Here is a 56,262-nt window from a genome sequence, read left to right on the forward strand (position 1 = left end):
AATTTGCGGCCAGATGATTTTGTTGTAGATAATATAGACTGCAATACGGATTACTCCAAAGTTATGCAGAATGTTGGTGTAATTGTCCATATTGCCGCCAGAGTACATGTTATGGCAGATACTGTTGCCGATCCTCTGGATGAATACCGTGCCGTGAATGTCGCTGGTACTTTGAATTTAGCCAGACAGGCTGCAGCCAGTGGAGTTAAGCGCTTTGTATTTGTTAGTTCGATAAAAGTTAATGGCGAGGCGACATCTGAAAACAAAGCTTTTCGATACGACGATACGCCCACGCCCGAAGATCCTTATAGCATCTCCAAAGCAGAAGCTGAATCCGGACTGAAGCAGATATCAGCACAAACCGGCATGGAGGTGGTAATTATTCGTCCGCCGTTGGTTTATGGCCCAGGTGTTAAAGCAAACTTTGCCGCTATGATGAAGCTAGCGCGGATAAACCTGCCGTTGCCGTTAGGAGCCATCCATAATAAGCGCAGCCTGGTGGCACTGGATAATCTGGTTGATTTAATTGTTACTTGTATAGAACACCCTAATGCGGCGAACCAGACCTTTTTGGTTAGTGATGACCAGGATGTATCTACCACAGAACTGCTGCAAATGATGACGCGGGCAGCCGGTAAAATGCCAAGGCTGCTGCCAGTACCTGTAAGCTGGTTAAAACTGGCAGGTAAAGTTACCGGTAAGCAGGCAGTGATAGACAGGCTATGCGGTAATTTGCAGTTAGATATTAGCCATACCAAGGATACTTTGGATTGGACGCCACCGGTGACGGTGGAAGAGGGGATTGCTCGCTGCTTTACAGCGAAGGGTTGAGTGATAAATGTTGAGTGTTGAGTTTTTAGTTGTCAGTGCTGAGTGTTGGTGGCTAAAAGCTTGTTAGCTGGTTAAACTTGGTGCGGTTGGCTAAGGAATTATGCTATGCGTCTGTCTGAGTTTGAAAAAACAGTAATATTTAAAGCTATAACTGCAGAAGATGCGTCTGCCAGGGTATTTTTATTTGGCTCCAGAGTTGATGATTCCGCTTGTGGTGGCGATATTGATTTGTTGGTGCTGTCCGGAGGGTTTGATAAAAAACGGCAACGAGCGGCCCGGTGGCGGATACTTGAAAAATTAGGTGAGCAGAAAATTGATATTGTTAGCAGTGCTGATGGTTCAGAGCCCTTTGTGAAGATGATACGGGGAAGTGCTGAGGAGATAACAGGATGACCCGTTTAAGTTCAGCTGAGTACCTCGCAATACTTAATGATTACGTTAGTGCTGAGTTTTGAGTGTTTAGTTGTCGCTGGCAAATTTTAGAGGAATTATGTTAATACGTTTATTGGATATTGTTTTTGCTTTTTGTGGCTTAGTGTTTGGTTTTCCGGTGCTGGTTGTGCTTACTATTATTGGTTTATTTGATACCGGTTCGCCGATATTCCGCCAGGTAAGGGTGGGGCGGCATAAAAAGCCTTTTACTTTAGTAAAGTTTCGTACCATGAAGCCGGATACCGCCCATGTCGCCAGCCATTTAGCCAGTGCCAGTGCTATAACGCCATTTGGCGGCTTTTTGCGTAAAAGCAAACTGGATGAACTGCCGCAGCTTTGGAATGTGTTAAAAGGCGAAATGAGCCTGGTAGGCCCACGGCCTTGTTTGTTTAACCAGGAAGAGTTAATAACCGAACGTGAGCAGCGTGGTGTGCTAAATGCGAGACCTGGCATTACCGGGCTGGCACAGGTTAACGATATTGATATGTCTACGCCGGTATTGCTGGCAGAAACAGACGCCAAAATGCTGGCACAGCTTACGGTAGCGGACTACTTTAAGTATATTTTTATGACTGTTGCCGGGAAGGGCAGTGGGGATAGGGTTAGGTAGTTTTGAGTTTTGAGTTTTGAGTGGTTAGTGTCGAGTTGTGGTTTGTAAAATTTTTGTTTTTGGCTATAGATATTACATAGTTTGGATTTGTGAGGGCCGGGAATGCCTGCTGAATCGAACAATGTATTGGCCAAGGCTTTTGAGTTTGCGGTTCGGGTTGTTAGGCTTTATCAGTATTTGGTAAAAGAGCATAAAGAATTTGTGCTGTCTAAGCAGTTAGTGCGCTGTGGTACTTCTATCGGGGCAAATATTAACGAGGCGCAGGCGGGGCAATCTAAAGCTGATTTTATCGCTAAAATGAGTATTGCCAGTAAAGAGTCAAGGGAAGCGAAATATTGGTTAGAGCTGCTATGTATAACTGGCTACCTCGATAATACTCAACCGCACGTAACCAGCTTACTTAACCAAAGTGAAGAGCTAATAAAAATACTAACCAGCATAGTAAAAACTTCTCAAGCTAACTCAAAAATCACAACTAAAAACTAAGCACTCAACAAGGAGACAGGATGTCGACATTGTATACCTCCCCCCAATTTACCCACCATGGCGCCGTGGACGGCGTTACTGGTTCTTGTCATGAATATCGCATCAGCGATGATTACGGCCTGCTAATTGACTGTGGGTTGTTTCAGGGTGCTGAAGTGTCAAACAGCGGCTCTGCCAATAAACCTCATATTACATTTGCGCTTGCGCATATCCGTGCCCTGATCGTCACCCATGTGCATATTGACCATGTCGGTCGTATTCCTTATTTGCTGGCAGCCGGTTTTACCGGGCCAATATTTTGTACCACAGCGTCAGCCACCTTATTACCACTGGTACTGGAAGACGCACTCAAAGTAGGTGTTACCCGCGATGAGGCGTTAATTAATGCTTTTTTAGCCAGAGTGCGCCGCCAGTTAGTGCCTTGTGAATTTAAACGGTGGGTGGCTTTGCCCGCGTTAGATGGCGCTGCAGTTAAAGTGCGGTTTCAACCAGCTGGCCATATACTGGGCTCTGCTTATGTTGAGTTAAGCCATAATACGGCCGTAAAAATGGCTTACAAAACGGTGTTTTCTGGCGATTTAGGTGCGCCCTATGCACCATTATTACCTGCACCCAAGCCCCCTTATGCAGCAGATGAAGTAGTAATAGAAAGCACTTATGGTGACAGATTACATGACAACCGGCGTCAGCGGATAAAACGTTTAGAGCAGGTGCTGCTGCACTCATTACAGGATAATGGCACTGTGTTGTTTCCGGCTTTTAGTATCGGCCGCACGCAGGAGTTATTGTATGAGCTTGAAGCTATTATTTATCGCTTACGCGGACAGAAAATTCATCAGAACCTGCACTGGGATGAGCTGCAGATTATCGTCGACTCACCACTGGCGGCAAAGTTTACCCAGGCGTACACTGAGTTAAAAAGCTGCTGGGACAACGAGGCCAAACAGCGTTTGCGCCAGGGGCGCCATCCGCTGAGTTTTACCCAGTTACATACTATAGACAGCCATAGCCAGCATTTAGATGTGGTGCAGTTTTTAGCCCGCACTAAACAACCGGCTATTGTTATTGCTGCCAGTGGTATGTGCGAAGGTGGCCGGGTGGTTAATTATTTAACTGCCTTACTGGCTGATAAGGCCCATCAGGTGGTATTTGTCGGTTATCAGGCACGGGGCACTTTGGGGGCGGCAATACAGCGTTTTGGCCCGCAGGGCGGTTATGTTGAAATTGACGGCCAGCGCATTAATATCGATGCGGAAATTATTACGTTAAGCGGCTATTCAGCCCATGCCGACCAAGCTGGTTTAATTAATTTTGTCAATCGTATGGTACGTAAGCCACAACGGGTGCGCATAGTTCATGGCGATAACAATGCCAAGCAGGCTTTGCAGCGGGCGCTGGCGACTTATGTCAAAGAAGTGGTTATTAGTGTTTAGTGTTAAGAGATTAGTGTTTAGTTGTGAGTGTTAAGTGTTTAGTTTTAGGGTAAACTCCGCAATCATAACTAAACACTCAAAACTTACAACTCAAAGCCCAAAGCTCACAGCTCATAATTCAAAAAGGTTGTTATGTCAGGTTTAAAAATTGCTATTGCCGGTACCGGCTATGTCGGGCTATCTAATGCTATGTTGCTGGCGCAGCACAATAACGTCGTGGCGCTGGATATACTGCCGGAAAAAGTAGCATTGTTAAACGCTAAACAATCACCGATTGAAGATAAAGAAATTAGCGATTTTCTGCTGCACAAAGCACTGAACTTTACTGCCACGTTGGATAAACAACAGGCCTATACAGATGCAGATTTTGTTATTATCTCCACCCCGACAGATTACGACCCGCAAACTAATTACTTTAATACCAAAAGTGTTGAAGCTGTTATCGCTGATGTAATGGCAATAAACCCCAAGGCGGTGATGGTAATTAAGTCTACCGTGCCTGTGGGTTACACCAAAACTGCACGGGAAAAGTTTGCTACTGCCAACCTGATTTTTTCACCGGAGTTTTTACGCGAAGGCCGGGCGCTATACGACAACCTTTACCCGTCACGTATTATTGTTGGTGAGCAAAGCGAGCGGGCCGCGCAGTTTGCTGCTTTGTTACAACAAGGTGCTATTAAGCAGGATGTACCGGTATTATTTACCGACAGCACTGAAGCCGAAGCGATAAAGCTGTTTTCTAATACTTACCTGGCCATGCGGGTGGCCTATTTTAACGAGCTGGATAGTTATGCCGAAAGCCATGGCTTAAATTCGCGGCAGATTATTGAAGGCGTAGGCTTAGACCCACGTATTGGCAAGCATTACAACAACCCCAGCTTTGGTTATGGTGGTTATTGCTTACCTAAAGATACTAAGCAGTTACTGGCTAATTACCAGCATGTACCTAATAACATTATGCAGGCAGTGGTAGATGCCAACCGTACCCGTAAAGATTTTATTGCTGAATCTATTGTGAAGCGTAACCCGAAAATAGTCGGTGTATACCGGTTGGCAATGAAAGCTGGGTCGGACAATTTCCGCGCCTCTGCGATTCAGGGCATTATGAAGCGCATTAAAGCTAAAGGCATTGAGGTTGTGGTATACGAGCCGGAATTAAAACAGGATGAGTTTTTCCGCTCCCGCGTTATTAAAGACCTGGCTGAATTTAAGCAAATTTCAGATGTAATAGTGGCAAACCGGCGCAGTGAAGTTTTGGTGGATGTAGAAGACAAAGTGTATACCCGTGATTTGTTTGGTAGCGATTAAGTTAGTGTTGAGTTATGAATGGTGAGTTATGAGTTGTTAACTCAACACTTACCATTCAACACTAAACACTGAGTATTGGAGTTTACATGAAAGTATTAAAAGCGGTAATACCGGTTGCCGGGTTGGGTACCAGGATGTTGCCGGCAACTAAAGCAATACCGAAAGAAATGCTGCCGGTAGTCGATAAGCCGTTGATTCAGTATGTAGTAAGCGAATGTATTGCGGCAGGTATTAAGCAGATAGTGCTGGTAACGCATTCATCGAAAAACAGTATAGAAAACCATTTTGATAAAAGCTTTGAACTGGAATCTATGCTGGAAAAGCGGGTTAAGCGCCAGTTGTTGGATGAAGTGCAGGCTATTTGTCCGAAAGATGTGACTATTATGCATGTGCGTCAGGGCGAGGCTAAGGGTCTGGGCCATGCAGTGCTGTGCGCATTGCCGCTGGTGGGCGATGCTCCTTTCGCAGTAGTGCTGCCAGATGTTTTGATTGATGGTTACGACTGTGATTTACGTCGCGACAACCTGGCAAAAATGGTGCAGTTGTTTGAACAAAGTGGTGTTAGCCAGGTAATGGTTGAGCCAGTGCCGCATGATATGGTAAGCAACTATGGTGTTGCCGATGTGGGTGGCCACCAGGTGCAAGGCGGTGAGTCTGTCAGAATGGCCGCTATAGTGGAAAAACCCGCTGTTGAGCAGGCGCCGTCTAATCTGGCGGTGGTAGGACGCTATGTATTTAGCCAGCAAATCTGGCAGCAGTTAAAGCGTACTCCTGTCGGGGCGGGTGATGAAATTCAGCTCACGGACGCCATTGCATTATTAATGGAAGCGGAAGCCGTAAATGCCTACCATATTACCGGCCGTAGCCATGATTGTGGCAATAAGCTGGGCTATATGCAGGCCTTTGTTGAACATGGTTTGCGTGATAAATATCTGGGGCCGGATTTTAAGCAGTGGTTAACCCAGTTGCTGAATACAGCAGGTTAGGCATAATGCGATTACAATGGTTGCGGGTGTTATACTCGCGCCAGTTAAAATTGATTATTGTTGGCCAGACAGGCTAACGTTATTCTGGAGTAGTTGATGCTTGCTTGGTTGCTGGGGTTGCCCCGTGCGATAAAACGCTTAATTTCAGTGATAGCTGATATGTTTTTTTTAATCAGCTCGTTGTTTGCTGCGTATTTTTTGACACAGCACGAAGACCGTACTGATATTCCTGAAATTGCTCTGGCTTTTGCCGTAACCCTGCCTGTTACATTATTTATTTTTACCAAGCTTGGTTTGTACCGTGCAGTTATCCGCTATATTGGCCAGCATGCGCTGGGCGCAGTGTTGGCTGGTATAGTAAGCAGCGCCTTTGTGTTGGCGCTATTGTTTGGCCTGCTAAAGGTGCATGACAAAGGCAACCTGATTTTCGTTTACGCTATTCTGGCCTTAATTAGCTCAGGTGGTTTACGTTTACTGGCACGGATGTTTTTGGTGCAGCGTAATAATGGCCATAAAGAACGCGTGCTTATTTATGGCGCCGGCTCGTCCGGCCGCCAGTTAGCACAAGCGCTTATTAATGGTGAGCAGTACCACCCAGTAGTGTTTGTTGATGACGACACCACCCTGCACCGTTCTACTATTTTGGGTGTGCCTGTTGGTGCGCCAGCCCAGATTACCAGCCTGATCAAGTCACATAATATCAGCCGTATTTTACTGGCGTTGCCGTCTGTTAGCCGCTCACGTCGGCGCGAAGTGCTGGATGCGTTGGAAGAGCTTCCAATACCGGTGCAGTCTATCCCCGGCATGAGTGATTTAGTTGATGGCTCTATGCGTATTGATGAGTTGCAGGACGTAAAAATTGAAGATTTGCTGGGCCGTGATCCGGTAGCGCCGAAAACCAAACTGATGCAGGCTAATATTCACGGCAAGGTAGTTATGGTAACCGGTGCGGGCGGCTCTATTGGCTCTGAGTTGTGCCGGCAAATTATTACCTGCGAGCCTAAAACGCTGGTGTTATTTGAGTTGTCAGAATTTAGCCTGTACAGCATAGAGCAAGAATTAAGTGCCCTGATTAAACACCAACAGCTGGATATTCAGTTGGTGCCAATAATGGGTACTGCGCAGCGGCGTAACCGGCTGGAAACGGTAATGAAAGCCTTTAAAGTGCAGACGGTTTACCATGCAGCGGCTTATAAGCATGTGCCGCTGGTAGAATATAATGTAGTTGAAGGGGTGCGCAATAATGTATTTGGCACCTGGTATGCCGCCGAGGCGGCTATTGCCTCCGGCGTAGAAACTTTTGTACTTATCTCTACTGACAAAGCGGTGCGGCCAACTAACGTAATGGGGGCGTCAAAGCGCTTAGCCGAGTTAGTATTGCAGGCTCTATCGGAGCGGCAAAGCACTACAAGGTTTTGTATGGTGCGTTTTGGCAATGTGCTTGGCTCCAGCGGCTCTGTGGTGCCACTGTTTCGTGAGCAAATACGCCGTGGTGGGCCGGTTACGGTAACGCATAAAGATATTATTCGGTATTTTATGACCATACCCGAGGCGGCGCAGCTGGTGATACAGGCCGGTGCTATGGGGCAGGGCGGTGATGTATTTGTGCTGGATATGGGCGAACCGGTGAAAATTGCCGATTTAGCCAAACGTATGATCCACCTGATGGGGCTGGAAGTTAAAGATGAAGTACACCCTAATGGTGATATTGAAGTTCAGTATTCCGGCTTGCGGCCGGGCGAAAAACTGTATGAAGAGTTATTAATCGGCGAAAATGTACGCGAAACTGCCCATCCGCGTATTATGGCCGCTGATGAAGTGTGCCTTGGCTGGAGCCAGATGGAAAGTATGCTATTACAACTGGATACCCTGTGCGACAGTTTTGCAGTTGAGCAAATTATTGAGCTAATGCGGGTTGCTCCTGCAGGCTTTAATTATAGCTGCGCCAGCAGTGATCTGGTGGTAAAAGCCTGTTGCGATATTGAGTTGGCTGCACCGGTTGCGGTGCCGCTGAATATGGTAGTAAATACCGCCACGGGCATAGGTGCTGTAACTGCAGCGCCGGCAAAGAAGTATTGTTAGCCAATACTGTTAACAGTAAGCTGCAAAAAAAGCAGTTAATATGCAGTTAGGGGTTGAGTAATACTTGTGTTTACGTTACTCTTCGCCTAACTGGAAATCCAAATTTGTTTATTGAGGGAATTGCTATGAAAAAATTAATTATTGCTGCTGCGGTAATGGCGTTAAGTGCTGGTGTTAATGCTCAAGATGTTGCTGGTGGTGCTGATGCCAAAGAAGGTACTATTGGTGGTGTCGCTACTACTACTATCGCTGCTGGCGTAGTGGGTGTTGCAGTTGCAGCTGCCGTTATTTCTAATAACCGTGGCACTTCTGTAACTCAGCCTCCAGTGCTGTGTGATGACGGCAGCACACCAGTAAATGGTGTTTGTAATGGTAATACTGTAACTAATACAAGTACTGGCACGGCAACTGTGACAGTAACTTCAACTATGTAAGTTTATTGCTTAAAAAAAGCCGCCTGTAGGCGGCTTTTTTATTGCTGTGGTTTATTTGGTATTTTTATTCAGCGAGCATACACCTTGATAGCATTAATTAAAACGGTCTTTAGTGGTCTTGTGCTGCTAGCCCTTACCGCATGTGCTGGTACTTATCATTCTTATATTGATACCCTTAAACTTGCGTTTGCGGATACCCCAGATGCAGAACTTAGCCTGGCTGAGGTACAGCAGTCACAATACGATTTACTTTATGTAAGGCACGGTGAGCGGGCACAAGCGGTAATGGTGCTAATGCACCTGGAAGCCGGCCAGCATAAATGGGTATCGGCAGATAATGCCATGCTGATAATGGAGCAGGGCCGCCTGGTGCGTACTTTAGGTTTGGAAAATGACTTATTGCACCTGACCAACACTATTAATGACCCGGTTCGCCGTATAGCCTCTATTCGCCCTGATAATACCTGGCTACGCCTGGCAGACTGGCATAACGGTGAATATGGTTATGCACTGCGCTCACGCTTTGAAGTTATACCCGCGCAACAGTTGACGGTTTTTCAGCAACAGCTGAATACCACGCTGGTAGTGGAGCATGTAAAGTATGAAGATAGCGCTAATTACCTGCGCTTTGATGGCAACTGGCAAAACTATTTTTGGTTTGACAGTGAATCTGGCACTTTGATCAAAAGTGAGCAGACATTGTCGCCTTTTCTACAGCCTATAACCATGACGTATGCCAGCCGGATAGCACGGCTGCTGCCAGCGGCAGGTAGCAATAATGCCGGTGGTGCACAATGAAGAACATAAATATGCTTAAACAGTTTATTTTTAGTGCTTTGCTTATTGCGCCGCCAGTGTATGGCGCAGTAACGGTAGAAACTAATGGCAGCCGCTATCAGTTTGATGCCAACCCACGGCTACATGAGGTGCTGGCACCGGTTGCTTTGCAAAGCAACTGGTACTGGCCGGCGGCTGCGTTGTATCAGCTTGACTCTGATGAGCCGGAGCAATTACGCCAGCAGTTGCTAAAGCAAATAGCACAGCTAAAACAGCATAATGCCGCTGACAGTGATTTAGTTATCACATTACAGTCACTGGAGCGCCAGTTGGCATCCTGGCGTTTAGCAAAGCGTATATTGGTGCCAATTGACTATGATTTTGCCAGAATACGGCCAGAGCTTAATCCGCGTTTTGATAATGGTGCTTATTTATTGCAGCTGAAACCGCGCCCAGCCAATGTATATCTGTTTGGCGCTATCGGCTCTGCTATGGCAGTAGCACACCGTGGTGCAACACCGGCGGCTGACTATGTTATTTCAGCGCGGCCAACTGATGCAGCCGATGTTACTGAGCTGATGCTGGTGCAACCAGATGGTAAAGTACAGGTTGCCGGGGCGGCTTACTGGAATCATGCTCATATTGAAGCGATGCCAGGGGCGCAGATTTTTGTTCCGCTGCAAAGCCAGTTGTTTAGTTCACAGTTAGATATATTAAATAAGCGTTTGCTTGAGCTTGCCAGCCACAGGGTGTTGCCATGACTGCCGTACGTATTCCATTTTTACTCTCTTTAATCAGTCTGGCGTTGCAACCCCAGGTCGCCAAAGCCGATAGCAAAGACAGCTGGCAGCAGACGGCGGCAGGAGTGTCGCAAATGGCCCATGGTGGCGTTGGGTTAATTCAAACGCCAACAGCCCGTATGGCGCCAGCTGGTGATCTGTCAATAAACTATACCGATAATGACGAGTATCGTTTATGGTCGGTAAGTATTCAGTTATTTGACTGGATGGAATCCACGGTGCGCTACACTGATGTGCGTACCCAGTTATATAGCCCTTTTCCTGGCTTTAGTGGTGATCAGACGTTAAAAGATAAAGGTATCGACGTTAAGTTTCGCTTGCTGCAAGAGAGTACCTATTTGCCTCAGGTATCAGTTGGTTTTCGGGATTTTGGCGGTACCGGTTTCTTTGAAAGTGAATTTATCAGTTTAAGCAAAAAATGGGGTGACCTTGATTTTCACCTGGGGATGGGCTGGGGCTATTTAGGGAATAGTGGCAATACTAAAAACCCGTTTTGTGAGATAAAAGACAGTTTCTGTAGCAGACCAGGTGGCTATAGCGGGCAGGGCGGTAAAATAGATTATGACCAGTTTTTTAAAGGCCCGGCGGCATTATTTGGCGGTATTGAGTATCAAACGCCGTGGCAGCCGCTGCGCCTAAAACTTGAGTATGAGGGTAATGACTACCAAAACGACAGAGCTGGCGAGCTTGAACAAGATAGCCGCTGGAATATAGGTGCTGTGTATCGCTGGAAAGATTTTAATTTTGATCTGAATTATCAGCGCGGTAATACCCTGGGTTTTGGTGTGCATTACGCGATGAATTTACACAGTATTAGCCAAATTAAAGTTAAGCCAGCACCGCGTATTATTCCTGAGCAGTTAGATGCCAGTAAGCAAATTACCGACCGCGATGCTTTGCCTAAGGCATTGTTTACGGAGGCTGGCTTTATGCTGCGCTCGTCGCAGATGACCGATGATGAGTTTATATTGTATGGCCAGCAGGTATCTTACCGTGACCATGATGAGGCTATTGAGCGGATTAGCCGGATTTTAGCCACAGAGGTACCGGCTAATATTAAAACCTATCGCATAGTAACTTATAATGGCAACCTGCCAATGGTAGAAACGGTGGTAGATGCACAGCAGTTTATTAGTGCTGCCCGCTATGATTCGTTACACAGTGAGGTTAAATCAACTTATGTGCGCCAGCAGCCCGAGCCCCGAACGCTTGGTTTAACCGAGTTGCCGGAGCAAAATGGTTTTTATACCGGTGTTGAAACATTTTGGATCCAAACCTTTGGTAACCCTGAAGCCTTTTATATGTATCAGGGTGGAGTGTTAGCGAATGCCGGTTATAATTTGACCAGTAATTTTAGTATTAACGGCGCCGCCAAAGTAACCTTGCTGGAGAACTTTGATAAATTTAACTATAAAGTCGACGCGCAAAATACACCATTACCCAGGGTACGTACTTATATCCGTGAATATGTAACCCGTAGTACGGTGTCGATGGAAAACCTGTATTTGCAATGGCAGGACCAGATAGCACCGGATATTTATGCCCAGGCTTATGGTGGTTATCTGGAGATGATGTTTGGTGGTGTTGGTGGTGAAGTGTTATACCGCCCGGTAGATTCTAACTTTGCTATTGGTTTTGATGTTAACTATGTACGTCAGCGCTCTTATGAGAATGACCTGGACTTCTTTGACTATAAAACCTTTACCGGCCATGTGAATGTGTACTGGAAGCCTGAGTTTTTACCGGATACCCAGCTGACCTTTAACATAGGCCAGTTTTTGGCAAAAGACCGTGGGGTAAACGTTGATTTTGCCAAGCGCTTTGATAGCGGTATTGTAGTTGGCGCTTATGCGGCCTTTACTAATGTGTCATCGGCTGAGTATGGCGAAGGTAGCTTTACCAAAGGCTTTTATTTATCAATACCCTTTGATTTGTTCTCGCTGCGCCCGGCTACAGGACGTGGGCGCTTGCCTTGGGTACCGATTGCCAGAGATGGTGGCCAGCCACTAAACCGGCCTAATACGTTGATTAACGCCACCGAGCAACGCTCACCATTCTACGACTAAGCCTTGAGGTTTAGCTTGGCAGAAAAAACCAAACGGGAAGCCTGGCTTCCCGTTTTACTGTGTGGCGATAATAAACTGGTTACGCCCGCCGGCTTTGGCTTTATACAACGCCTTGTCGGCGGCGCTGATAAAATCGGCGCTGGTGCTGTGTTTGTTGGGGGTATTGGCGGTAACGCCTATGCTGGCAGTGATAACACTGGCGATATCTGATGCCTGATGCGCAATTGCTAATTCGGCCAATTGTTGCTGTATTTGCTTAGCCATCTGGGTACAGGCTTCGGTATCGCTGCCGGGCAGTATAATAGCAAACTCTTCACCGCCGTAGCGTGCTGCCAGTTCGCCATTGCGGCGTGGTAACTTATCCAGAGCCTGAGCAATGCACTTTAATGCGTCGTCACCGGCCTGATGGCCGTAGTGGTCGTTGTAGAGTTTAAAACGGTCAATATCGAGCAACAGCAGGCCCAGCGGCAGGTTATTGCGGGCACAGCGTTGTAGTTCATTTTGCAGACTGGTATCAAACTGGCGCCGGTTGGCAATGCCGGTAAGGCCATCCTGACTGGCTTGCTTTTGCAGCTCGAGATTAACCTGGAGCAGTTGCTGCTGCATCTGTTGTAATGAGCGGCGGTAACTCACATTTTGTAAGGTGTTGGCGATCATTTCGCCTACTAGTTTCATCCGGCGTAAATCATTGCTGGTCCAGTTACGTTGTCGCGATACCATGTCGCAACCCACAAAACCACTGAGTTTATCGTCATTAAGCATGGCGCAACATAGCACTGACTGAATATCTTCTGCGTTGAACTCGTGCTGTTCGGCAGCAGCTTCTGCCGGCAGGCTGGTGACATCATTAACAGCAAATACCAGATCCTGCTGTATTTTTTGGTAAAAATAAGGCAGCGCCTGCTGTGGAATGTGTTGCAGTTTAGCTTTGTGTGAACTGATGCCACCGCGTACCCATTCATGCGTATTGCTCATTTCAGTTAAATCGGCATTGAATAAAAATACATAGCTGCGATCGGCATGGCAAAACTCGCCTATTGCGGCTAACGCATCTTCAATATGCTGATCGAGCTTGTCGTCTTGCACATTAATCAGCTGGGTTGAGATAAGTGACATCAGTTTGTCAAACGCCAGCGCCTCTTCTATTTCTGCTTGTTCCGGCGGCAATGCAGGTTGCAACGGTACCAAGGTGTTTAAAGCCATAGGTTGCAACGTGACCAGATTAATACTGTGCAGTGTAAACGACAGGGCAATACTGGTGCTTTGCAGTAATAACGGGTTGTCATAGCTGTTCAGCTGGACCACCTGTTGCAACGCCGTGCCGCTTAACGCCAGTAGTAAAGGATTGTGCAGTAAATCAAAGGCTTGTTTGTTATCTGGATTGAGCAACGGCAGTTGCTGCAGTTGCGATATCGATAACACATTTTGCTGCGCAGATAACTGGAACAAGGTTAAAGCGGCCTGGTTAGCAAATACTGCAGCTCTGGTGTTTTCTTTATAAAGTAATGCGGTAGGCAGGGCATCAAGTACTGCCCAAAAATGGGGGAATGTAACGTCTTGTTTTGACATGCCGCACTCACTTTATCGTTATACTTTACTATAACTGATTTGGCGGTATTGGCAAAAATAGCGCGTTAGTGCTTTAACTCCATAGTGTTTTACTCAGCGTATTTACATCGCCCGGTGTGTCTTGCAGCAACCAGTTACAAATAGCGCTGGCAACGTTGGGGTAGTTTACTGTGCCATGCCGCTGCTTTTCGTTTAGCCATTTTGCAATGATGCCGGTACTCAGGCTGTCGGTGCGGCTGGCCAATTTTAACTGTTGTAACGCCAGTGCATTGGATTGTTGCTCCATCTGGCCTCGTAGCGGCTTCACCATAATGTGTTTTTGCAGTTGCAGCGCTTCGCTTATTAGTTCAAAACCGGCGTTACTGAGTACATGGCTGCAACGGGCTAAATCGGCTTTAAAGGCGTGCAGTGCAGGCGGGTGAGTATGTATATGGCCGATAGCCGCTTTAGTCAGCCCGGGGCCATACAGGCAGAACTGGAACTCTGTTAACGGTTTTAGCAGACCAATAACCTGCTGTTGATCTTCAAACGGTAAATATACCAGCACTTTATTGGCTTCTGTATCTGCATTGTGCTCAGCCTCGTCGATAATAGGTGGCAGGATGGGCTGATTAAAATGGTGCCAGTGCAGGCCCAATTGTGTTTGTGCCGGAGCAAAGTGGCGGAACATCAGGTGAGTAACCAGATTGGCATGTTCCATTGGGATTTTATGCAGAAAGGCATACTGATGACCAAGCGCAACGCTACGCTTTTTTTGCTGTTTTGCGGCGTGCGCGGTAATGGGTTCAAAATCAGTCAGGACCAGATCATAACTGCTGCAATCGAGCGTTTTAACATCCTGCCACAGGGTTTGCACCGAAGCCTGGCGCAGTGTTTGCCAGTAATTGACTGTGCCGGCTTGGGTAACAAAGTTTAAGCCACGTTTGACCTGATAATCGCCAAACTGCTGCATATCAAACAGTTGGTCAGCAGGGCGGCCGGAAAACAGATAATCTACCTGTACACCGGCGTTAGCCAGATACTTCCCCATGGCGCGGGCCCGGCTGATATGACCATTTCCTGTTGCCTGCACACCATAGAGAATTTTCATCTGTTATTCCTTTGTTTGATCCTGCCATACCAGCGCTTTAAAGTGCGCGCGGCACATGGATACATAACTTTCATTGCCGCCAATTTGTACTTGCGAGCCTTCGGTTGCCGCCTTGCCATGCTCGTCTAACCGCACCACAAAATTCGCTTTGCGGCCACAATGGCAAATGGTTTTCAGCTCTATCAGTTTATCAGCCCAGGCCAGCAACGCTTCGCTACCGGCAAAGGTTTCGCCTAAAAAGTCGGTACGCAGGCCAAAGGCCAGCACCGGTATATTTAAATCGTCGACCACATCGGTTAGCTGCCTAACCTGAGCTTTGGATAAAAACTGCGCTTCATCTATTAATACGCAGTCTAAACGGCCCTGTGTTTTTAGCTGCTTTACATGACTAACAAAATTAAAGCTGCTATTAAAAATATGTGCATCCATCGCTAGGCCAATGCGCGAGCTTACCTTGCCCAGGCCATAGCGGTTATCCAGTGCGGCGGTGTAAATAGCCACTGTCATGCCTCTTTCCTGATAGTTATATGCACTTTGCAGTAAAGAGGTTGATTTGCCGGCATTCATTGCCGAGTAGTAAAAATATAATTGCGCCATTGCATCACCCAACTAAAAAAGACAACGCAGTATAGCAATATCACTGCCTGAAATATAAAGGCCTGATATGACAGAATTAAGACGCTGGCATCTTTAACCTGGCTGCATTAAGCTCTGAGCAGTTTAAATTTGGAGAATAAAATGGAAAAATTGATATTGCTGCCGGTATTTGTGCAGATATTACTTACCAGTGTAGTGATGGTGTTGATGGGGAAACGCCGTATCCGGGCGGCTAAAAATAAAGAAATTACGGTAGCCGCGTTTAAAACGATGAACCTGACTGGTGCCAATGAGCAGGTAATTGCTACCAGTCGTAACTTTGATAACCAGTTCCAGATGCCAATGCTGTATTTATTCAGCGTGTTATTTACACTGCAGCTTGGGTTTGCTGATCTGGGCTATGCAGTGTTGGGCGCGGCCTTTGTATTGCTGCGGGTAATGCATACGGTGGTGCATATTGGCAGTAATAATGTACGGTTACGCTTTAACATATTTTTACTGGGATGCCTGGCCTTATGGCTGCTTTGGCTGCGTTTAGCCTGGCAGGTGTTGGTAGCCTGATTAATGCTGGCGTATTTCTCGCTGTTTTGTAGCGGCCTGTTGGCCGCTACGTTGTTTCCGGCGTCCAGTGAAGTATTATTGCTGGCCCTGTTACAACAAGGCTATAACCCGCTGTGGTTGTTTATTGCGGCTACTGCCGGTAATACGCTGGGCTCTTGTATTAACTGGTACCTGGGGCTGAAACTGCTGCAGTTTCAACATAAGCGCTGGTTTCCCTTTTCAGCCGCAGCGCTTGATAAAGCGCAACGGCAATTTCAGCGTTTTGGCAGTTGGAGTTTGCTCTTTGCCTGGCTGCCGCTGGTGGGCGACCCTCTGACGTTGATCGCCGGTATGCTGAAGGTACGCTTTGGCCTGTTTTTGTTGTTGGTGTTGTTGGGTAAAGGCGCGCGTTATGCGTTGCTGATTTGGTTTGGTAATGCCTGGCTGGCGTAATTATTAATGGTAAAAGGCCGCATGATCCGTCATCATTAGCGGTATTATTGATTCGCTGAACAGGAACCACTTATGGATTATCAATTAACGGCTGAAGAGCTTAAACGCATCACCGCATTAGATGCAGAGCAGCGTTACACTTATTTTATTCAGGCTGTTGCTGATCTGGAAAAAATCTGGATTTTAACCGATGAAGACGGTTTTGTACTGGTAAGCGCAGAAGATGAGCGTTGTATTCCGGTATGGCCACATGCCGAACTTGCTGAGCAGTGGATTGAAGGTGAGTGGGCGCATTGTTCTGCCCAGGCTGTTGATGTAGACACCTGGCTGGATAAATGGACGTCTGGCTTAAACGGCGACGAGCTGGCTATCGCCGTGCTGCCTGATACTGATGGCCCGGGCGTGGTGGTAATGCCAGACGAGCTGGCAGAAACCCTGTTAAGTGAAATGCAGGAAGATTAAGGCATTTAGTGTCAAAGCCTTGTAAAAGAAGCAGCCGTTGTGCTGCTTTTTAGTTTATAAGCTCGTTGCCGGTAGCGGTATTACTGGCAAATGCCAGTAAATTGTCGCTGGTTACCTGGCAAATTTCCTGTAATGCTTCTTTGGTGAAAAACGCCTGATGGCCGGTTATTAGTACATTTGGGAACGTAAGCAAACGTTTAAATACGTCATCGTCTATCACTTGCTCTGACAGGTTTTCAAAGAATAAGTCGGCTTCCTGCTCGTAAACATCTAAACCCAGATAGCCAATTTTTCGGTTTTTCAATCCGGCTATCACTGCTTTGCTATCAATTAATGCACCACGGCTGGTGTTAATCAGCATTACACCATCTTTCATGCTACCAATACTGTAGTGGTTAATAATATGCTTTGTATCGGGTGTAAGCGGGCAGTGCAGGCTGATAATGTCGCTTTGGGCATACAGCTCGGCCAGTGGTACATAGCGCCCGCCCAGCTCTGCAATATGTGGGTTTTGTGCAATATCATGGCAGAGTAACTGGCAACCAAAGCCGCGTAGGATCCGCGCTGTGGCAAGGCCAATACGGCCGGTACCAATTAACCCGACGGTTTTGCCAAACAGATTAAAACCCAGCAGGCCGTCCAGCGCAAAGTTGTCATCACGTACCCGGTTATAGGCTTTATGCAGTTTGCGGTTTAAGCACAGCATCATACCGATAGTATGTTCAGCCACCGCCTCAGGAGAATACGCCGGTACCCGTGACACCCTAATGCCAAGCACTTTGGCTGCGTCCAGATCGACATTGTTAAAACCGGCGCAGCGTAGCGCTATCATCTCAATACCGAGCTCTGATAACTGCTGTAATACTTCAGCATTAAGTTCGTCATTTACAAAAGCGCACACTGCATGGCTGCCTGCAGCCAGCTTTACGCTGTCTTTATTTAGTCTGGTTTCGTGGTAGCTAAACTGCAAACTGCTGTCAGCCCACTGGCTGAAGCCGTCTCTGTCATATTTTTTCGCGCTGAATACGGCAACTTTCATGGTATCTCTCCCATTATTTGCCATAGAGCTTAGCGCAAATACCAGCGCTATATTTAGCGCTGGATCAAAGTTACAGCAAATCTTCTATCGAAGCGGCAATACTGGCAGGTTTGGTGCGCGGGGCATAACGTTTAACTACATCACCCTGTTTATTTATCAGAAATTTGGTGAAATTCCATTTAATCGCCCGTGTTTTCATCAGGCCACGGGCTGAATCTTTTAAGTGCTCAAATAACGGTGATGCATCCGGGCCGTTAACTGCCAGCTTCGCCATAACCGGAAAGCTGACGCCGTAATTCAGCTGACAAAACTGCTGAATTTCATTATCAGAGCCTGGCTCCTGGCCTCCAAATTGATTACAGGGAAATGCCAGTATAACCAGGCCTTTATCCTTGTATTTCTGATGCAGCTGTTCCAGTTCTTTATACTGGGAGGTAAAGCCGCATTGGCTGGCTGTGTTTACCACCAGCAATACCTTGCCACGATACTGGCTCAGGTCAATTTCGTTGCCGCTGGCATCTTTTACCTTGTACTGGTGCACATTTGCCATGCTGTTTCCTTATTTAAGTGCTTTCAATCGAGCGGAGATCTTTGTAAGCTTTGCGCCACAGTATGTCACAGTTTTAAGTCATTAATATGTCAATTAATAGTGAGAACAAAGTCGCTTTTATCGGTCTGGGTGTGATGGGTTACCCGATGGCTGGCTACCTGCAACAAAATGGTTATCAGGTCACCGTGTATAACCGCACTGCAGCTAAAGCACAAAAGTGGGTTGCACAGTATGGCGGTGCTTATGCTGATACGCCGGCTAAAGCCGCACAGGGCGCAGCGCTGGTGTTTATGTGCGTGGGTAATGATAACGATGTTCGCTCAGTGGTGTATGGCGAGCATGGCGTTTTAGCCGGTATGGCTGCAGGCGCGGTGCTGGTTGACCATACTACGGCGTCGGCGAATCTGGCCCGCGAACTGGCACTGGCTGCAAAGCAGCACGGCATTGGCTTTTTAGATGCGCCAGTATCAGGTGGCCAGGCCGGCGCCGAAAAAGGTGTGCTAACGGTAATGATTGGCGGTGAAAGCGACGATTTTGCTAAAGCCGAAGCGGCAATTAAATGTTATTCGCGCTGCGCTAAACTGCTGGGCCCGGCAGGCTCTGGCCAATTAGCGAAAATGGTAAACCAGATTTGTATCGCCGGTGTAGTGCAGGGTTTGGCCGAAGCGCTGAACTTTGCGCAGAATGCCGGTTTAGATGCCGCAGCTGTGGTAGAGGTGATCTCACAAGGTGCAGCATCTTCCTGGCAGATGCAGAACCGCTCGTTGACCATGCTCGAAGGTAAATACGATTTTGGTTTTGCGGTAGATTGGATGCGCAAAGACTTAGGCATAGCACTGACAGAAGCACGCGAAAATGGCAGCCATTTGCCGCTAACGGCATTAGTGGACCAGTTCTACAGCGAAGTACAACAAATGGGCGGCAACCGTTGGGATACCTCCAGCTTGCTGGCGCGGTTAAAGCGTTAAGCGTGGGTCTGGCATAAAATCCAGTTCGGTAATTGTTGCCAGACACTCGTTAAAGTGCGAATGCTGTGGATTAAGTAATATATTGTGTTCGCGCGGTGCAATAACACTGGGTACAGATAACGCCAGGCTGGCTTGTTGTGCCAGCCAGCTATCGCCAATACGTGCGGTGTCAATGCTGGCTGGTTGCTGTTGCCAGCTAAGTGGCAGATTCGCCGGATTGACCGATAATACTGCTTCGGCGGCAATAGTTAATTGAAATAGTTTGTACTGTTTAAGTGCTGTGCGGTTATTTAAATGTACCAGAATCTCCAGTATGGCCAGGGCTTCAGAGCCTGCAGTATAGACACACAGCTGACCTTTGCTGTTCCAGCGTCCGCCATAAAGTTTTGCTCCTTCGCCGTCAAATGCTTGTGCAGCCCATTTGTGGTGCACTAAGCGATACAACTGCATCAGGCAAACACACCGTGTTCTAAGCGGCCAATTAAATCCAGTATCGCCTGCGTTTCAGCAGAGGTTGCCAGCATATCCAGCGGCGCTTTGTCGCCAAGGCCGTATACCGGCTCAGTAAGCCAACGTTTGGTTGCTACCATATCTTTATCGAACAGGGCATTGGCAGCTACCAGCACGGTAGCAAAACGATGTAGTCTGTCGCTTTCTTCCTGCGTAAATTTACCCAGCTTTGCCCGTCGGGCTAATGTAGCTGGCGCTAACTGACATACTTGTGCCAACTGTTTTTTATCTAACATGGATACCAGAGACAGCTTATCAAATACGCTGTAGCTAAATCCTTCATGCAGCGCCTGATATAATTTAGGTCCACGCTCAGCAATACCCAACTGTTGCCACAAATTGGGTGCGGCATAAAGTGTGGGGATAAACTCACGTACTAAGGCTGTCATGACGCACCTTTTATCAATTGATATTGATTGAGGTTATCATATGATTTTGGTGTGGTCAAAAAAAGAGCGCTAAGACCATCACAATCTTAGTGCCCTTAAGAGATTAAAGCGGCAACTTAGTTAAACGCCATCTCCGGTATATCGCCTTCAACAACCAGCTTGCCGGCGGTTTTTTGCTTAATTTCGTCTACCGAAATACCCGGAGCACGCTCCAGTAAATGGAATGCGCCATTGCGTACTTCCAGTACGGCTAAATCGGTAACGATTTTCTTCACACAGCCCACACCGGTCAGGGGCAGGGTGCAGTCGGTTAGCAGCTTGCTATTGCCGTATTTGTCGGCGTGAGTCATGGTCACAACAATGTTCTGTGCGCCGGCGACTAAATCCATCGCGCCGCCCATGCCTTTTACCAGTTTGCCCGGGATCATCCAACTGGCGATATTGCCGTTTTGATCCACTTCAAAGGCGCCCAGCACAGTTAAATCGACATGACCGCCGCGGATCATGGCAAAGCTTTCCGCCGAGCTGAAAATAGCTGCGCCTTTAATGGCGGTAACGGTTTCTTTACCGGCGTTAATCATATCGGCGTCAATTTCGTCTTCTGTCGGGTAGGGGCCCATACCCAGCAGGCCGTTTTCTGATTGCAGCATGACTTCAATGCCGGCCGGCACATAGTTAGCCACCAAGGTTGGAATACCGATACCTAAGTTAACGTAGTAACCGTCTTGCAGCTCTTGCGCCACGCGCATGGCAACCTGTTCACGAGATAAAGCCATTGTTGCCTCCTTAACCTTGACGGACCATACGACGTTCAATGCGTTTTTCAAAGTTGCCTTTAATTACGCGTTGCACATAAATACCCGGGGTGTGAATTTGTGATGGTTCCAGCTCACCCGGCTCGACAATTTCTTCTACTTCAGCCACGGTGATTTTACCGGCAGTTGCCGCCATCGGGTTGAAGTTCATTGAGGTGTGGCGAAACACCAGGTTGCCATAACGGTCAGCTTTCCAGGCGCGCACTATGGCGAAGTCACCGGTAATCGCTGGTTCCAGTACATAATTACGGCCATTAATTTCGCGGGTTTCTTTGCCTTCAGCCACCGGCGTACCGTAGCCGGTGGCAGTGAAAAACGCCGGGATACCAGCACCGCCAGCACGCATTTTCTCGGCCAAAGTGCCTTGTGGTGTCAGTTCCACTTCCAGCTCGCCGCTGAGCAGTTGTTTTTCAAACAGGGCGTTTTCACCCACGTAAGAGGCAACCATTTTTTTAATTTGCCGATCTTCCAGCAAAATGCCCAGGCCAAAGCCGTCAACACCGCAGTTGTTCGATACCACGGTGAGATCTTTGGTTTTCATTTTTTTGATCTGAGCAATTAAGCCCTCTGGTATGCCGCATAAGCCAAAGCCACCGGCAATAACGGTCATGCCGTCCTGCAGGTCTGCCATGGCGTCTTCGTAGCTATGTACGACTTTATTAAACCCTGCCATTTGTTGTCCTCTGTTCTTGACTGAACTATCTGTTGCGAACTGCTCTTCGACTGCGCGGCTGATGAAAAAATCACATCCGCATCCGCTGGCATCAGTGCCGAGGTAAGCGCGTAGTACACTTTGACCGGAACCGTGTTTTTCATGGATGAAAAACAGGAGCCTACAGGGACGTATTTACGGCGTGTTCCGGCAAAGTAGTACGAAGTGATTACCGTGTTCGAAGAACCTTATTTGTTGTTAACTAACTACCAGTTTGCGTGCACTTGGCCCTTAGCGCCAATCCTACTTTAGAACTAGGCTGCTTCCCCAGCTTGTCGGTAATAAACCAGCCAGCTTTGGCCAGCGCAGTTAAATCGATACCGTGTGAAATACCAAGACCGTTCAGCAAATACACCACATCTTCAGTGGCAACATTGCCTGACGCACCGGCAGCGTAAGGGCAGCCGCCTAAACCGGCCACAGCGCTGTCAATAACACTGATGCCGCGGTTTAGCGCCACGTAAATATTGGTTAACGCCTGGCCGTAAGTGTCGTGAAAATGCACTGCCAGTTTATCTACTGGCACCATGCTCAGCACCGCATCCAGCATCGCATTAACTTTATCCGGCGTGCCAACGCCGATGGTATCGCCCAGTGAAATTTCGTAGCAGCCCATCTCCAGCAGCGCTTTAGCCACCAGTGCCACCTCGGTGGGGGCAACATCGCCCTGATACGGGCAACCGACTACGCAAGACACATAGCCACGCACTTTAATGCCGTCGGCTTTGGCCGCTTCTACCACAGGCGCAAAACGTTCCAGGCTTTCCGCTATGCTGCAGTTAATGTTTTTCTGGCTAAAAGCTTCTGACGCCGCGCCAAAAATGGCTACTTCAGTGGCACCGGCGGCTTTGGCGGCTTCATAGCCTTTTAAATTTGGCGTCAGCGCAGCGTAGGTAACCCCGGTTTTACGCTGGATACCGGCAAATACCTCGCCTGAGTCCGCCATTTGCGGCACCCATTTAGGGGATACAAAGGCGCCGCTTTCAATGTAGCTATGGCCGGCTGCGGTTAGCATATCAATCAGGGCGATTTTATCTTCTGTGGCTACCGCAGCTTCGTTTTGCAGGCCATCGCGTGGGCCTACTTCAACAAGGCGTACACTTTTTGGTAAGCTCATGCTTCCTCCGGGCTAAAATCAACCAGCTCGGCGCCGTCTTTTACCAGATCGCCGGCGGCGTAAAATACTTCATTTATCACACCGTTTTTCGGCGCTTTAATGCTGTATTCCATTTTCATCGCTTCCATTATCACCAGAGTATCACCGGCATTAACAGTGCTGCCGGCTTTGGCCATGACCGCAACGATAGTGCCGTTCATCGGTGCCGTTAAGCTGCCGGCGTGATCTGTGCCTTCCACTTCAGTGGTCACTTCAGTCTGGTAGATAAAGTCATAACGCTGATGTTTAATAAATACACTGATGGTGTCTGCATAGCGACTTACCCGCACCTTGGTGCGATGATCGCCCAATACCGCGCTTAGCTCATCGCCATTTAGCTCTGCTGTGCAGCAAAGCTGCTGGCCTTCAACATCAACCACATAATGCTGCTGCAGTTGCTGCACTTTTAACAGCGTTTTATGCTCGCCGTGTTGCAAGGCAATTTCGACAGTCGGTGTCTCGTTCATCCGCCAGCCATGGCTGAACTGCCACGGACTGAAGCTGTTGCACGAAGTTTGTGGCGCTTTTTGTTGCTGCAATATATAAAGTGCTGCCAGCACCAGCGCTTGATTATTTTCTTTGTTGGCAGGTGCAAACAGCGTGTGCTGGTGCTGATTAATAAAGTTAGTATCAAGCTCAGCCGCTTTAAACGCCGGATGCTCGGTGAGGCTGGTTAAAAAGCCTAAGTTGGTGGTGACACCGGCAATACGGTAATCGTCCAGTGCACGTAACATACGGGCGATGGCGCGGTCGCGGCTTTCATCCCAGACGATTAGCTTGGCTATCATCGGATCGTAGAAGGGGGACACTTCATCGTTTTCCACCACGCCGGTATCCACCCGCACATGGCGGTTGGCTTCAGGTTGGCGCAGATAGGTTAGTTTACCGGTTTGTGGCAGGAAGTCGTTATCGGGGTCTTCGGCATATACCCGCACTTCTATCGCGTGACCATCCAGCTGAATATCATCCTGCGCCAGTGGCAGTTTTTCCCCAGCGGCAACCAGCAGCTGCCATTTAACTAAGTCCTGGCCGGTGATCATCTCGGTAACCGGGTGTTCTACCTGCAGCCGGGTGTTCATTTCCATAAAGTAGAACGAGCCGTCTTCGTCGAACAAAAACTCCACCGTACCGGCGCCACGATAATCAATGGCTTTAGCAGCTTTCACTGCCGCTTCGCCCATAGCTTTGCGCTGCTCGCTGCTGAAATTCGGTGCCGGCGCTTCTTCAATCACTTTTTGGTGGCGGCGCTGTATCGAGCAGTCGCGCTCTGCCAAATACACGGCATTGCCATGGTTGTCGGCAAATACCTGAATTTCAATATGGCGTGGCTTGGTCAGGTAGCGCTCAATCAGCATTTTATCATTGCCAAAACCGGCTTTGGCTTCACGCCGCGCGCTGGCTAAGGCATCAGCAAATTCTGCTTTTTTCCACACCACGCGCATGCCTTTACCTCCACCACCGTAGGCAGCTTTTAGCAGTTGCGGGTAGCCGATACGCTCTGATTCTTTACTTAGCAGCGCATCGCTTTGATCATCGCCATGATAACCGGGTACCAGCGGTACACCGGCTTTGGCCATAATGTCTTTGGCGGCGCTTTTCGAGCCCATAGCAGTAATAGCACCGACCGGCGGGCCGATAAACACCACGCCGGCTTCATCACAGGCTTTGGCAAAGCTCTCGTTTTCCGATAAAAAGCCGTAGCCCGGGTGGATTGCTTGGGCACCGCTTTGTTTGGCGATAGCGATAATTTTATCTGCGCGCAGGTAAGAGTCTTTACTCGGTGCAGGGCCCAACAAATAAGCTTCATCGGCCATGCGCACATGGCGTGCATTGGCATCGGCTTCAGAATACACCGCAACGCAGCGGATGCCGAGTTTATGCGCGGTGTCGATAACGCGACAGGCAATTTCGCCGCGGTTAGCTATTAATATTTTGCGAAACATTATGCGTCTTCCTTGCCCAGCCAGGCCGGTTTACGTTTTTCTAAGAATGCAGTTAAGCCTTCCTGACCTTCCGGTGATACCCGAATTTCGGCAATCGCTTGCTCGGTATGGGCTATTACGTTATTGCTGATCTTGCGGTTATAAATATTATGGATCAGCGATTTCGCAGCAGTTAACGCAGCCGGGCTGTTTTGCAGTAGGGTATTGATAAGGGTTTCAGCGCTGTCGGCTAATTCACCTTCACTAACCACTTCATGCAGCAGGCCCAGATGTTTTGCTTTCGGCGCCATAAAGCGCTCGGCGGTTAAGAAATAACGCCGGCTTTCACGCTCGCCAATGGCGCGCATTACATAGGGGCTGATTACCGCAGGAATAAGGCCAATACGTACTTCGCTTAAGCAAAAGCTGGCGTTCTCTTCGGCAATGGCGATATCGCAGCAGGCGACTAAGCCTAAAGCACCGCCAAAGGCTGCGCCTTTTATCAGGGCAATAGTGGGTTTGGGGAATTTATCCAGCCGGTGCAGTAAGGTAGCCAGTTCGCTGGCGTCTGCCAGATTCTGGTTGTAGTCTTTTTGCGCCATAGAGCGCATCCAGTTTAAATCGGCACCGGCAGAGAAGTTTTTGCCGTTGGCGGTAAGCACCAGCAAACGCACTTTGTCGTTATTGGCTAAATCGCGCAGTACGGCGATAAGCTCGGCTATCATCGCATCGTCAAAGGCGTTATGCACTTCGGGGCGGTTTAGCGTTAGGGTGGCTACGCCGCGCGGGTCGATACTGACTTCTGTGTAAACCTGGTTCATTTTCTCTCCGAAAGTTTTTACTCTCTGTTCAATGAAAGTGTTTAGTCAACCGGCAATCACTCCGCACAACTTTGCCAGAACACGCCGTAAATACCTCCCTGTAGGCTCCTGTTTTTCATCCATGAAAAACACGGTTCTGGTCAAAGTGTGCTGCGCGCTTGCCTCTACAGTTGAACCAGCAAGTGCGTGTTTATACTCAAAATCACATCCGAAACACGCCAAAACGGCTTTCTTCAATCGGTGCATTTAACGCGGCAGCTAATGCCAGCCCCACTGTCATCCGCGTTTGGGCCGGATCGATAATACCGTCATCCCACAACCGGCCACTGGCGTAGTACGGATGGCCTTGTTTTTCATACTGCTCAATAATCGGCTGTTTCAGTGCTTTTTCGGCATCTGCCGACAGAGTTTCACCTTTACGCGCCAAGCCATCTTTGGTCACCTGCGCCATAACACCGGCAGCTTGCTCGCCACCCATTACCGAAATACGGGCATTGGGCCACATCCACATCATGGTCGGGTCATAGGCGCGGCCACACATGCCGTAGTTGCCGGCGCCGTAGCTGCCGCCAATCAGCACGGTAAATTTCGGCACCTTGGCACAGCTTACCGCCATCACCATTTTGGCGCCGTGCTTGGCAATGCCTTCAGCTTCGTATTTTTTACCCACCATAAAACCGGTAATATTTTGCAAAAACAGCAGCGGAATTTTGCGCTGGGCACACAGCTCAATAAAGTGTGCGCCTTTTTGCGCAGATTCAGAAAACAGAATGCCGTTGTTGGCGACAATGCCCACCGGATAGCCGAAGATGCGCGCAAAGCCGCAGACTAAGGTCGCGCCGTAGTATTGTTTAAATTCATCAAAATCTGAGCCATCGACAATACGGGCGATCACTTCTTTTACATCAAACGGCTTGCGCAGGTCTGTGCCTACAACACCGTACAGCTCTTTGGCATCGTACAGCGGCTCTTGTGGGGCTTTTACGTCCATCGCTTGCGGGGCAGGGCGGTTTAAGCGGCTTACCGCATTGCGTGCCAGTTGCAGCGCATGCTCGTCGTTTAACGCATAATGGTCGGCCACGCCGGAGATTTTACAGTGCACATCGGCACCACCCAGCTCTTCAGCGGAAACTTCTTCACCGGTGGCGGCTTTAACCAGCGGCGGGCCGGCTAAAAAGATAGTGCCTTGCTCTTTAACGATAATGCTTTCATCGGCCATCGCCGGCACATAGGCGCCGCCGGCAGTACACAGACCCATTACCACGGCAATTTGCGGAATGCCTTTGGCTGACATATTGGCCTGGTTAAAGAAGATACGGCCAAAGTGCAGTTTGTCGGGGAATACATCATCCTGGCGGGGCAGGTTGGCACCACCGGAGTCGACCAGATAAATACACGGCAGGTGGCAACGCTCGGCTATTTCCTGTGCGCGCAGGTGTTTTTTCACCGTTAGCGGGTAGTAGGTGCCACCTTTTACCGTGGCATCGTTGGCGACAATCATGCACTCGACACCGCTAACGCGGCCGATACCGGCTACCACACCGGCGCTGGGTACGTAGTCTTCGTAGCATTCCCAACCGGCAAACTGACCGACTTCTAAAAACGGTGAGCCCGGGTCGAGTAATTTTTGGATACGGTCACGCACAAAGAGTTTACCACGGGCGGTATGGCGGGAAATTAAGGCTTCGCCACCACCGAGTTTAATTTGCTGTACTTTGCTGTTCAGATCATCGACCACGGCCTGCATGGCGGCGGCGTTTTTCTGAAAGTCCTCAGAGCGAGGGTTTATTTTGGAGGTAATTCTGGTCACTTAAGTCACCTTATACCAGAGCTGGTTAGACAAAGCGGAACCGGAACAACTAAGCAGACGATCAAGAGCGAGGATGGGAGATCCGAGCGGGTCTGCGTGTTGTTACGGTGGAAGCTTTGGCCTGCACCGGACTTAGATTCACGGCTTCGCTGCTTTCACACATTTAACACACTCGCCCGTTCGCCGCTCCCCGGCTCACTTTTGATCGCTCGTTTAGTCAAATCTGTTACGCGCTTCGCCTCGTTCAACTTTCTATTTAGTTACGGCTATTTTGGCGGTGCGGAACCGGAACAACTAAGCAGACGATCAAGAGCGAATTTGGGAGAAATTCGTGGGTCTGCGTGTTGTTACGGTGGAAGCAGCCGCTTCCACCCGAGTTTCGCCTTTAAACCTTAGTTAGATTCGGTAAACAATTCCCGGCCAATCAGCATTCGGCGGATTTCCGAGGTGCCGGCACCAATTTCGTACAACTTGGCATCGCGCAGTAAGCGCCCGGTAGGGTACTCGTTAATGTAGCCATTACCACCCAGCAACTGAATGGCATCCAGCGCCATCTTGGTCGCCAGCTCTGCTGAGTACAGAATAACCGCTGCCGCATCTTTACGTGTGGTTTCACCACGATCACAGGCTTTCGCTACTGTGTAAACGTAAGATTTTGCTGCATTCATTTGGGTGTACATATCAGCCAGTTTGCCCTGTACCAGCTGGAATTCACCAATCGCCTGGCCAAACTGTTTACGGTCGTGAATATACGGCACTACCACGTCCATACAGGCCTGCATAATGCCCAGCGGGCCGGCTGCCAGTACTACACGCTCATAGTCCAGGCCACTCATTAATACTTTAACGCCACCGCCAACCTGGCCCAGTACGTTCTCTTCCGGTACTTCGCAATCTGCAAACACGAGTTCACAAGTGTTAGAACCGCGCATGCCCAGTTTGTCCAGCTTCTGTGCTGTGCTAAAGCCTTTAGTGCCGCGTTCAACAATAAAGGCCGTAATACCCTTAGAGCCGGCGTTAATATCGGTTTTAGCGTAAATCACATAAGTGTGCGCATCAGGGCCGTTGGTGATCCACATTTTATTGCCGTTTAAAATGTATTTATCGCCTTGCTTCTCTGCGCGCAGCTTCATGCTGACTACATCTGAACCAGCGTTCGGCTCACTCATCGCCAGCGCACCGATATGCTCGCCAGAGCACAGTTTTGGCAGATATTTCAGCTTCTGTGCTTCAGTGCCGTTGCGGAAAATCTGGTTTACACACAGGTTTGAATGCGCACCGTACGACAAGCCAACAGAGGCTGACGCGCGGCTGATTTCTTCCAGTGCTACTACGTGCTCTAAATAGCCTAAGCCTGAGCCGCCGTATTTTTCATCTACGGTAATACCCAGCAGGCCCAAGTCACCGAATTTGCGCCATAACTCATTCGGGAACTCGTTTTTCTCGTCAATATGGGCAGCGCGCGGCGCGATTTCTTCGCGGGCGAAGGCGTTAACCTGCTCACGAATCATATCTACCGTTTCGCCTAAATCGAAATTAAGCCCTTTATAACTACTAATCATGTTGATCCCCGTTTGCTATGTCTTTTAACCGGCGCTGTATTAATTCAGGCCAGTTTTATGTTGTTTGGCGTCGGCTAAGGTGTCGCGGCAACGTTTCTCTACTGTTACCAGCTCCATCAGCACAACTTTGATATCGTCCAATTGCTGGTGCAGCTCGGCTTTTTTCAGCTCTATCAGCTTCAGCATGGTATTTAATTGGGTGACGCTGCTTTTATCTGCGTCGTACAGTTCAAACAGCTGGCCGGTTTCGGCCAGGCTAAAACCGAGGCGTTTGCCGCGTAATATCAGCTTTAACCGTACCCGGTCGCGCTTGCTGTAAATGCGGGTTTGGCCGTTACGTAAAGGCGTGATCAGCCCCTGATCTTCATAAAAGCGGATACTACGGGTGGTAATATCAAACTCTTTGGCCAGTTCGCTGATGCTATATGTTTTTTCTTCTTTTTCTGTCATAACCGCCTTCCCCGAAAACGCAGTCAATATAAGTGAAGTTTACGTAAAGGTAAAGCTGGTGACTTGGCGCCAAGTTGGCAAAACGGCCATTTTTGCCGTGTTTGTAAAGCTAAAATGCCAGTTTGTACTGGTCAGACTGTACACTTTGCTGAACCAAAAGCGGTGCACACTACCATAGTGTTAGGTGGTTGACGTTGGCGTAAACGTAAATTTGGTGTAGGCTCTGGAACAACTTTTTAGCCGACAGCTTTTTTGGAGATCTTTATGGCTACCGACAATATTGTAATCGTTGCTGCTACACGCACCGCTATGGGCGGCTTTATGGGCGGGTTAACCGACGTTGATGCGACAGTGCTGGGTGCCACGGCGATTAAAGCTGCATTGGAGCAGGCTGGTATCGGTGGTGATAAGGTCAGTGAAGTGATTATGGGCAACGTGCTACCGGCCGGTTTAGGCCAGGCCCCGGCACGCCAGGCCACATTAAAAGCCGGCTTACCGCTAAGTGCCGGCGCCACCACCATTAATAAAGTTTGCGGCTCAGGCTTAAAGGCGGTAATGCTGGCAAGCGATTTATTAAAGGCCGGTAGCGCCGATGTAGTGGTAGCCGGTGGTATGGAGTCGATGAGCAACGCACCTTACCTGCTGCCAAAAGCTCGTAGCGGTTACCGCATGGGCCACGGCGAAATTAAAGATCATATGATGTTAGACGGCCTTGAAAACGCCTACGACGGTAAAGCCATGGGCTGTTTTGCGCAGGGGACAGCCGATGAGAAAGGCATCAGCCGTGAGCAGATGGACGCCTTCGCGGTGCAATCCACCACCCGTGCGCAGCAGGCGATTGCCAGCGGTGCGTTTAAAAACGAAATTACTCCGGTAACTTTTCAAACCCGTAAAGGTGAAATGACCTTTGCGGTAGATGAGCAACCGGGCAATGCCAAAATCGACAAAATTCCAACTCTGCGCCCGGCTTTTGCCAAAGACGGCACCATTACTGCGGCTAACTCCAGCTCTATTTCAGACGGCGCTGCAGCGCTGGTGTTAATGCGTGAGTCTGATGCCAAAGCACAGGGTGCTAAGCCTTTAGCGCGCGTAGTGGCGCATGCAACCAACTCGATGGAACCTGCGCTGTTTACTGTAGCGCCGGTTGGCGCGATGCAAAAAGTGCTGCAAAAAGCCGGTTGGGACAAAGAACAAGTCGACCTGTGGGAAATTAACGAAGCCTTTGCCATGGTAACCATGCTGGCGATTAACGAGCTGGGCCTGGATGAGAGCAAAGTAAACGTAAACGGCGGCGCCTGTGCGCTGGGCCATCCTATCGGAGCTTCAGGCGCGCGTATTCTGGTTACCCTTATTCATGCGCTGCGCAACCGCGGTTTAAGCAAAGGCGTAGCCTCACTGTGTATCGGTGGCGGTGAAGCTGTGGCTTTAGCTGTGGAAATTTTATAGGAAGCTCCGGTTCCGCGTTGTCTGGATGGTGTAGTGAACACGGTCCAGTGCAGCGTAAGGGGAACTAATTAGCGAGTGATCAAAAGTGAGGCTGGGAGAGCCGAACGGGCGAGCGTTTAGTTCGCCTGAAAGCGAAACGATGAAAGAATACATTAACTGTCGGCTACTTTAGATAATTACATAGATATAAACGCCGGCAGTACACCCAAACAATCGGGAGAAGCAACATGACACAACAGGTTAAGCATTTTATCGACGGCGAGTTCGTCACCCCTACAGGTGACAAACTGATCCCCGTTACCAACCCGGCAACACAAGAAGTGATTGCTCAGGTGGCATGTGCCACATCGGCAGAAATGGAACACGCTATCGAGTCGGCTAAAGCGGCTTTTTTAACGTGGAAAGAAGTACCGGTATCGGAACGCGCCCGTTTAATGATGCGCTTTGCGCACTTGTTAAAAGAGCACCAGGGCGAGATTGCCGACATTATCTGCCGCGAATTAGGTAAAACGGTAGAAGACGCCAAAGGCGATGTCTGGCGTGGTATCGAGGTAGTTGAGCAGGCGGCAAATATTCCGTCATTAATGATGGGCGAAACGGTAGAAAACGTGGCGCGCAGCATCGACACCTACAGCTACATTCAGCCGCTGGGTGTTTGTGCCGGTATTACACCGTTTAACTTCCCGGCGATGATCCCACTGTGGATGTTCCCGATGGCGATTGCCTGTGGTAATACTTTTATTTTGAAACCGTCTGAGCAAGACCCAATGACGGTAAACAAAATTGCCGAGCTGTTTGTTAAAGCCGGTGCGCCAAAAGGCGTATTACAAGTGGTGCATGGCGCCAAAGAGCAGGTTGATGCCATACTGCATCACCCTGATATCAAAGCCATTTCTTTTGTCGGTTCAGTCAACGTCGGCCAGTATATTTACAAAACCGGTACCGACAATTTAAAACGCGTACAGGCTTTTGCCGGTGCGAAAAACCATATGGTTATTATGCCGGATGCCAATAAGCAGCAGGTGGTTAATGCCTTGGTGGGTGCTTCTGTTGGCGCCGCCGGTCAGCGTTGTATGGCAATTTCTGTTGCCGTTTTCGTTGGTGCCGCAGCCGATTGGATCCCCGAAGTGGCCGCTGCCATTGGCAAAGTACGCCCGGGTGTATACACGGACCCTGGCGCTGCTTACGGCCCGCAAATCAGCCCACAGGCGCGTGCCCGGGTATTATCGTTAATTGAGCAGGGTAAGAAAGAAGGCGCCACCTGTGTGCTGGATGGCTCAGACTGCAAAGTAGAAGGTTACCCGAACGGTAACTGGGTAGGCCCAACGGTGTTTAGCAACGTCACCACCGAGATGGAAATTTATAAGCAGGAAATTTTCGGCCCGGTATTAACTACCATGCAGGTTGGCTCGTTGGCTGAAGCATTAAAAGTGGTGAACGACAGCCCGTACGGTAACGGTACTTCAATCTTTACCGCCAGCGGCGCAGCAGCACGTAAGTATCAGCATGAAGTGGAAGTAGGCCAGGTGGGTATTAACATTCCTATTCCGGTGCCACTGCCGTTTTTCTCCTTCACCGGCTGGAAAGGCTCGTTCTATGGCGACCAGCATGCTTATGGTAAGCAGGCGGTACGTTTCTATACCGAGACGAAAACCATTACAGCGCGCTGGTTTGACGACGATATTCCGGTTTCCGGCCCGAATATGTCGATTAATTTACGTTAAGTCAGATTAAAGTGTATTTGTAGTGCGGCGCTTCCACCGTAACAACACGCAGACCCGCGAATTTCTCCCAAATTTGCTCTTGATCGTCTGCTTAGCTGTTCCGGTTCCGCCCGCCTGCAAGTCCTGAGTAAATTACCAATCGGAACAAGCGCAGCGTAAGGGGAATTAATTAGCGAGCGATCAAAAGTGAGGCTGGGAGAGCCGAACGGGCGAGCGTTTAAATCCCCTGAAAGCGCAGCGATTGGTTAAGCGGTAAGGTCCAAACAGATGAATTTCAATTTAACAGAAGACCAACAAGCCTTTGTCGATGTGGCCAAACAGTTTGCCGAACAAGAACTGGCGCCATATGCAGCGCAGTGGGATCGTGAGCATCACTTCCCCAAAGACGTGATCCAAAAAGCCGGTGAGCTGGGCTTTTGCTCGCTGTATACGCCGGAAGAAGACGGCGGCATGGGTTTATCGCGCTTAGACTCCTCCATTATTTTCGAACAGCTGTCGATGGGCTGTACCGCCACTACCGCCATGCTGACTATCCATAATATGGCCAGCTGGATGATCGCCAACTGGGGTACCGGTGATGCCAAGGCAGAATGGATGGAGCATTTAGTTACCGGCCAGAAACTGGCGTCTTACTGCTTAACGGAGCCGGGCTCCGGCTCTGACGCGGCAGGCCTGCGCACCAGTGCGAAAAAAGATGGCAACGAATATGTGCTGAACGGCTCGAAGATGTTTATCTCCGGCGCCGGTGAAACTGAAGTATTAGTAGTTATGGCGCGTACCGGCGAAGCCGGCCCGAAAGGCATTTCGGCCTTTATTGTGCCGGCTGATGCTAAAGGCGTAATTTACGGCAAAGCCGAAGAGAAAATGGGCTGGAATGCCCAGCCAACCCGGCTTATTACTTTTGAAGATGTGCGCATTCCGGCGCATTACCTATTGGGTAATGAAGGCGAAGGCTTTGGCTTTGCGATGAAAGGCTTAGACGGCGGCCGGATTAATATTGCCACCTGTTCTATTGGTACTGCGCAGCAGGCGCTGAATACCGCGCGCAACTATATGTTAGAGCGCCAGCAGTTTGGTAAGCCATTGGCGGCATTTCAGGCGCTGCAGTTTAAACTGGCCGATATGGCCACTGAGTTAGTGGCTGCAAGGCAGTTAGTACGCTTAGCGGCGTTTAAGCTGGACCAAAAAGATGGTGAAGCCACCGCTTATTGTGCCATGGCCAAGCGGTTTGCTACCGATGTGGGTTTTCAGGTGTGCGACCAGGCGCTGCAGCTGCACGGCGGTTATGGCTATATTAAAGAATACCCGCTGGAGCGACATTTCCGTGATGTGCGTGTACACCAGATTTTGGAAGGCACCAACGAAATTATGCGGCTGATTATCGGCCGGCGTTTACTGGATGAAGCTGCAGGCGATATTCTGTAACCACTTTTTGTAATGATGAGCAAAATCATCAGGAGGAACCGCCTTGTCCACAGCGACACGCCGTAAACCGTCCATGGGGCTCGATTCCGGCCATCCATGGCCTCCAACGGTCGCTTTAGAACAAGGCTAATCCTCCTTCTTGCCTGAGTGCGTTCGGGCAATAAAAGGAGACAACTATGGCTCAATTAAAACTGGAAAAGCGTGGTCACACGGCGCTTATCACTATGTCTAACCCGCCGGCCAACACCTGGACCCGTGATACCTTAACCCAGCTGCGCGACGCGGTTAAAAGCCTGGATCAGGATAAAAATATCTATGCCTTAGTCATCACTGGTGAGGGCGATAAATTTTTCTCTGCCGGCGCTGATTTAAAGCTGTTTGCCGATGGCGATAAAGCCATTGCCAGCGATATGGCGCGTATCTTCGGCGAAGCCTTTGAAACCTTAAGCGCCTTTAGCGGCGTGTCTATTGCCGCCATTAACGGCTATGCCATGGGCGGCGGTTTAGAAGTAGCACTGGCCTGTGATATCCGTATTGCTGAGCAACAGGCGCAGATGGCACTGCCGGAGGCCAAGGTTGGCTTACTGCCCTGCGCCGGTGGTACCCAGAACCTGGCCTGGCTGGTAGGTGAGGGCTGGGCCAAACGCATGATCTTATGCGGCGAGCGTTTAGGTGCTGAAAAAGCGCTGCAAATTGGTTTAGTTGAAGAAGTGGTCGCCACCGGTATGGCGCTGGAAAGTGCACTGGCGATGGCTGATAAAGTAGCCGAACAAAGCCCGTCATCGGTTACTGCCTGTAAAAAGCTTATTCAGCAAGGCCGCAGCGGCACTATGCAAAGTGCGCTGTCGCTGGAGCGTGAGTTGTTTGTCGGCCTGTTTGATACCAAGGATCAGGTAGAAGGTGTGCAGGCGTTTTTAGACAAACGCAAAGCCAATTGGGTGAATGGCTAATGAGCGGCGCAAACGAGGTAGTGCTGTATCAAGAGCTGAGCGCACAAAACGGCAAAAAAATCGGTGTTGCCACGCTTAACTCAGAAAAATCGCTGAATGCCCTTAGTTTGCCAATGGTGGAGTCGTTACTGCCTAAGCTTCAGGCCTGGCAGGCAGACAACAGCATCAGCATGGTATTGCTGCAGGGCGCTGGCGATAAGGCCTTTTGTGCCGGTGGTGATATCCGCGATTTATATAAAGCCATGCTGGATAAGCCAGGTACTTATGCGCCGTACGTGGAAGAGTTTTTCACCAAAGAATATACGCTGGATTATCTCATTCACACCTTTGGCAAGCCGGTGCTGGTGTGGGGCAATGGCATAGTGATGGGCGGCGGTTTAGGCTTAATGGCCGGTGCCTCGCATCGCGTGGTTACTGCAACCAGCCGTATTGCGATGCCGGAAATGGCGATAGGTTTGTATCCGGATGTCGGTGCCAGCTGGTTTTTAAATCGTATGCCAGCCGGTTGTGGCCTGTTTTTGGGTTTAACCGGTGCTTCTATTAACGCTGCCGACGCCAAGTTTATTGGTCTGGCTGATAACTTTTTACTGCATGAGCGTAAAGCCGCGCTGCTGGAAAAGCTACTGGCAGTAAAGTGGGGTGATACCGTTGCCCTGAATCATCAAAAGCTCAGCGATGTGCTGCGTAGCGAAGAAGACCAGTGCCGCACCCAGATGCCGCTGAGTAATATCCGGCCACATCAGGGCGGCATTGAAACACTGGCGAACCTGGAGAGTTTGCCTGCTGTTATTGCCAGCGTTAACGCCATGCAAGGCGAGGACAAATGGCTGCAAAAAGCCAAAGAGTCGCTGGCCTATGGCAGCCCCATTACTGCGCATATCGTATTTGAGCTGTTAAAGCTGGGCCAAAGCAAAATTCTGGCTGACAGCTTCCGACTGGAGTTGGGCTTAAGTGTGCAGTGCGGCAAGCTGGGTGAATTTACCGAAGGTGTGCGCGCGCTGTTAATGGATAAAGATTTACAACCTAAGTGGCAATACAAAACGGTGAGCGACGTGCCGCAAAGCGTCATTGATGAGCTGTTTCGCTCGCCGTGGAGTGCTAACGAGCACCCGCTGCGCGAACTGGGTCAACCGGATAACTGATTAGGAGCAAACATGGCTAAGGTTGCATTTATAGGGTTAGGCAATATGGGTGGCCCTATGGCCATTAATCTGGTTAAGGCCGGACACGCAGTTACTGCCTTTGATTTATCGGCAGCAGCGCTGGCGCAAGTAAAAGCCGAAGGCGCAGCCGTTGCTGCTACAGCTGCAGAGGCCGTAACAGGCGCGGAGTTTGTTATCTCTATGCTGCCGGCCGGTAAGCATGTCATCGGTTTATATTTAGGTGAACAGGGCATTGCCGGCAATATCAGCAAAGAAGCGCTGGTAATTGACTGCTCCACCATAGATGCCGACAGCGCGCGTAAGGTCGGTGCTGGTTTAGCTGCACAAGGCATTGCCTTTATCGATGCGCCGGTTTCCGGTGGTGTGGGCGGCGCCAAAGCCGGTACCTTAACCTTTATTGTTGGCGGTGAAGCGGCGCATTTTGAGCGCGCTAAAACTGTGCTTGGCAATATGGGTAAAAACCTGTTTCACGCCGGTGCGGTGGGCGCAGGCCAGGTCGCCAAGATCTGCAACAATATGTTGCTAAGTATCCTGATGGTCGGCACCTCAGAAGCGCTGCAAATGGGCGTCGATAACGGCCTGGATCCGAAGGTGCTGTCAGACATTATGCTGAAAAGCTCAGGCCGTAACTGGACGTTAGAACTGTATAACCCATGCCCGGACGTAATGCCCAATGTACCATCATCCAATGGTTATCAGGGCGGCTTTATGGTTGATTTGATGGCAAAAGATTTAGGCCTGGCGCTGGAAGCGGCATTGCAAAGCCAAAGCAGCACGCCAATGGGCGCACTGGCACGCAGCCTGTACGTGGCGCACCAGCGGGCCGGCAATGGCAAGCTGGATTTTTCCAGTATTTTTAAGCTGTTTGCTAAAGCCAATTAATTTGAAATAACACGCAAGTACTCCGAATATTTTCTCCGGGACACGCCGTAAATACGTCCCTGTAGGCTCGTGTTTTTCCTCCCTGAAAAACACGGTCCCGGCAGAAAAATTCTACGTACTTGCTCATATCACAGTATTAAGCGAGTACGGATGTACTTTTTTCAGCGACCGTTGGAGGCCATGGATGGCCGGAATCGAGCCCCAAGGATGGTTTATGGCGTGTCGCAGAAAAAATGTACGCAGTAATCTCGATGTCGGAGAGCGAAATGAACCTGCAAAATAAAACCATCGTCATCACTGGCGGGGCACAAGGCCTGGGCCTGGAAATGGCTCGCATGTGCGCGGCAGAAGGTGCCAAACTGGCGTTAATTGATATGAATGCCGATCAGCTGGCGGCCGCCAAAGCTGAGCTGGGTGCTACAACTACAGTGCATACCTACATTGCTAACGTTGCTAATGAACAACAGGTAGAAACTACTTTTGCTCAAATTGACAGCGATTTTAACGGCATTGACGGCCTGATCAACAACGCCGGTATTTTGCGTGATGGTTTGCTGTTGAAATACAAAGACGGCGAGCTGCAAAGCAAGATGTCACTGGCGCAGTTCCAGTCGGTTATCGATGTAAACCTTACCGGCGTGTTTCTTTGTGGCCGTGAAGCGGCAGCTGCCATGGTAAAACGCGGCACTAAGGGCGTGATCATTAATATGTCCAGCGTTGCCCGTGCCGGCAATATGGGCCAGACTAACTACGCAGCGTCGAAAGCGGGTGTAGTAGCGATGACAGTAACCTGGGCGCGCGAGCTGGGCCGTTTTGGTATCCGCGTGAGCGCCATCGCACCTGGCGTTATCCGCACGGCGATGACCGATGCAATGAAACCTGAAGCACGCGACCGGTTGGAGAAAATGAAACCGGTAGGGCGCTTAGGCGAAGCCAGCGAAATTGCCCACACCGCGAAATACATTTTTGAAAACGATTTTTTCACCGGTCGGGTAGTGGAAATTGACGGCGGCATTAGCATGTAAGCTGCTTTTCTTATCAGAATGAAAAAAGGCGCCGCGGCGCCTTTTTTCTGCTCAGTTGCTAACTTTAAGCTTTGCTTGGGCAGAGGCTGGCACTATAACAGTGGTGCGCTGCCCCAGCCACACCCCAAGTAATACCAGCGCCATACCGGCACTTTGCAGCAGCGTTAGTTTTTGTTGCAGCACCAGTGCGCCCAGTACGGTAGCACTTAGCGGGCTAAGCAGGCTAAGTGTAGTTACGGCCGCCGCCGGCATTTTCATTACCCCGCGCAGCCAAAACACATAGGTTAAGCCGGTGCCAATTAAGCCCAGCCAGAGATAGCCGAAAACGTTAGCCAGGCTAAGTTGGGCTGGCAAGGTTTCAAACAGCAGAGCCAGCGGTAATAAAAACAGGCCACCGGCCGTTAGCTGCCAACTGGTTAATACCATAGCGCTGGCTGGCGGCAGCCATTTTTTTGTCAGTAAAGTACCGCAAGCCATGGCGAAGGCACCTGCAGCCGCAGCAGCTACACCGATAAAGTCCAGTTTCGCGGCCGGCCCCAACACCAACATAGCTACGCCGGCTAAACCACACAGGGCGGCAATCCAGCTTAGCATGCTGGTTCTGGCATTTAGCACCGCCCAGCCCAGCAGTACTACTACCAAAGGTTGAATGGCACCAACCGTTGCTGCCACGCCACCGGGTAAACGATAGGCGGCCACAAACAGCAGCGCCTGAAAGATGCCGATATTCAGTATGCCCAACAGAAAAATTTTGCCCCACCAGCCTTTAGCCGGCAGCTGGCGCAGACACAGCAGCATGAGTAAGCCAACCGGCAATGTGCGCAGCGTAGCAGATAATAGTGGTACATCGGGCGGCAGAAACTCTGTGGTAACCAGATAAGTGCTGCCCCAAATTAATGGTGCTGCAGCGGTTAAACAAATATCAAACCAGCGGGCTTGCGGTAAGGCTGAACTCATTGAACAACTCCTGAAATAATCGGATTAAGAAGAACTAAGCTAAGTGTTTGTTGCAAAACGCAGGCACTGTAAAAGCTCAACTTAACTTAAGGTCAATAGTTTTATATAACCGCACTTAAAAAATTGCACACCGGTTAGACGTGGTGTATTTTTGATGCAGTTATGCACCAAATGCAAAGGTGAGTGTTATGACCCGTCAGAGTATTACCCTGAGCCAGCCAAATGACGAATGGCTGCAACAACAGGTGAGTGAAGGCGCTGAGTACAGCAGCAAAAGCGAGCTGATTAACGAGCTTATCCGCAATGCCCGCCGTGCAGAAGCAATTAACCAGAGGCTGGCTTTGGCTGAGCAAAGCGGTTTTACCAGCCAAAGTGCAGAAGATATGTTGCAGGAGTTTAAGCAAGGCTTAGCTAAGCATGTATGAGGTGCGGCTGTCTAATCTGGCGAAAGAAGATTTGCGGCGCATTTATTACTATGGAGCAGAGCGTTTTGGCCAACAGCAGGCGGATCATTACTTTTATGCGTTTTTCAGCATGTTTGAACAAATTGCAAATAATCCATTTTTGTATCAATCGGTAGATCATATCAGGCCAGGCTATCGCCGCTGCCTCTGTGGTGTTGACAGTATTTATTATCGCATCGACGGTAATACGGTAGATATTATGGCAATACTTGGCTCGCAGGATGTGCCCCCCTGGTTACCTTAGCGGATATATTGTGTGCTAGCTTAGCCAATAACAAAAACGAACAACAATAAACAATAAACAACAGGGAACCCATAATGAAAACCAGCCTCCTAATTACCACACTACTATTAACACCAATGCTTGCCCTGGCCGATGACAAAGCCGAACTTACTGCACAGCTAAGCGAATTTTTGGACGGCGCCAGCCGCAACGATGCGGCTATTCACAATAAATACTGGGCTGAAGAGCTTATTTACACCAGCTCCGGCGGCACCCGCTTTGGCAAGGCTGAGCTGATGCGAGGCGTAACCAGCCGCGGCATGTTAAAAGCAGACGAAATTGATACGGTGTATAGCAGCGAAGATGTGCGCATTATGCAGTACGGCGATACCGCAGTGGTTGCCTTTATATTGGTGGGTAAATCAGTCAGCGAAACCAAGCGCTATTTAAACAGCGGTACTTTCGTGCGTAAAAACGGCCAATGGCAGGCAATAAATTGGCAAGCCACGATTAAAGCGGAATAACCCAAACGCACGGGACTGCCGGCTAACGGAGATGTTGTGAAACACTTTGTATTGATATATGACACTGCGCCAGATTATCTGCAACGGCGAGCTGAATTTCGTTCTGCTCATCTGGCACTGGCTTGGCAGGCCGCCGGGCGCGCGGAGTTACTGCTGGGCGGTGCTGTGGGTGAGCCGGCAGACAGCGCACTGCTGTTGTTTCGCTGTGAATCAGCCGATATTCCGGCTGCTTTTGCTAAAGCCGATCCTTATGTAGTAAACGGCCTGGTAACCCGCTGGCAGGTTAAGCCCTGGCATACCGTAGTGGGCGAGGAAGCAGCTAACCCGGTAAAGGCAGAGGGCACAAGCTGATGGCAGAGACAAAAACCAAAGCAACCAACGCCAGTGTAGCGGAGTATATCGCCAGCCGCGCCAGTGCACTGCAACTTGAGGATTGCCACCAGCTAATAACACTGTTGAGTGAAGTTACCGGGCAGCCAGCAACTATGTGGGGGCCAAGCATCGTCGGTTTTGGCCGCTACCGTTACACCTACGATAGCGGCCATAGCGGTGAAGCTCCGCTTGCGGGGTTTGCTATTCGCGGCCGTGATATTGTTATTTACCTGCTGGCCGAAAGCGGCGAGCAAGAGCAATTACTGCAACAACTGGGCAAACACAAAATGGGCAAAGCCTGTTTGTATATTAAACGCCTGGCTGATCTGGATACGGTGGTGTTAAAGCAGCTTGTGGTTAACTCTGTAGCAGAATTACAGCGGCGTTATGGTTAGGTTTTACGACAGTGATGAAAGAAGCTGTACTAAGCTACCCCCGAGGAATTGGGCATTATTTGCTGGTTAACACGGAGCTGTAATGCGCGCAAAAGGAAAAATTATCCGTTGGCCGCTGCTATTTGTAGCTGTTTTTAGCGCAGCGCTTGTAGTCGCGTTCGCTTTGGAAAGGTTACCGCTATACATTATTGCTGCTTACGCTGTTATTAGTCTGTTTACCTTTATCAGCTACTGGCTGGATAAGCGCAAGGCTCAGGCTGGCCTCTGGCGCATACCGGAAGCTAATTTGCAGTTGTTATCACTAATCGGAGGCTGGCCCGGTGCTTTGCTGGCGCAAAGCTATTTACGGCATAAATCAAAAAAGCGTGCCTTTCTTACTGTGTTCTGGCTTACCGTGCTGCTTAATCTGGCCGCGCTTAGCTGGTTAGTCGGGCAGGGCGGCCAACTATTTTGGGCACTTGCTCTGTAGTCCTTACTGTGATCTCCTAAGTGCGCTAGCGAACCGACTGCGCGGCTTTTGCGGCGTAGTTTAAAGGTTCATCCTGAATTCCATATCTCGTGGCGATTCAGCCCTTTTCCGGCACTTATCTAGTAATGATGCTGGCGAAGAAAAGCTGTGATGAAGCGGTTATACCGGACATTGTGTCCGGTTAACACATTCAATTCGACGGAGATTTATATGAAAAAGCTAAATTCGTTAGTTTTTTATGCACTGGTTACACCTGTTATCGCCTTAGGTGCAGGCTCTGTACTGGCACAGCAAACCACAGATAAGACGACTACACAAACTGACCAAAATAAACAGCGCACTATGCAGCCTGACGCTGATCGCAAAAACGCTTATGGCCAGTCAAAGCAGAAGCAGGATTATCTTAGCTCTGTGCCGGCTAATGGCTCGCATGCCAGCCACCTGATTGGTGCTGATGTTCAAACCGCTAATAATGAAGATATAGGTGATGTAAGCGATCTGATTATTGGCGGCGATGGCCAGGTGATGGCTATTGTTGTTAGTGTTGGTGGCTTCCTTGGTATGGGCGAGAAAGACGTCGCCATTGGCTGGGATCACGTAACCAGATCAGGCACTGCTGATGATCTGGAATTGCGGGTTGAAGTGACCCGTGATGAATTAAAAGCGGCACCGAAGTTTGAAAAACGGGACTAAATTCTGCCAGTAGCACACTCAGGCAGGAATAAATAAACGGCAGGGGCGCAAGCCTCTGCCGTTTTCTTTATGGTGCGGTTAAAAAACCTTTACCGGTTAGCACTATCAGCACTGTACCGGTAAAGAAGAGCTCGCCTGCTAAGTCGCTAAAAGAGCAGTGCGATGATGATAACGATGGGGATCGGCACCCCGAGAACCCACAATAATATTGAACGCATAACAACCTCCTTTAAATAGCCGGGTACAAGTTAAGCATCGCGCTGACGTCCGCCAAACACTGCCATCAGGCTAGCCGTGAAAGCGCCAATTAGCAGGGCGATAAACATCCAAAGCGCGGCGTAGGCCGAGGCTTTACGGGCGGTATCGGCAGCCTCACGGGTGGCCGTTTCTGCTTCTTTTAACGTTGTCTGTACTTGTGTAAAGCCCTCTGACACGCGCTGCTGAGCATCTTGTTGGCTGATACTGGTGCGCTGCGCGATAAGCTCAGCGATATAGCGCTCGTCTTGCTGCGGTAAGGTGCCGCTGCGTAGCGCCTGCATAACAATCCGCATCACTTCGCCAGCGGGGATCTGCATTGCATCAGCAGACTGTTCGCTGCGTTGTAATGAGTTTGCATCAGCACGAAATAACGAATCGACAAAGTACTCGATGGTATTACTGCCTTCGCCAGAGCTGGTTTCCCCTGCGGCCATTGTCGTCGCTGAAGCAGCTACCGTTGTGGCAGCAGCACCGGCAACGGCGGCACCGGCTTTAACACCGCTGCTGACAAGAGTGCCCGCTACTGATGTCAGCACTATTACCGTTAGCAATGACGCCACTGCCCAGGTAAGAAAGCCGTGTGCTGTATCGCGAAAGTACACTTCATCAGTGTGCACAGCTGTCCATTTGGTGCGTAGCCGGCCGGCCAGATAGCCACCGATACCGGAGGCCGCCAGCTGGGTAAAGCTTAGCCAGGCAATAGCGGCAAAACCGAGAGTTGCAACGCTAAAGCCTTCCATGCGCCAGGGGGATACTGCCGAGAAGCCCAGGCCGGTGCCAAGAATAACCAGTAACAACGACAGTGCTGCCGCGCCAACTGCCCCGGCAAAGATGGCTGCCCAGGACACAGCGCTGCCGCCACCGGGTGTGTCAACAACACCCGGTGTAATACTGCGCGCTGCCACGGTATTTGATGCTGTATTAATTTGAGACATAAGGTTCTCCACTTCTGTAAGGTAACGTAAGGTTAAGGCGCAGATTTGAGCATGTCATCGCGGGCATTTTCTGCCCGCGCAGCGCCGATGGCAGATTCAACTTTCTTTACTTCCTCAGGCGGAGGCAAAACAGCCGGTAAACCCAGCGACTCAAGCCATAATTCGCGCAGGAAGCCCTTGGTGTGATACAGGTGATGATCTTCTTCCTGCTCTACAGCGTCGAACGCGGTTTTAAGCGCTGCGGTATCGTCGCCCTGGCCGTGCTGTGCCAGATGGCCAATCAACTCCCAGTTCAGATGATCTTTGGTTTCAGCCAGCACTACGCACTCGCCGGCTACCAGTTGTGCCGCCGCTGCATCGCCCTTCGCTTTTGCCATTTCCATTGCCGCAACCAGTGACGCGCCGATATGCGCGACGACTTCCCGCCCCGGAGTCATCGTGTCCGGCTCCAGGCTCAGCTGTTCGAACACTGTTAGCAGCTGTTGCTCGTGGCTGCGGGTTTGCTCCAGATACTCTTGCCACTCTGTTTTTAAATCTTTGTTTTGCACACAGGACAACGCAGTTTGGTATATTTTGATACCGCCACGTTCAGTCTCCAGTGCCTGATATAGCAACTCGTGCAGTTGCTGCTTAATGTAAGGTGTCTTTTTCATAAGTTGCTCCGTTATCACGTTGTTTAAACAGGGGTAGGCTGCGCATAAGCTATCGCGTTGCCTCATTTGCCTATTGTTTCGCTATCGCGTGCCGGATGGCGATGCGCCGCAACGGCTTTAATAAAGTCTGCGGTTATAGCTGCGGCGTCGGCACTTTCTGACAGCAAGACACCGGTGTTCTGGTCCGTTAAAAGTTCTATGCCTGCCATATCCAGCAGCTCTTGCCCGGCGCCTAATGCCAACAGTGCTTTGCCGTGGCGAAATACATCTTTTACAAATGCCATGGTATCTATGTTGTCTGCCAGTGCCTGCACAGCGTCGCTACCATCGGGTAGCACCAATGCATCAAACAGTACTGAGGGCGCATTCTCCATCGACTTATTGGCGGCTATTTTTTCGCCCCCGGCGCCAGTGAAAATACCTACTCTTGGCCCAACGAAATGCACCACGGCGCCGGCATCGGTCAGCGCGGTATTAATTGCAACAAGTGAGGCATGGTGCACGCCATTTTCAACCAACACGGCTATCTGGCGGCTGCGGATGCCGCATTCGCCTGGCAGTGCCATCAGCGAGAGTGCCGGTGAAACCCTTACCTCCGGTGTTTGTGGTTCGGTAACGGTTTTAGGCATAGCTTCGGGCAGCGGCATACCTAAGCCTGCTGCAACCTTTGCCGCCAGTTCCTGCGATACGTTTACCAAAGAAGACAGCATTCGCTCACGTATAGCAGGCACCTCTACTTTGCTTAACTCAAAGCGAAAGGCGTCAGCAATATGTTGCTGCTCAACAGGCGTTTGGCTGGCGAAGAACAGCGTGGCCTGAGCATAGTGCTCGGCGAACTTTTCTGGCTTGCCGCGCACTTTGTCATCGCTAACGAGGTTTTGACTGCTGTTGCCCTCACTAACGGCATCAGGGAAAGATACAAAACCTTTGGCGCCGGCCTGAAACGGGCAGCCACCGGCCAGGGAGTTTGGCTCATAGGCTACGCGGCCACGGTTTATTGCCTGGCGATGCATACCGTCGCGCTGGTTGTTTTGTACCTGGGCAACCGGCGTGTTAATTGGGATTTCGTGGAAATTAGGCCCACCGAGGCGGCTAATTTGCGTATCGACATAAGAGTGCAGCCGGCCAGCCAGCAGTGGGTCGTTGGAAAAATCAATGCCGGGGATAACATGCGCCGTACAAAATGCAACTTGCTCGGTTTCAGCAAAAAAATTGTCCGGATTACGGTTAAGTACCATGCGGCCAAATGGTATCAACGGCACCAGCTCTTCGGGTATCAGCTTGGTGGAATCCAGCACATCAAAGCTAAAGCCTTCAGCCTGTGCTTCACTGAATATTTGTAGCCCCAGCTCCCACTGCGGAAACTCGCCGGATTCGATGGCTTCCCATAAATCACGGCGGTGAAAATCGGGATCGGCACCGGAGATCTTTACCGCTTCATCCCACACCAGAGAGTGAGTACCCTGTAGCGGCTTCCAGTGAAATTTACAAAATACTGACTGGCCCTGCTCATTAACCAGGCGGAAAGTATGCACGCCAAAGCCCTGCATCATCCGGTAACTGCGCGGAATGCCGCGGTCGGACATTACCCACATCAGCATATGCGTCGATTCCGGCATTAACGACACAAAATCCCAGAAAGTGTCATGCGCCGACGCCGCTTGAGGCATGCCGTGGTGTGGTTCGGGCTTAACGGCGTGCACCAGATCAGGAAACTTCATCGCATCCTGAATAAAAAATACCGGTATATTGTTGCCCACCAGATCCCAGTTGCCTTCGTCGGTATAAAACTTTACCGCAAAGCCGCGGGCGTCGCGTGCGGTGTCTTTTGAGCCGCGCTCACCGGCCACGGTAGAAAAGCGCACAAATACCGGCGTTATCTTGCCTTTTTCACTAAATGGCGCGGCGCGGGTGTATTTGCTTTGGGCATCGTAGGCTTCAAAATAGCCATGTGCGGCTGAGCCACGGGCATGTACCACCCGCTCGGGGATGCGCTCGTGATCAAAATGGGTGATTTTTTCCCGCAGAATAAAATCTTCCAACAATGAGGGCCCTCGCAAACCGGCTTTCAAGCTGTTTTGGTTATCGCCAACGGCAACACCCTGATTAGTGGTTAATGGCTGAGCACTGGCATCTACCCGCACCCGGTCAAGCGGCGCAACTGTCGGGTTAGCGCCGGGTTGCGCTGCGCTACCGGTTTTGGCGGTGGCGTTTTGCTCGGTGTGGGTGCTGGCGGTTAACTCAGGCGAAGCAGGCTCTGCCGTCACACCAGATGGCGGCGTTACGGCGTTGTCTGCTCCGTGTTCAAGCGGTTTGTTGCTGTTGTGGGGTATTGCCGCAACCAAAGCATTGCAGGCCTCAGCTTGCCGGGTAGCAACGTAGTTAGTTTTTAATACGCCATTATCGCCGGGTTTGGCCTTGGCCGATTTATCGCTTTTGCTGCTCAGTTGCGATGGTGCAGCTGGTTTGTTGTTTGTAGCCATTTTTAATCACCTTTTTTTGCCAACGCGTTTAATAACGAACGGCTAATGCGCTGAAATGAGGAATGTGGACAATCGGGCTGGTGCCCGAACCGCTGGCCTCTACTGATTTTGCGGGCAGTGAATAAAACTGTCTGTACGATAGCGAACGCTTGTGGCGTGTTGAACCGGATTAAAACCGCTCATTCAGTGCAGTCTTGTACTCGGTGCAACAGCGCACAGATACGCCTCAGCCATGGTATGGGTTTCAGGCAACAGAGGCTGGTTTCGTTTAATGTACAGTTGAGTAATATTTGCCTGTGCCAATAAAAAAATTACATACATCTAACCTGTAAGCTTGATGTGAAAATACCAGTAGGTGTCTGTAAGCTGCGTGGGAGGTTACTGTTTGAGGCATGTACTAATATGGCACCAACTATGCAAAGACTAACTATGCAAAGATTGGTCACGTGGTCAGTCGTAATGCTTAAATACGTAACCTGGCGCCAAACGCCGGGTTATTTTCTGATGTTTATAAATGGTTAACTATCCTGTAGCTGAAGCCTATGAATCTGATACCTGAATTTGAATGGAGTGTGGTCATTCTGCATATTCGCGACCTGGTGTTTGCGTTTGTCCTTGCGTTGCCAATTGGTTGGGATCGGGAAAAAAATGAACGTACGGCAGGGCTGCGTACCTTCCCTTTGGTAGCGGTGGCCGCGTGTGGATATATGTTGGTGGGTCTTGAAGTGTTGAGTTCAACTGATGCTGAATCTCGTGTTATGGAGGGGATTATCACCGGCATAGGATTTATTGGCGGCGGTGCTATTCTGAAAAATGTTATCGAAGGTGAAAGCTTTGTCTCCGGTACCGCAACGGCCGCGAGTCTATGGTTAACCGGCGCCATCGGGGTGTCTGTAGCCACCGGGCGGCTGGAAATTGCACTGATCCTGAGTGCTTTGACATTCTTTACCCTGCGGATCATGACTTCCGCTAAATTGCTGATGCGTTCCCCTGATGACAAACAGCCTTAAAGTGCTTGTTTATGTCGGGCGACCCGGCCGTTTTGCTACAACACTTCCCGCTCTTTTGGCCTGCGTCGTGGAATAAGTTCGGGGTGCATTTCTTTTAGCTGGTTTAGGTAGCGCTTGAAGCGGATGCTCATTTCTTCGTCCAGTTCGCTTTTTGCCAGCAACTTTACGGCGGCACGGATATAACGCTGGGTTAACGGTATCAACCTGACGCCTTTGGTCATGGTTTGCATCAGGTTTAAGGCAATGGTGGGGTTGGTTGGCATGTAATCGAAGGTTTCGGCAAAGCGCTCGAACGCCTGATCATAATTTTCCCGCTGATAGGCCTCGGCCGCTTCGGCGTTGATAATTTTTAGCTTGGCTTTGAGTTCTTCATGCCGGGCTTGCTCCATTTCCAGCATAATGCGCTGGGTTTCTGTCAGAAAGTCGTCCCGGTCCAGAATATGCTGCAACTTGTCGATATAGCTCTGGCTGGCATAGAGATCGCCCAGCTCAAAGTAGGCTTTGGCGGCATCAAGGCAGCTGTCGATACTCATATTAGTTTTATGCGAGACTGGCACCTCAGCAATTAATTGCTTGGCATCGGCCAGTTCACCTTTGGCGGCCAGAAAACGGCAACGCAGTACGGTAATTTCAGCTTTAAGTTTGGCAATATCAAAGCGTTTTGCCAGATGATCGACTATTCTGGCGGCATTATTTACGGTTACCGCGCGCTCCAGCACGTTGCCGCAATAAGCTGCGTCTACCAGTGCTCTGGCCTGGTTAAGGTAGTTGTCAGCAATATCGTTTACCGAGTGGCGTGCTGCTATAACAATTTTGGCGTTAATACGCGCGGCGGCCAGTTTGTCGCCAACGATAGAAGCCAGATTAGCCAGAGTTTTTTGCCGGGTGATATTTTTCGGCGATAACAACACGGCTTCGTATAAGGTGTTGTGGGCGATCTGAAAGCGCCGATACTTTACATACAGCCGCGACAGCCAGTCGAGCGCTTCTACTTTGGTTTCATCAAACTGGGTAAGATCGGCCAGTTGCAATTCGGTGTCATCCCAGCGCTCCTGATAAAAGCAGGCCAGCGCATAACCAAGCCTGGCCCAGGCCGCTTTTTTATATTGCTGCATTATCTGCAGATAAAATTGCTCTGCCTGAGCAAATAGCCGCAGCTTTATCAGCAGCTCACCTTTGATCCGCATAGCCGCAATAGCAAACTCGGGCTTGCTGGTAATGGCTTTGTCGCACTCGGTAATAGCGTTTTTATAGTCATGCTCAAACAGGTGAACATAAATTTTACGCAGCGCAATACGGTTTGTGATGGCGCGAACAATCCGCTCTTCCAGTTGCTGATAAGAAAACGGCTTGAGTAAATAGTCGTCTGGCTGCAGCTCAATCATGCCGTGCACAATTTGCCGTTGATTCTCGGCACTGACCATTAAAAAGCAATTTAATGGTGCCAGTAGCTGCTGCGCTTTTAAGGTTTCAAACACCTGATAGCCGTCCTTGCCGTCTCCCAGGTTGAAATCGCACAGAATAAAATCAAACGGTAGCTCATGGCATTTGGCTATGGCTTCGTTGGCGTCACGCGCCAGATGAATAGATTCAAAGCCAATTTGCTGCGCCATCGCTTTGATGGACGCTCTGACTGGGGCGCAATCGTCAATAATTAAAATTTGTTTACAACGGAAGAAACTGGCGTCCATGGTTATCGCGTATTAAGCAGGCAGTTAACGCATACTAGAGTATGTTGTCAACCCGAGTAAAGCGTTGCCGGATAAACAGTTATGCGCTGCTACTAATCCACCGCACTGCCTGTGCCGTAGTACAAACGTCAGCATAAAACGGAGCAACATTATGCCTTACCATCGAGCAGAACATTTAAACCATCAGGATGTACGGATAAACGAGCTGACTATCCATTCTTTCGAAATGGGGGTCTACCTGGCAGAGGTAGATTACGACGGCCGTAAAGCATTTTTAGTCGATAATGAAAACAAACCGCAGCGCTTTAACAGCGTTGAGCAGGTAAAGCAGGCTTTGGATCGCTGCACTATATACCAGGCGTATTTAGTGCATCAGTCGGCCTATGATGAAATGTGTGGCGGCCCTGAAAAGGTTGATAACACCTTAAAAGTGCCGCTGTTTGTTCCGGGCGCAGTCTGAGTTACTCAGCCAATAGCATGATACAGCCGTTGCCACATAGCAGCATTTTGCTGTTTGAGCGCAGCGGCTTTTTGTTTTACCTCTGCAGCTAAAGCGGTTTTGTTGTCCAGCAGTTGCTTCAGTGCGTCCAGCAGGTTTTGTTCACTAAGCTCAGCTACGCAGTAATCGCCCATGCCAAAATCAGTCATCATGGCGTGGTATTTGTGGCTCCAGCTGGTGGCAATGCACGGTACGCCCTGGCTAAGGGCATTTACCGCACCGTGAAAACGCGAGCTTATTGCCAGTTCAGCTTTGCCGATAAAGGCTTTTACCGCCAGCGGATCTTCAATTTGCACTATCTGACACGGTGCTTTGGCAGCTATTTCTGCGCAAAGCTCGGCATCTTCTTTACCTTCATGGTTTACCAGTACGCATTGCATACCAGCCCCGGCCAGGGTGTTGGCAGCAGCGGCAAAGGCGGTAATATAATCGTTGCGCAGTTGCTCAGCTCCGGCATGGTTAAACTTAGATACCACCTTGTTGTTGGGTATAAGCGCGGCGTAACGGCCATTAATCACCGGGATTTCATCATTAGGCCGTGCTGTTAAACCGACAGTGAAATCCGGTGTTAATACTACGGAGTCCGGCAGGTTAGGCACGCAGCTTTGTAAATGCTGCAAGGATACCGGATCACGGACAAAAATCAGCCGGGCATGGTTAATAATATCGCGCATGGCGGCTTTGCTGTCTTCGGTTTTAAACGGGCCAAAGGCTTGCGGCATAAACACAAAGGGTTTACCGGCTTTGGCAAAACGCACAACTTCTTTGGCGGTGTTTTGTAAAAAGCGCAGTGGCCACTGATCGCCATAGGCAAAGCCGCTGGCTTCGAGCACTAAATCAATTTGTTTTTCGCTTACCATGCCATAGCGGTTAAATAGTCGCTGCACCGCGCCGGGCAATTTGCCGATCATTGGCGTTAAATCCAGGCCGCCGCGGCGGAATGACAGCTTTTGCCAGGCACCTAAACGGGCGCGCTCGGGGTAGGGCAGGTTAGGGCCGGGTGATAACACCAGCTCTACCGGCCGGGCAATGCCTTTTAAGCCTTCAAGGCTGGCCAGCAGCATTAAATAAGCGCCTTTGTTGCGAAACTGCACACCTTTAATTTCAACGAAAAGTGGTTTGCTCATAGAAAAACCTTTTAATTAATGTCAGCGCGACGTGTGGTAACTAATTGCCACAGTTGCTTACGGGTGCTGGAAGATAAAAACAGGAAAAAGAACGATGCATAGGCGTAAGAAATCAGTGTCGCCCAGGCGGCGCCGACTATACCCATTTTAGGAATTAACCATAAATTCAGGCCAACATTCAGCACAGCGCCAATACCGTGACTTAACAGCGATAGTGGCTCTTGCTCGGTAATAACCAGATGCTGGCTGATAAGATAACGGACAAAAATAAAACAGCCTGCCCAGATATGAATACGCAGCACTTCTACTGCCGCAGAGAAGTTTTCACCAAATAACAGGCTGATAATCCACGGCGCAGATAGCGACATAATTACCGCTATGTTAAAGGCCGCGGCAAAAAACATGATGGCAAAACGGCGCAGTTTAAGAAAATAATGTGGCCAGCCCTGCTGGTGGGCCTTTAGCATGTCGGGGTAATACCGGGCTGCCAGCGTAGCAGGAAACACATACCACAGCTCAGACAAACGGCTGGCGGCGGCGTAAATGCCGGCCTGCTCGGTACCCGCCATTGAACCTATCATGACGATATCAATTTTCAGATAAATCACCGACACAATGCCTGACAACCACAACCAGGACGAGCGCTTTAGCAGCTGTTTTGCCTGCGCCAGATTAAACCAGCGCGGGTGATAGCCCGGCCAGCGTGCTTCGTTTTCTTTAAATGGCTGATGTTTACGCCGGTAAACAAGGTACTGCGCTATACCCACGACAAAAAATTCGATACCGGTCAGCAGCAGCAGGCTGGCAATACCAAAACCACCATACAGCAGCGCCAGTTTGGCGCCAAAACTAAGCAGTGAAATGGCCGATTTTATGTAGGCGACACTACGAAAAGTACCCTGGTAATTCAGGTAAAACTCAAACAGTAAAAAGCCAAAAAATGCCTGCAGCATAAACAGGGTGGGAATGGCTATAGCGGTGTTGCCTTCAAACATGCTGGGGTATAACAGATAAAATGCCAGCAGCATCAGGCTACCGCCTAATAAACCCAGCGCTAACCGGATGCTGATAGCGCTGTATAGCATGGTCATGGCGTCGTGGCTGTTGTCGTGCTTTACCATCTGGCGCACCACTATGTTGTTCAGCCCCATGCTGGTAAGCGGCACTAAAAAAGCACTCCAGGCCATAACAATAGAATAAACGCCAAGCTCACTGGCGCCCAGCATACGGGCGACAAACACCGTTAATATGGCGCCGGCAGCCAGTTTTACCAGTTTGTCACCCAGCATAGCTGTGGCGCGTGCCATCAGGATTTTTTTAATTATGTTCACTACTTGCAGTCCTTAATTACCTGGCTACTTCACTATCCTGGGCTGGCGGCTTTGCAGCCGTTTCTGGCGAAAGTGCGAAATAATACGCCAAATATTTTGCAGGCTATACAGATAAGCCCCAAACACGGCTAAAAATAACAGCAACATAACCAGATCCGGCACCAACAGGTATTCGCCGATAATACCAATACAGGCAAAAATACAGGCTAAAGAGGTAATTAACGCCAGTGACTCGCGCGAGCTTAAGCCTAACCGCAGCGAAATATGGTGCAGGTGCTCCCGATCAGCCTGAAACGGCGACTGCCCTTTACGAATACGCCGCACCATAATGGCGATCATATCCATCAGCGGTATAGCAATAATCCACAGTGCTGTTACCGGGCGAAAGCTAGCGCTTTCGCTTTGGGTGCCAATAATTAGCAGCCAAATTACGCTCAGGCCAATTAACATACTGCCGGCATCGCCCATAAAAATACGCCGCCCGGGCACCAAATTAAGGTTACATGCCAGGTAAGGCAGCATCGCCAGCACCACCACCAGCGCCATAGCGGCATGCAGTTGCTGGCCCCACAACGACATAAAAATAGCGATAGTGACAAAACTGACCATGCTAAGCATACCGGCCAGGCCGTCGATGCCGTCGGTCATGTTAAACGCATTGATGGCGGCTATTACCGCAATCAGCGTAACCGGAATACCCAGCACACCAAGTTCTACCACACCTAAGCCAAACAAGTCGCCTAAGCTACCCAGATGCAAATTCAGGCTGTATGTCATGGCAAGCCCCACCAGGGTCTGAATAGCCAGGCGCAGTTTTACGCTTAAATCGAGGTAATCATCAAATACCCCCAGCAACACTATGGTGCCACTGCACAGCAGATAATAAATGGGCTCTATGCTGCTGTCGGCAAATAACAGCAGCGCCAGACTTAAACCACAGTAAGTGGCTATGCCGCCAATCAGCGGTACGGCACCCTGATGTTGTTTGCGGCCGCGCGGAATATCGACCAGACCCACGCGGACAGACAGCGGGTATAAAAAGGCAATAGCCACACAGGATGTGATAAAGGCAGCGAGATAAAGGCTAATATGTTCAGGCATTTAACTTTCCGGTTTGCGCTCAGGGTTATAGTTATTCAGCCAGGCGTCAGCTAAAATCCGTTATTACTATGCCGTTTTCGGCGTGGCCAGCAATGCCTTATAAACTAAGTGTTTTCTGGCCAGACAACAAGTATTGTACACAGTCATTGTGACTGTCAGGATGAAATTTAAGCGTGCAAGCAGCTAACAGCAACATTTTAATTATCAGTAACATGGGGCCTAAGCCGTCATCACCATTTCAGGGCAAATTTGTGCATAATCAGGTGTGGGCACTGGCTGCGTGTCATCCTGCTTATCATTATATGCGCTGGCACAGTGACTCTTTGCTGAACAAATTATTGAAATATCCCGTTTTTCTGCTGGATTTTATCTGGCGTTTTATTCTTACCCGCCGTCGTTTTGATATAGTGCATGTGCATTTCTTTTATCCCACTATCTGGCTGGCGTTATTGTATAAAGCGGTGCGAAACCGCAAAGTGAAAATTGTAGTGACCTGCCACGGCAGTGATATTTATAAGTATCAGCCGCCTGGTAAAGCGTACCGCTGGTGCGCGCGTAAGGTCGATCAATGGATTTTCGCCAGCAAGGCGCTGGCACAGCATTTTACGTTGCCAACTAAACGCGCCGTGGTATTGCCGGCGGGCATCAGTGAGCTATTTCGCCAGGTTGAGCCATTAAGCTGGCAGCAAAAAACCATAGATGTATTGTACGTTGGCAGCCTGGATCACAACAAAGGTATGGACCGCCTGTTGGCATTGCTGCCGGCCATCAGTGATAAAAAAGTGGTAATAGCTGGCTCTGGCCCCTGGCTGGATAAACTGCAATCGGCGGCAAGGCAGTTCCCGAACGTGCTGGTAGTGGGGCCAAAAGATAGCCTGGCACTGAAACAGTTATACAGCCAGGCCCGCTGTTTTGTCAGTTTGTCACGCCATGAAGCCTTTGGGTTAGTGATGGCAGAAGCCATGGCATGTTATACGCCGGTAATCGCCACACAAACAGATGGCGCCAACGAGCAGATAAAAGCGCTTAGCAATGGTATTCTTATCAGCCAGCAAGAAACAGAGCAACAGCTTGTGGTGGCGTTTACCCATGCTATTGAGCGCATGTGGCAGCATAGCCCGGCAGAATATCAGCGCATGCAGCAACAGGCCCGCGCCACTGCTGAGCAGTATTTGCTGGGCCAGGTGGTAAATGAATTACAACAGCTTTATCAGGAAATCCTATTATGACTGAAGCCAGTGCAGCAGTATTGGGCCAACAGATCCCCCAGGTAAAAGTAGGGCCGGTACAGGTGTCCTCGTTTGCTGATATGCAGCAGTTACTTGAGTTTATTGTGCGTGAAGACGGCAGCGTGTATGCCGGTTCAGCTATTGCTATTAATCCGGAAAAAGTGCTGACAGCCATGCGTAACCCGCAAATTGAAGCAGTGATCAGCGGTGCGGACATCCGTTATGCCGATGGTATCGGTGTTGTTAAGGTCATGCGCAAACGGCTGAAAAAAAACGTGCAGCGTATTCCAGGCTGTGAGCTGTGGCAAAAGCTGATGCTGCGCGCTGCACAATATAAAGTGCCGGTGTTTATTGTTGGCGCCAAGCCTGAAGTAAACCAGCAAACGGCTGATAAACTGCGCGCCCAACAGGTTAACCTGGTAGGGGCGGTAGACGGTTATTTTAAAGATGAAGCCGTACTTATTGAGCAAATAAAGCAAAGTGGTGCCCGTATAGTCAGTATTGCGATGGGATCGCCCAAGCAGGAGCTATTGATCCAGCGTATCCGGGCGCAGCACCCGGATTGTTTTTATATGGGTGTTGGCGGCACTTATGATGTGTTTACCGGCAATGTAAAACGTGCACCGGAACTTTGGTGTAAGCTGAATTTAGAATGGGCTTACCGTTTGTTGTCACAGCCTAGCCGTATTGGCCGCCAGTTAGGGCTGCTGCGGTATGTCTGGTGGTATTGGACAGGTAAAATTTAACGTCCGGGATGGAGTTAAGATGGAAAAACAACAGCAGTTACCACTAATCAGTGTTTATATGCCCACCTTTAACCGGGTGAGTATGGCTATTCGTGCAATAGAGTCGGTACTGGCACAGGACTACAGCAACATAGAGTTGCTGGTGGTAGACGATGCCTCAACCGACGACACCTGGCATGTGCTGACTAACAAATACATTAATGATGAACGCATAAGGTTTTTTCGCCAAAGTAAGGGCCAGGGCGCCTGCGCGGCCCGTAACCGGGCAATATCTGAAGCAAAGGGCGATTTTGTTACCGGTATTGACGATGACGATGAGTTTTTACCACAGCGTTTGAGCAGCCTGTATAACGCTTATGACGACAAATACAGCTGTGTCTGCTCCGGCTATATCTGGGATTATGGCACAGTGCAGAAAAAGCTGTTTGCCAGCCGCAGTGTTGTGGCTTTACCAGAGCTACTGGATTTGCACACCTTGTCTAATCAGGCGCTGGTGCGGCGCGAGCGTATGCTGGAGCTGGGTGGGTTTGATATCGGCCTGGCAGCCTTTCAGGATTATGATATGTGGGTGCGGGTGGTGCAGGCTTATGGCCCGGCACTGCGTATTGCTGATGCCAGCTACAAAGTTAATGTGGGCCATGAACTGGGCCGCATTACCAACTCTCCCAAACGGTTGGATGCGCATAAACAGTTTGTTGCCAAGCACCGGGTACATATGAGCGAGCGCAACCTGCAAAACCAGATGTTTTACCGCCAGAGTATGGAGCAAATTCCGTTAACATTGCTCGGGCTTGTCAGCAGCTGTCGTTATGGCCTGGTAAAACTGA

General features: G+C 49.7%; 58 protein-coding genes (2 of these 58 cut by a window edge). 35 read left to right on the plus strand and 23 right to left on the minus strand.

Features of this window, described 5'->3' with window-relative positions; genetic code table 11:
- From AR688_RS13480 to AR688_RS13535, 12 genes are all read left to right on the plus strand, one after another.
- Positions 1-831 carry the 3' portion of a UDP-glucose 4-epimerase family protein gene (locus AR688_RS13480; protein ID WP_068234766.1) on the plus strand. The gene continues 114 nt to the left of window position 1, outside the view, so only the last 831 of its 945 coding nucleotides appear in the window; its start codon lies beyond the left edge, outside the window; the stop codon is at positions 829-831.
- 105 nt (positions 832-936) lie between these two features.
- Positions 937-1,224, plus strand: a complete 288-nt coding sequence (locus AR688_RS13485) for a nucleotidyltransferase domain-containing protein (protein ID WP_068234767.1) — start codon at positions 937-939, stop codon at positions 1,222-1,224.
- A gap of 97 nt (positions 1,225-1,321) precedes the next feature.
- Positions 1,322-1,873: a sugar transferase gene (locus AR688_RS13490; RefSeq protein ID WP_068234768.1), complete on the plus strand. Its 552-nt coding sequence runs from the start codon at positions 1,322-1,324 to the stop codon at positions 1,871-1,873.
- 102 nt (positions 1,874-1,975) lie between these two features.
- Entirely contained in the window at positions 1,976-2,359 is a 384-nt protein-coding gene (locus AR688_RS13495) for a four helix bundle protein (protein WP_068234771.1), read from the plus strand.
- Between the two features lie 20 nt (positions 2,360-2,379).
- The gene (locus AR688_RS13500) at positions 2,380-3,792 is read left to right on the plus strand and encodes an MBL fold metallo-hydrolase (RefSeq protein ID WP_068234774.1); all 1,413 of its coding nucleotides are present in this window, start codon (positions 2,380-2,382) and stop codon (positions 3,790-3,792) included.
- A 132-nt stretch (positions 3,793-3,924) separates the two neighbouring features.
- Positions 3,925-5,100: a nucleotide sugar dehydrogenase gene (locus AR688_RS13505; RefSeq protein ID WP_068234777.1), complete on the plus strand. Its 1,176-nt coding sequence runs from the start codon at positions 3,925-3,927 to the stop codon at positions 5,098-5,100.
- An 86-nt stretch (positions 5,101-5,186) separates the two neighbouring features.
- A complete protein-coding gene (galU, locus tag AR688_RS13510) occupies positions 5,187-6,086 on the plus strand; it encodes a UTP--glucose-1-phosphate uridylyltransferase GalU (protein WP_068234778.1) in 900 nt (299 codons plus the stop codon).
- A gap of 96 nt (positions 6,087-6,182) precedes the next feature.
- Positions 6,183-8,168 (plus strand): nucleoside-diphosphate sugar epimerase/dehydratase, encoded by a 1,986-nt coding sequence (locus tag AR688_RS13515; protein WP_068234779.1) that lies wholly within the window; start codon positions 6,183-6,185, stop codon positions 8,166-8,168.
- Positions 8,169-8,293: 125 nt separating this feature from the next.
- A complete protein-coding gene (locus AR688_RS13520) occupies positions 8,294-8,602 on the plus strand; it encodes a hypothetical protein (protein WP_068234782.1) in 309 nt (102 codons plus the stop codon).
- Positions 8,603-8,686: 84 nt separating this feature from the next.
- Positions 8,687-9,400, plus strand: coding sequence for a YjbF family lipoprotein (locus AR688_RS13525; RefSeq protein ID WP_156420303.1), 714 nt, complete (start codon positions 8,687-8,689; stop codon positions 9,398-9,400).
- A complete protein-coding gene (locus AR688_RS13530) occupies positions 9,397-10,140 on the plus strand; it encodes a capsule biosynthesis GfcC family protein (protein ID WP_068234783.1) in 744 nt (247 codons plus the stop codon). The genes AR688_RS13525 and AR688_RS13530 overlap by 4 nt, the downstream gene beginning before the upstream one ends.
- Positions 10,137-12,245: a YjbH domain-containing protein gene (locus AR688_RS13535; RefSeq protein WP_082694779.1), complete on the plus strand. Its 2,109-nt coding sequence runs from the start codon at positions 10,137-10,139 to the stop codon at positions 12,243-12,245. The genes AR688_RS13530 and AR688_RS13535 overlap by 4 nt, the downstream gene beginning before the upstream one ends.
- A gap of 54 nt (positions 12,246-12,299) precedes the next feature.
- On the opposite strand, the gene AR688_RS13540 is transcribed toward AR688_RS13535, so the two are convergent.
- From AR688_RS13540 to AR688_RS13550, 3 genes are all read right to left on the minus strand, one after another.
- Entirely contained in the window at positions 12,300-13,814 is a 1,515-nt protein-coding gene (locus tag AR688_RS13540) for a diguanylate cyclase domain-containing protein (RefSeq protein WP_068234784.1), read from the minus strand.
- A 73-nt stretch (positions 13,815-13,887) separates the two neighbouring features.
- Positions 13,888-14,904, minus strand: coding sequence for an MJ1255/VC2487 family glycosyltransferase (locus AR688_RS13545; RefSeq protein WP_068234788.1), 1,017 nt, complete (start codon positions 14,902-14,904; stop codon positions 13,888-13,890).
- A 3-nt stretch (positions 14,905-14,907) separates the two neighbouring features.
- Positions 14,908-15,501 carry a thymidine kinase gene (locus tag AR688_RS13550; protein WP_068235889.1) on the minus strand — a complete coding sequence of 198 codons (594 nt, stop codon included), beginning with the start codon at positions 15,499-15,501 and terminating at the stop codon, positions 14,908-14,910.
- Positions 15,502-15,642: 141 nt separating this feature from the next.
- Between AR688_RS13550 and AR688_RS13555 the strand changes: the two genes are divergently transcribed.
- The 3 genes from AR688_RS13555 (at position 15,643) to AR688_RS13565 (ending at position 16,956) form a co-directional block, all read left to right on the plus strand.
- Positions 15,643-16,062 carry an MAPEG family protein gene (locus AR688_RS13555; RefSeq protein WP_068234789.1) on the plus strand — a complete coding sequence of 140 codons (420 nt, stop codon included), beginning with the start codon at positions 15,643-15,645 and terminating at the stop codon, positions 16,060-16,062.
- A gap of 3 nt (positions 16,063-16,065) precedes the next feature.
- Positions 16,066-16,494: a YqaA family protein gene (locus tag AR688_RS13560; protein ID WP_197412226.1), complete on the plus strand. Its 429-nt coding sequence runs from the start codon at positions 16,066-16,068 to the stop codon at positions 16,492-16,494.
- 72 nt (positions 16,495-16,566) lie between these two features.
- Entirely contained in the window at positions 16,567-16,956 is a 390-nt protein-coding gene (locus tag AR688_RS13565; RefSeq protein ID WP_068234792.1) for a DUF2750 domain-containing protein, read from the plus strand.
- A gap of 49 nt (positions 16,957-17,005) precedes the next feature.
- On the opposite strand, the gene AR688_RS13570 is transcribed toward AR688_RS13565, so the two are convergent.
- Complete coding sequence (locus AR688_RS13570) at positions 17,006-17,995, minus strand: 2-hydroxyacid dehydrogenase (protein WP_068234794.1); 990 nt, start codon at positions 17,993-17,995, stop codon at positions 17,006-17,008.
- Positions 17,996-18,065: 70 nt separating this feature from the next.
- A complete protein-coding gene (locus AR688_RS13575; protein WP_068234796.1) occupies positions 18,066-18,545 on the minus strand; it encodes a glutathione peroxidase in 480 nt (159 codons plus the stop codon).
- An 86-nt stretch (positions 18,546-18,631) separates the two neighbouring features.
- Here AR688_RS13575 and AR688_RS13580 point away from each other — a divergent pair, with 86 nt between their 5' ends.
- Positions 18,632-19,513 carry an NAD(P)-dependent oxidoreductase gene (locus tag AR688_RS13580; RefSeq protein ID WP_068234799.1) on the plus strand — a complete coding sequence of 294 codons (882 nt, stop codon included), beginning with the start codon at positions 18,632-18,634 and terminating at the stop codon, positions 19,511-19,513.
- Here AR688_RS13580 and AR688_RS13585 read toward each other — a convergent pair.
- The 10 genes from AR688_RS13585 to AR688_RS13630 form a co-directional block, all read right to left on the minus strand.
- A complete protein-coding gene (locus AR688_RS13585) occupies positions 19,502-19,963 on the minus strand; it encodes an RES family NAD+ phosphorylase (RefSeq protein ID WP_197412227.1) in 462 nt (153 codons plus the stop codon). The genes AR688_RS13580 and AR688_RS13585 overlap by 12 nt on opposite strands.
- A complete protein-coding gene (gene parS, locus AR688_RS13590; RefSeq protein ID WP_068234806.1) occupies positions 19,963-20,412 on the minus strand; it encodes a type II RES/Xre toxin-antitoxin system antitoxin in 450 nt (149 codons plus the stop codon). Before parS ends, AR688_RS13585 begins: the two co-directional genes overlap by 1 nt.
- Positions 20,413-20,528: 116 nt before the next feature.
- Positions 20,529-21,188, minus strand: coding sequence for a CoA transferase subunit B (locus AR688_RS13595; protein ID WP_068234809.1), 660 nt, complete (start codon positions 21,186-21,188; stop codon positions 20,529-20,531).
- A 10-nt stretch (positions 21,189-21,198) separates the two neighbouring features.
- On the minus strand, positions 21,199-21,900 hold the full coding sequence (locus AR688_RS13600) for a CoA transferase subunit A (RefSeq protein ID WP_068234812.1): 702 nt from the start codon (positions 21,898-21,900) through the stop codon (positions 21,199-21,201).
- A gap of 241 nt (positions 21,901-22,141) precedes the next feature.
- Positions 22,142-23,056: a hydroxymethylglutaryl-CoA lyase gene (locus AR688_RS13605; RefSeq protein ID WP_068234815.1), complete on the minus strand. Its 915-nt coding sequence runs from the start codon at positions 23,054-23,056 to the stop codon at positions 22,142-22,144.
- A complete protein-coding gene (locus AR688_RS13610; protein WP_068234823.1) occupies positions 23,053-25,038 on the minus strand; it encodes an acetyl/propionyl/methylcrotonyl-CoA carboxylase subunit alpha in 1,986 nt (661 codons plus the stop codon). The genes AR688_RS13605 and AR688_RS13610 overlap by 4 nt, the downstream gene beginning before the upstream one ends.
- Positions 25,038-25,838, minus strand: coding sequence for an enoyl-CoA hydratase/isomerase family protein (locus AR688_RS13615; RefSeq protein ID WP_068234824.1), 801 nt, complete (start codon positions 25,836-25,838; stop codon positions 25,038-25,040). Before AR688_RS13615 ends, AR688_RS13610 begins: the two co-directional genes overlap by 1 nt.
- A gap of 202 nt (positions 25,839-26,040) precedes the next feature.
- Positions 26,041-27,648 carry a carboxyl transferase domain-containing protein gene (locus AR688_RS13620; RefSeq protein ID WP_068234825.1) on the minus strand — a complete coding sequence of 536 codons (1,608 nt, stop codon included), beginning with the start codon at positions 27,646-27,648 and terminating at the stop codon, positions 26,041-26,043.
- A 392-nt stretch (positions 27,649-28,040) separates the two neighbouring features.
- Complete coding sequence (locus AR688_RS13625) at positions 28,041-29,210, minus strand: isovaleryl-CoA dehydrogenase (RefSeq protein WP_068234831.1); 1,170 nt, start codon at positions 29,208-29,210, stop codon at positions 28,041-28,043.
- A gap of 39 nt (positions 29,211-29,249) precedes the next feature.
- Entirely contained in the window at positions 29,250-29,660 is a 411-nt protein-coding gene (locus tag AR688_RS13630) for a MerR family transcriptional regulator (RefSeq protein ID WP_068234834.1), read from the minus strand.
- Between the two features lie 264 nt (positions 29,661-29,924).
- On the opposite strand from AR688_RS13630, the gene AR688_RS13635 reads away from it, so the two are divergent.
- The 7 genes from AR688_RS13635 (at position 29,925) to AR688_RS13665 (ending at position 38,275) form a co-directional block, all read left to right on the plus strand.
- Positions 29,925-31,106 (plus strand): thiolase family protein, encoded by a 1,182-nt coding sequence (locus tag AR688_RS13635; protein ID WP_068234836.1) that lies wholly within the window; start codon positions 29,925-29,927, stop codon positions 31,104-31,106.
- 227 nt (positions 31,107-31,333) lie between these two features.
- Positions 31,334-32,830, plus strand: a complete 1,497-nt coding sequence (locus tag AR688_RS13640) for a CoA-acylating methylmalonate-semialdehyde dehydrogenase (RefSeq protein WP_068234844.1) — start codon at positions 31,334-31,336, stop codon at positions 32,828-32,830.
- Positions 32,831-33,097: 267 nt separating this feature from the next.
- Positions 33,098-34,255, plus strand: a complete 1,158-nt coding sequence (locus AR688_RS13645) for an acyl-CoA dehydrogenase family protein (protein ID WP_068234845.1) — start codon at positions 33,098-33,100, stop codon at positions 34,253-34,255.
- A 176-nt stretch (positions 34,256-34,431) separates the two neighbouring features.
- Positions 34,432-35,205, plus strand: a complete 774-nt coding sequence (locus AR688_RS13650; protein ID WP_068234858.1) for an enoyl-CoA hydratase — start codon at positions 34,432-34,434, stop codon at positions 35,203-35,205.
- Positions 35,205-36,347 carry an enoyl-CoA hydratase/isomerase family protein gene (locus tag AR688_RS13655; RefSeq protein WP_068234864.1) on the plus strand — a complete coding sequence of 381 codons (1,143 nt, stop codon included), beginning with the start codon at positions 35,205-35,207 and terminating at the stop codon, positions 36,345-36,347. Before AR688_RS13650 ends, AR688_RS13655 begins: the two co-directional genes overlap by 1 nt.
- Before the next feature lie 12 nt (positions 36,348-36,359).
- On the plus strand, positions 36,360-37,250 hold the full coding sequence (gene mmsB / locus AR688_RS13660; RefSeq protein ID WP_068234877.1) for a 3-hydroxyisobutyrate dehydrogenase: 891 nt from the start codon (positions 36,360-36,362) through the stop codon (positions 37,248-37,250).
- 233 nt (positions 37,251-37,483) lie between these two features.
- Entirely contained in the window at positions 37,484-38,275 is a 792-nt protein-coding gene (locus AR688_RS13665) for an SDR family oxidoreductase (protein ID WP_231732071.1), read from the plus strand.
- A 51-nt stretch (positions 38,276-38,326) separates the two neighbouring features.
- Here the strand turns inward: AR688_RS13665 and AR688_RS13670 are convergent, their stop codons facing one another.
- Positions 38,327-39,232 (minus strand): EamA family transporter, encoded by a 906-nt coding sequence (locus AR688_RS13670; protein WP_068234895.1) that lies wholly within the window; start codon positions 39,230-39,232, stop codon positions 38,327-38,329.
- 188 nt (positions 39,233-39,420) lie between these two features.
- Here AR688_RS13670 and AR688_RS13675 point away from each other — a divergent pair, with 188 nt between their 5' ends.
- The 7 genes from AR688_RS13675 to AR688_RS13705 all read left to right on the plus strand — a co-directional run bounded on the left by AR688_RS13675 (position 39,421) and on the right by AR688_RS13705 (position 42,372).
- A complete protein-coding gene (locus AR688_RS13675; protein ID WP_068234906.1) occupies positions 39,421-39,657 on the plus strand; it encodes a ribbon-helix-helix domain-containing protein in 237 nt (78 codons plus the stop codon).
- Positions 39,650-39,940, plus strand: a complete 291-nt coding sequence (locus AR688_RS13680; RefSeq protein WP_068234913.1) for a type II toxin-antitoxin system RelE/ParE family toxin — start codon at positions 39,650-39,652, stop codon at positions 39,938-39,940. Before AR688_RS13675 ends, AR688_RS13680 begins: the two co-directional genes overlap by 8 nt.
- Positions 39,941-40,014: 74 nt before the next feature.
- Positions 40,015-40,443, plus strand: coding sequence for a nuclear transport factor 2 family protein (locus AR688_RS13685; protein WP_068234917.1), 429 nt, complete (start codon positions 40,015-40,017; stop codon positions 40,441-40,443).
- 36 nt (positions 40,444-40,479) lie between these two features.
- Entirely contained in the window at positions 40,480-40,794 is a 315-nt protein-coding gene (locus tag AR688_RS13690; RefSeq protein ID WP_068234920.1) for a YciI-like protein, read from the plus strand.
- Positions 40,794-41,210: a DUF1801 domain-containing protein gene (locus AR688_RS13695; protein WP_068234923.1), complete on the plus strand. Its 417-nt coding sequence runs from the start codon at positions 40,794-40,796 to the stop codon at positions 41,208-41,210. The genes AR688_RS13690 and AR688_RS13695 overlap by 1 nt, the downstream gene beginning before the upstream one ends.
- An 82-nt stretch (positions 41,211-41,292) precedes the next feature.
- Positions 41,293-41,679 (plus strand): DUF1294 domain-containing protein, encoded by a 387-nt coding sequence (locus tag AR688_RS13700; protein ID WP_068234926.1) that lies wholly within the window; start codon positions 41,293-41,295, stop codon positions 41,677-41,679.
- A 210-nt stretch (positions 41,680-41,889) separates the two neighbouring features.
- Positions 41,890-42,372, plus strand: coding sequence for a PRC-barrel domain-containing protein (locus AR688_RS13705; protein WP_068234932.1), 483 nt, complete (start codon positions 41,890-41,892; stop codon positions 42,370-42,372).
- 248 nt (positions 42,373-42,620) lie between these two features.
- Here AR688_RS13705 and AR688_RS13710 read toward each other — a convergent pair whose 3' ends face one another.
- From AR688_RS13710 to AR688_RS13720, 3 genes are all read right to left on the minus strand, one after another.
- Positions 42,621-43,565: a hypothetical protein gene (locus AR688_RS13710; protein ID WP_068234935.1), complete on the minus strand. Its 945-nt coding sequence runs from the start codon at positions 43,563-43,565 to the stop codon at positions 42,621-42,623.
- A gap of 32 nt (positions 43,566-43,597) precedes the next feature.
- Complete coding sequence (locus AR688_RS13715) at positions 43,598-44,218, minus strand: hypothetical protein (RefSeq protein ID WP_068234938.1); 621 nt, start codon at positions 44,216-44,218, stop codon at positions 43,598-43,600.
- 62 nt (positions 44,219-44,280) lie between these two features.
- Positions 44,281-46,701 carry a catalase gene (locus AR688_RS13720; RefSeq protein ID WP_082694780.1) on the minus strand — a complete coding sequence of 807 codons (2,421 nt, stop codon included), beginning with the start codon at positions 46,699-46,701 and terminating at the stop codon, positions 44,281-44,283.
- A 542-nt stretch (positions 46,702-47,243) separates the two neighbouring features.
- Here AR688_RS13720 and AR688_RS13725 point away from each other — a divergent pair.
- On the plus strand, positions 47,244-47,711 hold the full coding sequence (locus tag AR688_RS13725) for an MgtC/SapB family protein (protein ID WP_068234941.1): 468 nt from the start codon (positions 47,244-47,246) through the stop codon (positions 47,709-47,711).
- 35 nt (positions 47,712-47,746) lie between these two features.
- Here AR688_RS13725 and AR688_RS13730 read toward each other — a convergent pair whose 3' ends face one another.
- Positions 47,747-49,402 carry a response regulator gene (locus AR688_RS13730; RefSeq protein ID WP_068234944.1) on the minus strand — a complete coding sequence of 552 codons (1,656 nt, stop codon included), beginning with the start codon at positions 49,400-49,402 and terminating at the stop codon, positions 47,747-47,749.
- Positions 49,403-49,553: 151 nt separating this feature from the next.
- On the opposite strand from AR688_RS13730, the gene AR688_RS13735 reads away from it, so the two are divergent.
- Positions 49,554-49,862 (plus strand): DUF6482 family protein, encoded by a 309-nt coding sequence (locus AR688_RS13735; protein ID WP_068234947.1) that lies wholly within the window; start codon positions 49,554-49,556, stop codon positions 49,860-49,862.
- Positions 49,863-49,867: 5 nt separating this feature from the next.
- Here the strand turns inward: AR688_RS13735 and AR688_RS13740 are convergent, their stop codons facing one another.
- Genes AR688_RS13740 through wecA form a run of 3 tightly spaced genes read right to left on the minus strand, consistent with a single transcriptional unit; the run spans position 49,868 to position 53,460 of the window.
- Positions 49,868-51,028, minus strand: a complete 1,161-nt coding sequence (locus AR688_RS13740; RefSeq protein ID WP_068234950.1) for a polysaccharide pyruvyl transferase family protein — start codon at positions 51,026-51,028, stop codon at positions 49,868-49,870.
- Positions 51,029-51,039: 11 nt separating this feature from the next.
- Complete coding sequence (locus AR688_RS13745; RefSeq protein WP_068234953.1) at positions 51,040-52,359, minus strand: flippase; 1,320 nt, start codon at positions 52,357-52,359, stop codon at positions 51,040-51,042.
- A 24-nt stretch (positions 52,360-52,383) separates the two neighbouring features.
- Positions 52,384-53,460 (minus strand): UDP-N-acetylglucosamine--undecaprenyl-phosphate N-acetylglucosaminephosphotransferase, encoded by a 1,077-nt coding sequence (gene wecA / locus AR688_RS13750; protein ID WP_068234956.1) that lies wholly within the window; start codon positions 53,458-53,460, stop codon positions 52,384-52,386.
- A 173-nt stretch (positions 53,461-53,633) separates the two neighbouring features.
- Between wecA and AR688_RS13755 the strand changes: the two genes are divergently transcribed.
- The 3 genes in view from AR688_RS13755 to AR688_RS13765 are tightly spaced (at most 19 nt apart) and all read left to right on the plus strand, a layout consistent with a single transcriptional unit that may run on beyond the window.
- Positions 53,634-54,689, plus strand: coding sequence for a glycosyltransferase family 4 protein (locus AR688_RS13755; protein ID WP_197412228.1), 1,056 nt, complete (start codon positions 53,634-53,636; stop codon positions 54,687-54,689).
- Positions 54,686-55,435 carry a WecB/TagA/CpsF family glycosyltransferase gene (locus AR688_RS13760; protein ID WP_068234958.1) on the plus strand — a complete coding sequence of 250 codons (750 nt, stop codon included), beginning with the start codon at positions 54,686-54,688 and terminating at the stop codon, positions 55,433-55,435. The genes AR688_RS13755 and AR688_RS13760 overlap by 4 nt, the downstream gene beginning before the upstream one ends.
- Positions 55,436-55,454: 19 nt before the next feature.
- Positions 55,455-56,262: the 5' portion of a glycosyltransferase gene (locus AR688_RS13765; RefSeq protein ID WP_068234961.1), read on the plus strand. 95 nt of this gene lie beyond the right edge of the window; 808 of the gene's 903 nt are visible here — the first part of the coding sequence; it begins with the start codon at positions 55,455-55,457; its stop codon lies beyond the right edge, outside the window.

It is taken from the genome of Rheinheimera sp. EpRS3 (genome assembly GCF_001513785.1).
Taxonomy (GTDB): domain Bacteria; phylum Pseudomonadota; class Gammaproteobacteria; order Enterobacterales; family Alteromonadaceae; genus Alishewanella.

Excerpts from the sequence above, each read along its gene's own strand:
- AR688_RS13655 (WP_068234864.1), top strand. The coding sequence starts at position 35,205 with ATGAGCGGCGCAAACGAGGTAGTGCTGTATCAAGAGCTGAGCGCACAA.
- AR688_RS13615 (WP_068234824.1), bottom strand. The coding sequence starts at position 25,838 with ATGAACCAGGTTTACACAGAAGTCAGTATCGACCCGCGCGGCGTAGCC.
- AR688_RS13555 (WP_068234789.1), top strand. The coding sequence starts at position 15,643 with ATGGAAAAATTGATATTGCTGCCGGTATTTGTGCAGATATTACTTACC.
- AR688_RS13500 (WP_068234774.1), top strand. The coding sequence starts at position 2,380 with ATGTCGACATTGTATACCTCCCCCCAATTTACCCACCATGGCGCCGTG.
- AR688_RS13530 (WP_068234783.1), top strand. The coding sequence starts at position 9,397 with ATGAAGAACATAAATATGCTTAAACAGTTTATTTTTAGTGCTTTGCTT.
- AR688_RS13665 (WP_231732071.1), top strand. The coding sequence starts at position 37,484 with ATGTACGCAGTAATCTCGATGTCGGAGAGCGAAATGAACCTGCAAAAT.
- AR688_RS13705 (WP_068234932.1), top strand. The coding sequence starts at position 41,890 with ATGAAAAAGCTAAATTCGTTAGTTTTTTATGCACTGGTTACACCTGTT.
- AR688_RS13515 (WP_068234779.1), top strand. The coding sequence starts at position 6,183 with ATGCTTGCTTGGTTGCTGGGGTTGCCCCGTGCGATAAAACGCTTAATT.
- AR688_RS13635 (WP_068234836.1), top strand. The coding sequence starts at position 29,925 with ATGGCTACCGACAATATTGTAATCGTTGCTGCTACACGCACCGCTATG.
- AR688_RS13735 (WP_068234947.1), top strand. The coding sequence starts at position 49,554 with ATGCCTTACCATCGAGCAGAACATTTAAACCATCAGGATGTACGGATA.
- mmsB (WP_068234877.1), top strand. The coding sequence starts at position 36,360 with ATGGCTAAGGTTGCATTTATAGGGTTAGGCAATATGGGTGGCCCTATG.
- AR688_RS13595 (WP_068234809.1), bottom strand. The coding sequence starts at position 21,188 with ATGGCTTTATCTCGTGAACAGGTTGCCATGCGCGTGGCGCAAGAGCTG.
- AR688_RS13625 (WP_068234831.1), bottom strand. The coding sequence starts at position 29,210 with ATGATTAGTAGTTATAAAGGGCTTAATTTCGATTTAGGCGAAACGGTA.
- AR688_RS13695 (WP_068234923.1), top strand. The coding sequence starts at position 40,794 with ATGGCAGAGACAAAAACCAAAGCAACCAACGCCAGTGTAGCGGAGTAT.
- AR688_RS13720 (WP_082694780.1), bottom strand. The coding sequence starts at position 46,701 with ATGGCTACAAACAACAAACCAGCTGCACCATCGCAACTGAGCAGCAAA.
- AR688_RS13605 (WP_068234815.1), bottom strand. The coding sequence starts at position 23,056 with ATGAGCTTACCAAAAAGTGTACGCCTTGTTGAAGTAGGCCCACGCGAT.
- AR688_RS13565 (WP_068234792.1), top strand. The coding sequence starts at position 16,567 with ATGGATTATCAATTAACGGCTGAAGAGCTTAAACGCATCACCGCATTA.
- AR688_RS13520 (WP_068234782.1), top strand. The coding sequence starts at position 8,294 with ATGAAAAAATTAATTATTGCTGCTGCGGTAATGGCGTTAAGTGCTGGT.
- AR688_RS13760 (WP_068234958.1), top strand. The coding sequence starts at position 54,686 with ATGACTGAAGCCAGTGCAGCAGTATTGGGCCAACAGATCCCCCAGGTA.
- AR688_RS13540 (WP_068234784.1), bottom strand. The coding sequence starts at position 13,814 with ATGTCAAAACAAGACGTTACATTCCCCCATTTTTGGGCAGTACTTGAT.
- AR688_RS13670 (WP_068234895.1), bottom strand. The coding sequence starts at position 39,232 with ATGAGTTCAGCCTTACCGCAAGCCCGCTGGTTTGATATTTGTTTAACC.
- AR688_RS13550 (WP_068235889.1), bottom strand. The coding sequence starts at position 15,501 with ATGGCGCAATTATATTTTTACTACTCGGCAATGAATGCCGGCAAATCA.
- AR688_RS13645 (WP_068234845.1), top strand. The coding sequence starts at position 33,098 with ATGAATTTCAATTTAACAGAAGACCAACAAGCCTTTGTCGATGTGGCC.
- AR688_RS13710 (WP_068234935.1), bottom strand. The coding sequence starts at position 43,565 with ATGTCTCAAATTAATACAGCATCAAATACCGTGGCAGCGCGCAGTATT.
- AR688_RS13495 (WP_068234771.1), top strand. The coding sequence starts at position 1,976 with ATGCCTGCTGAATCGAACAATGTATTGGCCAAGGCTTTTGAGTTTGCG.
- AR688_RS13570 (WP_068234794.1), bottom strand. The coding sequence starts at position 17,995 with ATGAAAGTTGCCGTATTCAGCGCGAAAAAATATGACAGAGACGGCTTC.
- AR688_RS13725 (WP_068234941.1), top strand. The coding sequence starts at position 47,244 with ATGAATCTGATACCTGAATTTGAATGGAGTGTGGTCATTCTGCATATT.
- AR688_RS13640 (WP_068234844.1), top strand. The coding sequence starts at position 31,334 with ATGACACAACAGGTTAAGCATTTTATCGACGGCGAGTTCGTCACCCCT.
- AR688_RS13685 (WP_068234917.1), top strand. The coding sequence starts at position 40,015 with ATGAAAACCAGCCTCCTAATTACCACACTACTATTAACACCAATGCTT.
- AR688_RS13700 (WP_068234926.1), top strand. The coding sequence starts at position 41,293 with ATGCGCGCAAAAGGAAAAATTATCCGTTGGCCGCTGCTATTTGTAGCT.
- AR688_RS13675 (WP_068234906.1), top strand. The coding sequence starts at position 39,421 with ATGACCCGTCAGAGTATTACCCTGAGCCAGCCAAATGACGAATGGCTG.
- AR688_RS13680 (WP_068234913.1), top strand. The coding sequence starts at position 39,650 with ATGTATGAGGTGCGGCTGTCTAATCTGGCGAAAGAAGATTTGCGGCGC.
- AR688_RS13505 (WP_068234777.1), top strand. The coding sequence starts at position 3,925 with ATGTCAGGTTTAAAAATTGCTATTGCCGGTACCGGCTATGTCGGGCTA.
- AR688_RS13600 (WP_068234812.1), bottom strand. The coding sequence starts at position 21,900 with ATGGCAGGGTTTAATAAAGTCGTACATAGCTACGAAGACGCCATGGCA.
- AR688_RS13535 (WP_082694779.1), top strand. The coding sequence starts at position 10,137 with ATGACTGCCGTACGTATTCCATTTTTACTCTCTTTAATCAGTCTGGCG.
- AR688_RS13650 (WP_068234858.1), top strand. The coding sequence starts at position 34,432 with ATGGCTCAATTAAAACTGGAAAAGCGTGGTCACACGGCGCTTATCACT.
- AR688_RS13485 (WP_068234767.1), top strand. The coding sequence starts at position 937 with ATGCGTCTGTCTGAGTTTGAAAAAACAGTAATATTTAAAGCTATAACT.
- AR688_RS13630 (WP_068234834.1), bottom strand. The coding sequence starts at position 29,660 with ATGACAGAAAAAGAAGAAAAAACATATAGCATCAGCGAACTGGCCAAA.
- AR688_RS13585 (WP_197412227.1), bottom strand. The coding sequence starts at position 19,963 with ATGCAGTTGTATCGCTTAGTGCACCACAAATGGGCTGCACAAGCATTT.
- wecA (WP_068234956.1), bottom strand. The coding sequence starts at position 53,460 with ATGCCTGAACATATTAGCCTTTATCTCGCTGCCTTTATCACATCCTGT.
- AR688_RS13575 (WP_068234796.1), bottom strand. The coding sequence starts at position 18,545 with ATGGCAAATGTGCACCAGTACAAGGTAAAAGATGCCAGCGGCAACGAA.
- AR688_RS13715 (WP_068234938.1), bottom strand. The coding sequence starts at position 44,218 with ATGAAAAAGACACCTTACATTAAGCAGCAACTGCACGAGTTGCTATAT.
- AR688_RS13610 (WP_068234823.1), bottom strand. The coding sequence starts at position 25,038 with ATGTTTCGCAAAATATTAATAGCTAACCGCGGCGAAATTGCCTGTCGC.
- galU (WP_068234778.1), top strand. The coding sequence starts at position 5,187 with ATGAAAGTATTAAAAGCGGTAATACCGGTTGCCGGGTTGGGTACCAGG.
- parS (WP_068234806.1), bottom strand. The coding sequence starts at position 20,412 with ATGACAGCCTTAGTACGTGAGTTTATCCCCACACTTTATGCCGCACCC.
- AR688_RS13730 (WP_068234944.1), bottom strand. The coding sequence starts at position 49,402 with ATGGACGCCAGTTTCTTCCGTTGTAAACAAATTTTAATTATTGACGAT.
- AR688_RS13580 (WP_068234799.1), top strand. The coding sequence starts at position 18,632 with ATGTCAATTAATAGTGAGAACAAAGTCGCTTTTATCGGTCTGGGTGTG.
- AR688_RS13740 (WP_068234950.1), bottom strand. The coding sequence starts at position 51,028 with ATGAGCAAACCACTTTTCGTTGAAATTAAAGGTGTGCAGTTTCGCAAC.
- AR688_RS13545 (WP_068234788.1), bottom strand. The coding sequence starts at position 14,904 with ATGAAAATTCTCTATGGTGTGCAGGCAACAGGAAATGGTCATATCAGC.
- AR688_RS13490 (WP_068234768.1), top strand. The coding sequence starts at position 1,322 with ATGTTAATACGTTTATTGGATATTGTTTTTGCTTTTTGTGGCTTAGTG.
- AR688_RS13560 (WP_197412226.1), top strand. The coding sequence starts at position 16,066 with ATGCTGGCGTATTTCTCGCTGTTTTGTAGCGGCCTGTTGGCCGCTACG.